We start from the raw sequence: 55690 nt of genomic DNA on the forward strand, positions 1-55690 counted from the left end.
GCTGACCGCCCGCCGCGGCCCGCTCAGAGCACTGGTCGCCGTCGAACACTCGATCATCACTGCGATCTGGCACATGCTCACCGACAACGTCGCCTACCAGGAACTCGGCGGCACCTACTTCACCCAACGCGACCCGGAACGTGCCACCCGCCGGGCAATCAATCAGCTCAACCAACTCGGCTACACCGTCACCCTCAACCCCAGGGAGACCGCGGCCTGACCGGCAGACCAAGACACCCGGCAGCCCTCAACGGCCACCGGGCACCCAGCCCTGCCCCCACCCGCCCTGACCTGCTGCTATTTACGCGTCAGAGGTCCTTTGTGTCGGGCTCGCCCCGAACGCCATCGGGTACGCGGAAGCCGATGCCCTTTCCGCAGGTCAGGATTGGTATACGGGGCTCCCGAGTTGCCTCCGCCGCCATAGACCTGGCTGATCGCGATGTCCGGCGAGGCCGCGTAGGCGGCGCTGCCGGACGGTGCCGGCAGACCACCGACGACGGCTGCGGTACCCGCAACCGCCGTGCAACGGCGCAACGTTCTTCTCCCTGGCTGCATTGGATTCCTCCCCAGCTGCAGGCGATACCGACGCGGGGAACTTTGGCAGCGGAAGTCGTACCTACGCGCGTCAACCCGTCAGCGTCCGGTGAACAAATGCGTAAGCGGAAGACGTCGGTTGCCCGTGGCCGCAGGCGCCGCCGAACCGTACGCCGCTGCCGGGGGCTGTGCCGGCACCCTGCGGCCACCTCCGCCCCAGTCCCGGGCTGGTGTGTCCAGGGCGGCCGCGGCGGAGCGACCAGATCGGAGGCGAATGCATCGGCGGGCCCCCCAGCAAGGCGACGTCAAGCACCGCCGATGCTTCTCCCGTCTCCCTGCCACCGCAGCCGACTTGACCAACCCACGTCCCGCCTGCAGCCTGCCGCGGACCTGGGAAACAGCGAGAGTCGAGAAGCTCGGCAACCGCTCGCTGTTCCCGGGCTCTGGCAAGTCAGCCGGCCGGGGTCACGCTCGCCTCGTACGTCAAGATCTCGGTGCCGTTGCCCTCCTCGCCGTTGTCGGGGGCAGCCCACATCGTGATCTTGTCACCGTCGGCTGCCAGCTTGAGGGGGTTGCGGGTGGCCACGTGGCCGGCGGTCGACCACCGCTGGAAGGGCACCTCGTGCAGAACTTCGTGGCTGCGCAGGTCGATCAGTGCCATGCCACCGAGTTCGTAGACGGCGCCGGCTCCGCCCGCGGCCGGCGTCTGGGGCAGGTTCGTGACGCCGCCGCAGAGCATCTTGCGGTCCGGGACGTACTGGCAGTCCTGGTAGTCGACGAAGTGCTGGGGGTTGTCCCAACCGGCGATCTGCCGCCCCTGCCCGTTCCACTCGTAGAAGCGGCGCGAGCCCCAGTTGTTGCCGATGAGGTGACCGGTGACCTCGTCGCGGACAATGCCGCCGATGTGGTCCTTCACCTCGAACTCCTTGTGGACATCGAGGGTCTTGAGATCGATGCGGTAGATGATGGAGCTGCTGTTGGGACGGTACTGGGCCACGGGCACCCACACCGAGCTCCCGTCGGAGTCGATGCCACCGGGGTGGTACATGTCCCCCTCGCCCAGGATGATGTCCCGCTGCAGGTGTCCCTCGCGGTCCATCACGAACACGTGGCCGATCCCGCGACCGGGAGTGCGGTCGTACCCACCCTGCGGGGTGGGGTACTTCTGCGTGGGCTCGATGATCTGGACCGCGGACAGGAAGATGTGGCCTCCCGCCTGAACCATCCCCTCGGTGTGGTATGTCGGGAAGTCGATCTTCAGCTTGCCGGTGAGCTGCCAGTTGGTGTTGCGATCGACCGCGTCGAAGGCACGTACCAGGGCGCTGTCCTGCGCACCCGCAGCCGCGACTGCGCGCGTCGCGGGCGAGGTGGTGTTGTGGGTCGCGTTGGCCGCGACTGCCACGCCCCCGGCGGCGAGCAATGCGGACAGCGCTGCAGTGGCAGTAATACGGCCCATCATCGTGTTCTTCATGTCCACCCTTGATGTTTTGTGTGCCCCTGAGAACGCAGTGACCATATGGGGACCAAGTGAACCCGCAAAACAGGTGCGGATAACGGGTGGCGAAATGACGGGCCGCCTGACGCGCGCCACCGGGGGTCCAGGCGGTCCCGCGAAATCGAAGCCGTGCGACCACTGCATCACCGGCCTGTTCTCACGCAGCGGCACTCACCGCCGCCGATTGACCGAGGCGGTCGTGGCACGGCTGGGCGTGCGGGTGAACTACGGACGAATTCTGGCTTTTCCTCTGGTCAGGAGTCGGTCAGGAACGCGGCTGCGGCCCTGCGGCCTGCCTAGGATCATCTGCGCCGCCTCATTCGTACGACTCCCAGGAGGCCCGGCGTGCCCGAAGCCGCAGTCGGCACCGAATCCGGTCCCATACTGCCCCCGCCCTCGCCCGGTCCCGCCCGGCGGCGCACCGCGCTGCTCGCAGCCGGCGCCCTGGCCGCCGCGGCAGCGGTGACAGCGGGGGTGCTGGCCGCCGGTGACTCCGGCGGGGGCCGACCTCAGGCGAGTACGGCCGACGGCCTGCGGCACACCACCGTCGAGGTCACGCCCGCCGGCTGCGGCCGCGGCTGGACCCGCCCCGAACCCGGCCGCCAGGTCTTCGACCTGCGCAACACCTCCAGCACACCGGCCGAGGTGTACTTGACCAGTCCGAAGACGGGCGCGGTCTACGGTGAGGTCGAAGGACTCGCCCCGGGCACCGTCCGCCCGCTCCGGGTGAGCCTCGGCAACGGCACGTACGCCTTCAAGTGCCTGCCCGACGACGCGGACGCCGTCACCGGCCCCACCGTCCGGATCACCGGCGGGACCATGCACAGCGGCCCGGCCGCCGTCCCGGTGACCGAGCAGGACCTCATCCCTCCCACGCTCGCCTACCAGAAGTGGATCCAGGCCGGCACCGTCGAACTGGTCAAGAAGACCGACGTACTGCGTGACGCCGTCGACCGCGGCGACCTCGCAGCCGCCCGCGCCGCCTGGCTGCCCGCACACCTGGTGTACGAGCGGATGGGCGCCGCCTACGGCACCTTCGGCGACGCCGACAAGGTGATCAACGGCACCATTGCCGGGCTGTCCAGCGGCGTGCACGATGCGGACTTTGCCGGTTTCCACCGGGTCGAGTACGGGCTGTGGCACGGCGAGTCGGCGAGCAGTCTGCGTGGCCCGGCCGACCGGCTCGCCAAGGCCGTACACACGCTGCGCGACAGCTGGCCCACCCAGCGGATGGATCCGGCCGACGTCGGTCTGCGGGCGCACGAAATCCTGGAGAACACCGTGCAGTTCGAGCTGACCGGCCGTACCGACTACGGCAGCGGCACCAACCTGGCCACCGCCCGCGCCAACCTCGACGGCACCCGGGTGCTGCTCGGGTATCTGCGTCCGCTGCTGAAAACCCGCGAGACGGAGCTTGCCGACCTCGGCTCGTGGCTGGACCGCACACAGCACACCCTCGACCGTTTCGACCACGACGGCCGCTGGACGCCACCGGATCAACTGCCCCGCGCCCAGCGGGAGAAGGTCGACGCCGACCTGGGCGATCTGGTCGAGCGGCTCGCCGACGTGGCCGCCCTCACGGACGTACGGAGGACGGCGTGAAGCGCGTGAACGAGGTCGGGCGCCGGGGCTTCCTGGCGAGCGCCGCGGCCGTGGCCGGCGCGGGACTCGTGGCCGCCCACCGCGGTGCCGCCTCCGCTGCACCGACCCGCGAGGACGCGCGCGTGCGCTTCCAGGGCCGCCACCAGGCCGGCATCACCACTACGGCGCAGCGCGCCACGGCGTTCGTGTCCTTCGACGCCACCGCCGAGAACCGCAGCGAACTCGCCGACCTGCTGCGCACGCTCACCGACCGGGCCCGCTTCCTCACCGACGGCGGCAGCCCGGACGAGCTGGGCATCACCGCCCCGCCCACCGACTCCGGCACCCTCGGCCCCACCGTCCCCGCCGACGCGCTGACCGTCACGGTCGGCGTCGGCGCCTCCCTCTTCGACGACCGCTACGGCCTCGCCAGCCGCAGACCCCGTCGGCTCACCGCCATGCCGTCCTTCCCCGACGACGACCTCGACGCCGCCTGGTGCCACGGCGACGTGAGCGTGCAGTTCTGCGCCGACAGCCCGGACACCGTGCTGCACGCTCTGCGGGATGTCACCCGGCACACCCGCGGCGGCATGCAGGTGCGCTGGCGGATGGACGGCTTCGTCAGCCCGCCCCGCCCCTCCGGCACCCCGCGCAACCACATGGGCTTCAAGGACGGCATCGCCAACCCCGACGTCCGCGACACCCGAGCGATGGACCGTCTGGTGTGGGTGGGCAAGGGCGGTGGCGAGCCCGACTGGGCGACCGGCGGCAGCTACCAGGTCGTACGCCTCATCCGGATGCTGGTGGAGTTCTGGGACCGGGTCTCCATCACCGAGCAGGAACGGATGTTCGGCCGCGCCCGCGACACCGGCGCACCCCTGGACGGACGCCACGAGACCGACACCCCCAACTACCCTCAGGACCCCAAGGGCGACGTCATCCCGCTGGACAGCCACATCCGCCTCGCCAACCCGCGCACCACCGCCACCGACGAGCAACGCATCCTGCGCCGCGGCTACAACTACGACCGGGGCATGGACAGCAACGGCAACCTCGACATGGGCCTGCTGTTCTGCAGCTACCAGCAGGACGTGGCACGGCAGTTCGAGACCGTGCAGAAACGGCTGGCCGGCGAACCGCTGGTCGACTACATCACCCCGTTCGGCGGCGGCTACTTCTTCGCCCTGCCCGGCGTAGGGGAGACATCCGACTGGCTGGGACGCGGCCTGCTGACCTGATCCCGCCCGCCGAAACCGGTCAAGAGCAGGCCAAAAGACCATGAGAATCTCCTGACCGAACATTCGCTCGCCCGTCATTGCCGCTCCCCCGCCCCGCCGACACCATGGCCCAGGATCCAGCCGTAGATGCCATGACCACCGATGTCGTGGCAGCGGAACTCAGTGCTCCCGGAAGGCATGACAGCATGATCGGCACAGAAAGTACCCCAGGCGCGCGGCGCCGGTTGACCCGCGTGGGCGCCCTGCTCGGCGCCGCCGCCCTAGCAACGGCGATCGGCGCCGTCCCCGCGGTGGCGTCCTCCGCGCACCGCAGCACCGACACCGCGACGCCGATCAAGCACGTGGTGGTGATCTACGACGAGAACGTCTCGTTCGACCACTACTTCGCCACCTACCCCCAGGCCTCCAACACCGACGGCACCACTTTCAAGGCCGCCAAGGACACCCCGAAGGCCGACAACCTGCTCAACGCCGGGCTGCTGGCGAAGAACCCGAACCTGTACGCGCCCAAGCGGCTGGCCAGTTCGCAGGCCATGACCTGCGACCAGAACCACTCCTACGGCGCCGAGCAGTACGCGGCGAACGGCGGCAAGGCCGACAAATACGTCGAGAACACCGAAGTCAACAAGTGCAGCGGGCTCTTCGGCGAGCCCGGCCTGGTGATGGACTACTACGACGGCAACACCGTCACCGGCCTGTGGAACTACGCCCAGCAGTACGCGCTCAACGACAGGTCGTACAGCTCGGTCTTCGGCCCCTCCACGCCCGGCGCGCTCAACCTCATCTCCGGCCAGACCCACGGCGTCATCTCCGTCGACCCGGCCTCCGGCACCGAGAACCCGAAGCAGACGACGACCCCGGACTCGTCCACCGTGCTCTCCCCCGACGCCAAAGGCGTGGGCACGGTGATCAACGACCCGGACCCGGCCTACGACGACTGCTCGGACAAGGACCACACCAGCACCAGCGCGCTCGCGGCCATGCACGGCAAGAACATCGGTGACCTGCTCAACGCCAAGGACGTGAGCTGGGGCTGGTTCCAGGGCGGCTTCCGCCCCAGCACCGCCTGGACGGGCAAGAGCGGCGACTACGCCAAATGCGGCGGCACCACCCACACCAACGTCGGCGGCGCGGCGGTGGAGGACTACAGCCCGCACCACTCGCCGTTCGAGTACTACAAGTCGACGTCCAACCCGCACCACCTGGCCCCGAAGAGCATCAGCGAGATCGGCCACAACGGGCAGGCCAACCACAACTACGACCTCACCGACTTCGACGCCGCCCTCAAGACCGGAAACCTCCCGGCCGTGAGCTTCCTGAAGGCCGCCGAGTACCAGGACGGCCACGCCGGCTACTCCGACCCGACCGACGAGCAGCACTTCCTGGTCAAGGAGATCAACGCGCTGCAGCAGTCCCCGCAGTGGAAGTCCACCGCGGTCGTGGTCGCCTACGACGACTCCGACGGCTGGTACGACCACGCCACCTCGAAGGTGCTGAACGGCTCCACGGACTCCACCCTCGGCTCCAACGGCAAGGCCCTCGACAGCGCCGCCTGCCAGTCCGGCCCGGCCGCCGCGGGCGGCTACGCGGACCGCTGCGGCCCCGGCACCCGGCAGCCGCTGCTGGTCATCTCCCCCTACAGCAAGGTCAACAAGGTCGACCACACCGCCACCGAGCAGGCGTCCATCACCCAGTTCATCGAGAACAACTGGCACACCGGCCGCATCGGCGACGCCTCCTTCGACCAGCGCTCCGGCACGCTGACCAACATGTTCGACTTCCGGCACCCCAACAACAAGCAGGTACTGCTGAATTCGGACGGCTCGGTCGAGTCGGTCAAGAAGATCCCGCATTACGCCCGCACGGCCACGTCCGCGTCCGACCTGGCCGCGTACACCCAGGACCTCGCCGCGCAGAACGTCGCCTACACCGGTTCCAGCTCCACGAGCCTGCCGATCGCCATCGCCGTCGGCATCCTCACCGCCGGCGCGGCAACCACCGCGTTCGCCCTGCACCGACGCAGGACGCGCACGGCAGCATGAGCGCGGCCGGGTAGCGCCCGGCTGATTCCCGACAATCGCTCACCCTGATGGCAGCGCCCTGGCACGAGGATGTTCGTCAGGTCGGGTTGGCGCTGTGGTGGCGTGCACGGCCGGCGGAGCAGGACATCGACCGTGCACGCCGCCCGCGTTTCGAACGCTCCCGCCGCGCTCCGCTCAGAGCACAGGATCCTGCGCCTGAACGCCGTTGAGATATGCCAACTTCTGTCTGTGCTCTGGAGGGTGGCGCTACCCTGGGTGGGGGACGGTATACAGGGTGACATGATGACAGGCGCGACGCGTGCTCTCTTAATCGAGGTCGGCTCCTACTCTCAGCCCGCTCTGGTCTGCCGCCCGGGGCTGAACGCAATGTCAGCGCGTTACAGGAGGCCCTGACCGACCCGCTGATCGGCGGGCTCTCGCCGGATCTGTGCCGCACCGTCCGGCCCGCAGCAGACAGCAGCGTGCTGCGCCACATGATGGAACCGTCCGCAGGTGACGATGGTCTGATCGTCTACTGGACGGGGCATGCCACCCTCGCTGCCGACGGCTCACTCTACTTAGCTCTTCCCAGCTCACGCTCCGGAGACCTGCACACATGGGTGCCGGCACGTCAGGTGACCCACGCGATGACAGCCGGCCGCGGCGGTGCGGCAGACCGGCTGTTGATCGTGGACGCCTGCTTTTCCTCCTCCACGGAAATCGTCTCGGGACACTACGACGGACTGATCCGGCGCGCGGTCGAGCGGCTGTCGCGCAACGGAGTAGCCGTGCTGTCGTCCATGGGCACCACTCCGCCCGGATTTGCGGCCAACAGCCACGGCCTTTAGGTCTTCACGCGCCAGCTGATTGCGCAGCTGCAGGCCGGAGCTGACGCTCCACCCGACGAGCTGAGCCTGGAGACACTGCACCCCCGGTGCTGCTGATCACCTCCGAACACGACCCCGTCACACTCGTCGAGGCCCGGCAGCTCGGCAGCAGCTGCCCGGCTCGCGCCTGGTCACGCTCCACGACGACTACTCGCACGGCGTCTTCGCCAGCCGGGGCAACGCGTGCGTGGACAGCGCAGCCGCCGCGTATCTGGTCGACGGGAACGCCCCGGTGACGGATGTGCACTGCGTCGGGCCTGGCCTGCATTAGAAATGGAATCCATTTTCATGTAGCGTCTGCGTCGCGCCGCCCAGAGAGGACCTGAACCACCATGGCTGTACCCAAGCGGAAGATGTCCCGCAGCAACACCCGTCACCGCCGCGCTCAGTGGAAGGCGATCACGCCGCAGCTCGTGCCGATCACGGTCGACGGCGTCGCCCATCTGGCGCCGCAGCGGCTGGCCAAAGCGTACGAGCGCGGTCTGCTGCGCCCCGAAGGCTGACGGGCATGGCCGAACGACTGCCCGTCACCGTCCTGTCCGGCTTCCTCGGAGCGGGCAAGACCGCTCTGCTCAACCATGTTCTGAGCAACCGCGAGGGCCTGCGCGTCGCGGTCATCGTCAATGACATGAGCGAGATCAACATCGACGCCGCACTGGTGCGCGGCGGCGAGGCCGCCCTGTCGCGGACCGAGGAACGCCTGGTCGAGATGACCAACGGGTGCATCTGCTGCACCCTGCGCGACGACCTGCTCGAGGAGGTCGACCGTCTCGCCCGCGAGGGCCGCTTCGACTACCTCCTCATCGAGTCCAGCGGGATCTCCGAACCGATGCCCGTCGCAGCGACCTTCGCCTTCCCCCGCGATGACGGCGCCACGCTCGGCGATCTGGCCCGGCTGGACACCATGGTCACGGTCGTCGACGCCGCGAACTTCCTGCCGGAACTGGAGGGCGGCGACGGACTCGAAGAACGCGGACTTGACCAATACCAGGACGACGAGCGCACCGTCAGCGATCTGCTGATGGACCAGATCGAGTTCGCCGACGTCATCGTCGTCAACAAGCTTGACCTCGTTGATGCGACGAGCGGCGAACGGCTGCGCGCAGCCCTCACTCGTCTCAACCCGGCGGCCCGGATCGTGGCCGCCACCCGCGGGCGCGTGGAACTCGGCGATGTTCTCGGTACCGGGCTGTTCGACCTGGAGCGTGCACAGCAGGCCCCCGGCTGGGTCATGGAACTCAACGGCGATCACGTGCCGGAGACCGAGGAGTACGGCATCTCCAGCACGGTCTTCCGCTCCGAGGCGCCGTTCCACCCGGGCCGCCTGTGGACGTTCGTCACGGAGGGACTCGACAGCGGCCGCTTCGGACAGATCCTGCGCTCCAAGGGGTTCTTCTGGCTCGCCGGCCGCCCCAACGTGACCGGCCTGTGGTCACAGGCCGGCTCCGTCGCCCGCTTCGAACCCTCCGGTGCCAGGGACACGGACAGCGCACAGGGCCAGGAACTGGTCTTCATCGGCACCAGCCTGCGCACCGAGGCGCTTCAGGCCGCCGTGGCCGACTGCCTCATGAACGATGGCGAAAGCTTCCCGGCCGTCGATCCGTTCCCCGCGTGGGACACCTACGGCGTCGACGACGCCTGCGAGCACGAGCACCCCGAACTCGTACCGCAGATATGAGGACTCCGGGTTGGGCAGTGGTCGCAGCCACGGCACTGCCCAACCCGGTATGCCCGTCATCGCCGGACTCACGGCACACGAGGGCGGTGAACTGCCATGCCGACTCGACCATGTGTCCGACGATGGCAAGCATCAACCAACCTCCGGGATGAGCGGATCCCCCGGTTATCGTGATGCCTCACGCGCACAACCGGAGCAGACGTGAACGAGGCGGATGGATTGGTGAAAGACCTGCGGGTCAACACCAGCAGACAGCCCGGGACAGGCACCAGCCCGGATCGCCCCGCGCCGACGTCCATCCTTGCCGCAGGCGCTGCCTCGGCACTGGTCATCGGCGGGCTCGCCTGGGTCGCGGGAGCGGCGGATTGACTGTCTCACCCCGGCTTCCGTGCGTGGCAGACCGTCTGTGTGGCCATCACCGTTCAGGCCCTTCCGTTCCTCATCCTGGGCACACTGATCTCCGGAGCGGTCAACGCCTTCGTACGGGCGCATGCGTTCAGTAAGGCGCTCCCACGCAACCCCGTCCTCGCGGTGCCGGTGGCGAGCGCGGCCGGGATCGTTCTGCCGGGCTGTGAGTGCGCCTCGGTGCCCGCGGCCGGGAGCCTGATCCGGCAGGGGGTGACACCGGCTGCCGCTTTCGCGTTCCTCCTGTCCGCTCCGGCCGTGAACCCGATCGTGCTAACCGCGATCGCCGTTGCCTTCCCGGGCAAGCCGGAGATGGTGGCTGCCCGGCTCATCGCCTCACTTGTCGTCTCCGCCGCGATGGGCTGGCTGTGGCTGAGGCTCGGGCGTTCGGAGTGGTTGCGGATGCCCACCCGGCTCCTTGTGTCCTGCTGTGCGGCCGACTCGCAGTCGTTGACCGTAACGATGCACGGTGTGAAAGCATCACGTGCCGACACCTGGGTGAAAGTTACGGGTACCTGGCACCCACGCGGCGCCCTGGGCACCACCTCCGCAGCCCTGGCACTGGACATCGCAACCATCCAGAGAATCCCTGAGCCGCCCATCCCGTACATCGACGGGGCCCCACCCGTCGACTGAAAGCTCGATACCGCAAGGCGACGGCCTTCCGTGCGGTGGACGACCCGTCGGCCTGCTCGCCAGCGCCGGGGGATCCATGAACCCCCGTCCTCGCTGCTCCACAACACCAGCAGCATCGCTGTCGTCGGCAACTCGGCCCGGCTGGTCAACCACACCCCGCATCTGCCCCGCACGACCGACGAAGGGCTGAGGGGGGCTCCTCTGGAAGACCGTCGGGTGCGTTGACGCCCGCCCACACGGACAAGCGACCTGCGGCGGCCACCTGCCGCGAGATCTGAACCGTGGCCGGACACGCCCTCATCCACGTGCGAGCCGACGGGCTGCCGGCCGTGACTCCGCCGAGTCACGGCCGGCAGTTCATCCGCCGCGAGGGCGGGAGGTCACCAGGACGACTTGGTGACTCCGGGGAGGAATCCGGCGTGGGCCTGCTCGCGCATACGGACGCGGGACAGCCCGAACTGCCGCAGGTGTCCCCGGGGCCGCCCGTCCACGCTGTCCCGGTTTCGTACCCGGGTCGCGCTGGCATCGCGTGGCTGCCGCCGAAGCTCCGCCAGAGCAGCAGCCCGCTCCGACTCCGGGGTGCCCGGGCAGCGGATGATCTCCTTCAGTTCGGCCCGCCGGGCCGCGTACCGCTCGACGATTGCCTTGCGCTTCTCGTTCTTCGCGATCTTGCTCTGCTTGGCCATCAGACCTTCACCCCGCGGGCGCGGATACGAGCCACGGCCGCCTCGATACCGATGCTGTCGATCGTCTTGATCGCCTTGGCGCTGAGCGTCAGGCGTACATGCCTGCCCTCGCTCGGCAGCCAGTACCGCTTGCGCTGGATGTTGGGGTCGAAGCGCCGGGACGTACGCCGGTGCGAGTGGGAGATGTTGTTGCCGAAGCCCGGCTGGGCGTCGGTCAGTTGGCAGTGGGCGGACAAGGTGTTACCTGCCTCTCTTCAGACGGCTTCCTTTTGAACATGGAAACCATTGTCATATACTAGCCCCCATGGCCCGCAACGAAGTACGCCCGATCATCAAGCTCCGCTCCACCGCAGGGACCGGCTACACCTACGTCACCCGCAAGAACCGGCGGAACGATCCGGACCGCATGGTCCTGCGCAAGTTCGACCCGATCGCCCGCAAGCACGTCGACTTCCGCGAAGAACGCTGACCCCACCACCCCCGCACTGAAGGACCACACCATGAAGCCCGGAATCCACCCCCCGTACCGCCCCGTCGTCTTCCGCGACAAGGCCGCCAACTCCGCCTTCCTCACCCGCTCCACCGCCACCAGCGACAAGACCATCGAGTGGGAGGACGGCAACGCCTACCCCGTCATCGACGTCGAGATCTCGAACGCGAGCCACCCCTTCTACACCGGCACCGCCCGCGTCCTGGACACCGCCGGCCGCGTCGAGCGATTCGAGCGCCGTTACGGCCGGCGCGAGGCGAAGTGATGCAGAGCAAGCCCCGACTGCCCGTCGTGATCGTCGGCGGGCTCCACTCCGACGCCCGCAAGGAAGTCGTCGACCGCCTCCTGGGCACCGTCCCCGGCAGCGTCGCCCTCCACCACGACCTGGCCACAGCGGCCGAAGGCACCCTGCGGCGCCTGGTGCGCGACTCCTCGGGCCAGCTGTCGCACGGCGATGCCCCGCTCGTCAACGACTGCGCCTGCTGCGCGCTGCGCGAAGACCTGGTCCCCGAGTTGGAGCGCCTGGCCGCCGACGGTCTGACCCGGCTCGCGATCGTCGAACTGTGGGACTCCGTCGAACCCAAGGCGATGGCAGAGGTCGTCGTCGCGCACGGCGGAGACGCCCTCGATCTCACCAATGTGATGACCGCCGTCGACCCCGCGCTCGTGCTGCCCTACCTCGCCAACGGCGACGACCTGGCCGAGGCCGGTCTCGCCGCTGCCGCCACCGACCAGCGCACGGTCGGCGACACCTGGGCCCGGCAGTTGGAGTACGCGCCCGTGCTCGCTCTCGTCGACAGCGAAGACGCCGACGACGAGGACCGCGCACTCCTTGCCCAGCTCCACCCGACCGCCCGCCGGGTGCCCGCCGGATCAGGTGAACTCGCCCAACTGGCCTTCGCCGGTTTCGACGTGGAAGCGGCGGCCGCCGCCCAGCACCCGGCCTGCGCCCTGCTCCCCCAGGAGGCGGACGAAGCGGGAGTCGCCACCCTGGTCTGGCACCGCCGCCGCCCCTTCCACCCCGAACGCCTCTACCAGGCACTGGAAGACCTCTGCTGCAGTGCCGCCCGCAGCCGCGGCCGGTTCTGGCTCGCCGACCGCCCCGACACCCTGCTCGCCTGGGACGCCGCAGGCGGCGCGCTGTGCGTGGAGAACGCCGGGCCCTGGCTGGCCTCCCTGCCGGACGCTGCATGGGACATGGTGCCCCCCATCCGCCGAGCCGCCGCCGCACTGGACTGGCACCCCGAGCACGGCGACTGCTGCCAGCACCTCGTCTTCACCTCACCCGGCCTTGACCGCGACGGCCTGGCGCAGCTTCTCGAGTCCTGCCTGCTCACCGACGACGAGTACGCCGCCGGCCCCGAGGCGTGGAAGCACCTGCCGGCCGCGTTCGACTCCCTCCTCGATCCCGTCCCATAACCCCGGCACCACACACCCGTCCGAAGTCAGCACCGAAACAGGAGCACACCCATGGCCCGCCGCAACGACCCCCGCAAGCCGCAAAAGCCCCGCCCCAACCCCCTGGACACGGCCAGGATCACGTACATCGACTACAAGGACACCGACCTGCTGAGGAGGTTCATCTCCGACCGCGGCAAGATCCGCAGCCGCCGCGTCACCCACGTCACCGCCCAGCAGCAGCGGCAGATCGCCGCAGCAATCAAGAACGCCCGGGAGATGGCGCTCCTGCCATACGCTGCCCGCGCCAGCGCGCAGTAAGTCGGCGATGCTGCGCGACAGGGTGGTCTTGCCAGAGCCTGAAGGGCCGAGGACGGCGGCCAGGAGCTGCAGGGGACGGTGAGACCCTGCGACGCGAACCGCGACGAGGCCGGTGGAGCTGCGCTCTGGGGACATCACCAGCGGTGTCTGCGAATAGGACGGCCGCAGTGCCCACCGGCCGCGCGACGGTCTTGGGGGCTACGAGAGGGTCGGTTTGCCCTGAATGGGCAGCCTGAAGGCGTAGGCGGCACCCCTCTACGGACGAAGCCCGGGGCGCGCATATCGCGCTCGCCGATATCGCCACAACCCGGACAGTAGACGAGCGCTTTACTGATCGACAACCCGCGGAGCAGCGGCCTCCAGACCTGCCTGACCGGCAGCTAATCGCATATGACGACCCATCAGACCGAGCGTCACGAGCGTCGTTTCAGCGTCAAGATATCGCCTGTAACGCACACACCGCACATAATGCGCACCCACAAAACCGCAGGTCAGGCACCCTTCTCCGCAGGCTCCAGAATCGCCACGCACTCCACGTGATGCGTCATCGGGAACAGATCGAACGCCCGCAGCGTCCGCACCTTGTAGCCGCCCTCCCGGAAGTACGCCAGGTCGCGTGCGAGTGCCGCCGGGTCGCAGGCGACGTAGGCGATGCGGCGGGCGCCGAGGCCCACGAGGTGCTTCACCGTCTGCTTGCCCGCGCCCGCGCGCGGCGGGTCGAGGACGATCAGGTCGCACTCGGTGATGCCGGTGCGGGGCAGGATCTGTTCGACCTTGCCGTGCTCGATGCGGACCCGGTCGAGGTCCTGGAGGTTGTGGCGGGCGTCCTCCACAGCGCGCTTGCCGGACTCGATGCCGAGCACCGCGCCCTTCTCGCCGATGCGCTGGCCGAGGGCGCCGGCGAACAGGCCGACACCGCAGTACAGGTCGAGGGCGGTGTCGCCCTTGCGGGGCAGCAGGCCCTGCATGACAGCGCGGACCAGGGTGTTGGCGGCCTGCGGGTGGACCTGCCAGAAGCCGCCGGAGCCGACGCGGTACGTGCGGTCGTCGGCACGTTCGCGGACGAAGCCTCGGCCGTGGACCCGGTGGATGCCGCCATCGCGTTCGTCGACGCGCAGGACCGAGACCGGCTTGTCGAGCTCGACGAGGGGCAGCCGGGCGCCGGGCTTCGGGGTGAGGATCACCTGGCGGTCGTGGGAGCCGGTGGCGGTGATGGCTTCCACCGAGGCCATGCCCGTCCAGTCGCGCTTCTCGATGCCGAGTTCGGAGACTCCGGGCGTCGCGATCATGCAGTGCTCGATCGGCTCGACGTCGTGCGAGCGGTGCTTGCGCAGTCCGGCCCGGCCGTTCTCGTCGATGGCGTACTGGACGCGGGTGCGCCACGCGGGCACCTCGCCCTTGGGAAGCTTGTCGCCCTCGGCCGGCATGACGGTGCCGTCCCAGCCCGCCTCCTCGGGGGTGAGACCCGCGAGGCGCTGAAGCTGTTCGGCGATGACCTCGCCCTTGAGCCGCCGCTGGGCGCCCGGCTTGGCGTGCTGCCAGTCGCAGCCGCCGCACTTGCCGGGGCCGGCGTACGGGCAGGGGGCGTCGACGCGGTCCTTGGACGGTTCGATGATCGTGACGGCGTCGGCCCGCAGGAAGCGGGAGTCCTTCTCGCCGTCGGTGACCCGTGCGACGACCTTCTCGCCGGGGAGGGTATGCCGTACGAAGAGGACCCGACCCTCCGAGGTACGGGCGATGCAGTGGCCGCCGTGCGCGACGGGGCCCACCTCGACCTCGTACTCCGTGCCGATCAGGGAGTCCCCGGTCTGCGAGTCCTCGGCCGGCGACGAGGTGGATTCGTTCTGCATGAGGGGGTGGCTCCAGAGATCAAAGGAAAACGGCCGGACAACAACCCACGAGTCTACGTGGGTGGCGTCCGACCGCTTACCACACGGCGGGCACGGAGCGTCAACTCTTGTTGCTGGGCTCCTTGGCCCTTCGTTCCACAGGACCCCGGCGCACCGAACCCGGAGCGTTCCAGTCCGCGCGCTTCCTGGCGCGCTTCTTCGCGGCCTCGGAAGACTCCAGCTGGTACGGGACGGACGTCACCATGACACCGGGCGTGAACAGCAGCCGCCCCTTGAGGCGCAGGGCGCTCTGGTTGTGCAGCAGATGCTCGTACCAGTGGCCGACCACGTACTCCGGGATGTAGACGCTGATCACATCGCGCGGGCTCTCCCGGCGCAGGCTCTTCACGTAGTCGATGACCGGGCGGGTCACCTCGCGGTACGGGGAGTCGAGGATCTTCAGCGGGATGTTGATGCCGCGCCGCTCCCAGTCATCCTTGAGCGCCTTCGTCTCGGCCGGGTCGACGCTGATGGAGAGCGCCTCCAGCTGGTCGGAGCGGATCAGCTTGGCGTACGCGAGCGCGCGCAGCGTGGGCCGGTGCAGCTTGGAGACCAGGACGATGGAGTGGACCCGGGAGGGCTTCATGCTGTCGTCGGACGGGGCCTCGTCGGCGGAGATCTCCTCGGCGACGCGGTCGTAGTGCCTGCGGATCGCGGTCATCGTCCCGTAGAAGATCACCATGCCGAGCAGCGCCACCCAGGCGCCGTGGGTGAACTTCGTGGCGAGGACGACGACGAGCACCAGGCCGGTGAAGAAGGCGCCGAAGGTGTTGATCGCCCGGGAGCGGATCATGTGGCGGCGCTTGGCCGGGTCCTTCTCGGTGCGCAGATGGCGGTTCCAGTGCCGCACCATGCCGGTCTGGCTGAGGGTGAAGGAGACGAACACACCGACGATGTAGAGCTGGATCAACCGGGTGGAGTCGGCTCCGTAGACCCAGGTGAGCAGGATGGCCGCGCCGGCCAGCAGCACGATGCCGTTGGAGAAGGCGAGCCGGTCGCCGCGGGTGTGGAGCTGGCGCGGCAGGTAGCGGTCCTGGGCGAGGATCGAGCCGAGGAGCGGGAAGCCGTTGTACGCGGTGTTGGCGGCCAGGAAGAGCACGAGCGCGGTGGCTCCGGCGAGGATGATGAAGAAGAACGATCCGTCGCCGAAGACGGCGGCCGCCACCTGGGAGATCACCGGGTCCTGGACGAAACTCGAACCGACGGCGACGCCGTTGTGGATCAGGTCCGTCGCCGGGTTCTCCGCCATCTTCACATCGGTGGCCATGGCCAGGGCGATGATGCCGCAGAACATGGTGACGGCCAGCAGGCCCATCATCGCGAGGGTGGTCGCGGCGTTCTTGCTCTTCGGCTTGCGGAAGGCGGGGACGCCGTTGCTGATCGCCTCGACGCCGGTCAGCGCCGCACAGCCGGAGGAGAACGCCCGCAGCAGCAGGAAGACGAGGGCGAAGCCGGCCAGGCCCTGGTGCTCGGGCCTGATCTCGTAGTCCGAGGTCGGGGCGTGCATGGTCTCGCCGAGGACCAGACCGCGGAACGCACCCCAGGCGATCATGACGAAGACGCCCGCCACGAAGAGGTAGGTGGGAATGGCGAAGAGCTTGCCGGACTCCTTGACGCCCCGCAGGTTCATCAGCGTCAGCAGCACGATGGCCCCGATGGCGCAGAGCGTCTTGTGCTCGACGACGAACGGGATCGCGGAGCCGAGGTTCTCCACACCGGAGGCGATCGACACCGCGACGGTCAGGACGTAGTCGACCAGCAGGGCGCTGGCGACGGTCAGACCTGCCTTGGGGCCGAGGTTGGTGGTGGCGACCTCGTAGTCGCCGCCACCGCTCGGGTAGGCGTGCACGTTCTGCCGGTACGAGGCGACGACCGTGAACATCAGGACCACGACAGCGGCCGCGATCCATGGGCTGAAGCGGTACGCCGACACGCCCGCGATGGACAGCACCAGGAGAACTTCTCCCGGTGCGTACGCCACCGAGGACAGCGGGTCGGATGCGAAGACAGGGAGGGCGATGCGCTTGGGGAGGAGTGTTTCCCCCAGCTTGTCGCTGCGCAGCGCCCGGCCGATCAGGATCCGTTTGGGCACGTCGGTCAGTTTGGACACGCAGAGGATCGTAAGCGCTCCGTAAGAAGGCCGCCCACGCACCACCCCCGTGGCCCCGCAATCTCCTGCACATAGCCGAGAACGCCACGAAATCCTTAACGGAATCCTTGCACTCGCGGCCTACGAGAACAACGCACTGTAACCGTTCAGTGCCGGTTGGCCACCGAGATGGGCGTAGAGGACGGTGGCGTTCCGGTCGATCTCGCCGCGCGCCACGAGGTCGACGGTGGCAGCCATCGACTTCCCCTCGTAGACGGGGTCGGTGATCATGCCCTCGGTGCGGGCGGCCAGCCGCATGGCGTCGAGGGTGGTGTCGTCGGGTATGCCGTACGTCCCCGCGTGGTACCGCTCGTCCAGTTCGATGTCGTCGACGGTGAGTTCCCGCCGTACGCCGATGAGCTGCGCGGTGTCGGCGGCGATCCTGGCGATCTGGTCACGGGTACGGGCGGGCTCGGCGGAGGCGTCGACGCCCAGGACGCGGCGGGGGCGGCCTCCCGCCTCCTCGATGGCGGCGAAGCCCGCGACCATGCCGGCCTGGGTGGATCCGGTCACCGAGCAGACGACGACCGTGTCGAAGAAGACGCCGAGCTCGCGTTCCTGCTCGGCCACCTCGTACGCCCAGCCCGCGAAGCCGAGTCCGCCGAGCGGATGGTCGGAGGCACCGGCCGGGATGGCGTACGGACGCCCCCCGCCCTCCTCGACCTGGCGCAGCGCCTGCTCCCAGCTGTCCTTGACGCCGATGCCGAACCCGGCGCGCACCAGGCGGACATCGGCGCCCGCGAGGCGGCTGATCAGGATATTGCCGACCTTGTCGTAGACGGCGTCGGGCCACTCCACCCAGCTCTCCTGGATGAGTACGCACTTCAGGCCCGCGCGCGCCGCGACCGCCGCCACCTGACGGGTGTGGTTGGACTGCACGCCGCCGATCGAGACGAGTGTGTCGCAGCCCTTCGCCAAGGCGTCGGCGACGAGGTATTCGAGCTTGCGGGTCTTGTTGCCGCCGTATGCGATGCCGGAGTTGCAGTCCTCACGTTTGGCCCAGACCGCCGCGCCGCCGAGGTGGGCAGTGAGGCGGTCGAGGCGGTGCACGGGCGAGGGGCCGAAGAGGAGCGGATAGCGGGCGTACGAGGAGAGGGAGGCGGCGGAGGTGGTCATGGGGCTCCTGACGTCATGGGTGGCGGGTTCGGCGGGCTTCTGCGGTTCCTGCGGTTCCTGCGGTTCCTGCGGTTCCTGCGGTTCCTGCGGTCAGCCGGTCAGGTCGCGTCGGCCGAGGTCTCGTCGGCCGAGGTCGCGTCGGCTGGTTCGTCGTCGGCGCGTTCGTCAGCCAGTTCTTCGAGGGCGCGCCAGATCTCCGCGGTGATCCGGACGGCGGCTTCCGCATCGCGCTCCGCGCACGCCTCGATCAGCCGGTCGTGCAGTCCGGCCGAACCGTGCGCAGCACTCTCCGTGCCGAACTGCCGCCATTCCAGGCGCCGGATCAGCGGCGTGTAACGCTCGACGGTGGCGGCGACCGCGCGGTTGCCGCAGGCGGTGACGAGGACGTCGTGCAGCTCGTCGTCGGCGCGCAGCGCGCCCGCGACGTCACCGCCCCGGGTCGCGGCCCGGAAGCGGTCGTTCGCCGCGCGCATCGCGGTGATGTCCACGTCGGTGAGCAGGGGCACAGCGGTACGGGCGGCCAGTTCCTGCATGGCGCGCACGACGGCGGCAGCGTCGCGTACGTCGCGCGGAACGAGCTGCGTCACCCGCGTATAGCTCTGCGGCTTGCTCTCGACGAGGCCTTCGCCGGTGAGCCGGGACAGCGCGTCGCGGACCGGGGCGCGGGAGAGTCCGAGCCGTTCGGCGAGGTCCGCGTCGCGCACGGACGCGCCGGGCGGGATCTCGCCACGGACGATGGCGTCGCGGATGACCCCGTACGCGGTATCCCGCAGCAGAGTCCGTTGGACGGGCCGGAGAGTTTCCATGAAGTGACATGTTAGATGTCTTTGCCCGCGGGACTCAAGGGTGCGGACGCCGGGCCCGATGTCATGTGCTGTGCACAACGGCCGGTGCCCGGCGACGGGCGCCGCGCACCCGGCGTTCCGCTTTGCCACCCCTTTGCAGGCACCGCCACGGTGAAAGCACACTCGAATGGGGCGCCGCGTCCGTGGCCGCATAAGCTCATCCCGGGCAACGCCGAGAAACGTTGCCCCGTTGTTTGCCCGGCAAGCTGAGGAAAGAGTGTGAGCAGGGTGTTTTCGCAGGTCAGCCGGACGACCAGGACTGCGAGGTAGGCGCAAGGTGCACATCGTCATCATGGGCTGCGGGCGAGTAGGAGCCGCTCTCGCGCAGACCCTGGAGCAGCAGGGGCACACAGTCGCCGTGATCGACCAGGACCCCACGTCGTTCCGACGCCTCGGGTCCGGATTCGGCGGACGGCGGGTCACCGGCGTCGGTTTCGACCAGGACACCCTCCGTGAGGCGGGGATCGAGGAAGCCGGTGCGTTCGCCGCGGTGAGCAGCGGCGACAACTCGAACATCATCGCCGCCCGGGTGGCCCGCGAGATGTTCGGCATCGAGAACGTCGCGGCGCGGATCTACGACCCGCGGCGCGCCGAGGTCTACCAGCGCCTCGGCATCCCCACGGTCGCCACTGTGCGCTGGACCGCGGACCAGATGCTGCGGCGGCTGCTGCCGTCGGGTGCCGAGCCCCTGTGGCGCGACCCGAGCGGTGGTGTTCAGCTCGCCGAGGTGCACACCACGCCGTCGTGGATCGGGCACAAGATCAGCACGCTGCAGGAGGAGACGGGCGTCCGCGTGGCGTTCCTCACCCGACTGGGCGAAGCCATACTGCCTTCGTCGCAGACGGTGCTGCAGGAGGGCGATCTCGTCCACGTGATGATGCGTACGGACGAGATCGCGAAGGTCGAGGCGGCCTTCGCCGAGGGTCCTGAGGAGGGCGGTCACTGATGCGTGTAGCGATTGCCGGGGCCGGCGCGGTGGGCCGTTCCATCGCGGGCGAGCTGCTGGAGAACGGCCACGAGGTACTGCTCGTGGACAAGGCGCCGACCGCCATCTCGGTGGAGCGGGTGCCGATGGCCGAGTGGCTGCTCGCGGACGCCTGCGAGATCACCTCGCTGGACGAGGCGGCGCTCCAACGGTGCAATGTCGTGATCGCCGCGACCGGCGACGACAAGGTGAACCTGGTCGTCTCGCTGCTGGCCAAGACGGAGTACGGCGTGCCGCGGGTCGTCGCCCGGGTCAACAACCCGAAGAACGAGTGGCTGTTCAACGAGTCATGGGGCGTCGATGTCGCGGTCTCCACCCCGCGTCTGATGTCCGCGCTGGTCGAGGAGGCGGTGAGCGTCGGCGATCTGGTGCGGCTGCTGCGCTTCAGCCACGGCGACGCCAACCTGGTCGAACTGACGCTGCCCCCGGAGTCGGCGCTGGCCGGTACCCAGGTCGGCGATGTGGCGTGGCCGGAGGACACCTCGCTGGTCACCATCATCCGCGGTACGCGGGTGCTGACGCCGAGCTCCGAGGAGACGCTGGAGGCCGGTGACGAACTGCTGTTCGTGGCCGCCCAGGCGCGCGAGGAGCAGTTGGAGGACCTGCTCTCGGTCCGTCGCGAGATCAGCGGAGGCTGACGGCCGTCGTCCCGCGTCCCTGTACGCCGGAGGGGCCTGGAACCGTACGGAACGGTTCCAGGCCCCTTCGGCTGTCGTCGGCCGGGTCAGGCCTCGGGGTGACGGACGGCCGCGGCGGCTTCCGCCTTGCGGGCCTTCTCGGCCTCCTCCTCCGCCTCCATCTCGGCGAAGACGTCGATCGGCGGCGGCGCCTTCGCGAGGAAGACCCAGGTCAGATACACCGCGAGCAGGAAAGGCGGGATCTTCAGGGCGACCAGGACCCAGCCGAGCTGAGCGGTGTCGGCCCACCAGTAGAGCGGGAAGAGGATCGCGCACTTGGCGAGCAGGATCAGCCCCCAGGCCCAGCTGGCCTTGGCGTACGCCTTCTTGCGGCCGGGGTTCCTGGTGCGCCAGGAGAGGTTCTCCTTGAAGACCGGGCCCAGTATCAGGCCGATCAGCGGCACCCCTGCGAGGGTCGTGACGAGGTACGCGAGGGCCAGGCCCAGCGTGTAGAGCATCCCGGGCAGGTAGAAGTCCTTGGCGTTGCCCGTCATCATCGCGAACACCACGCCGAAGGCGACGCCGAAGACCCCGCTGAAGGCGTGCTTGACGGTGTCCCTGCGGATCAGCCGTACGACGACGAGGACCAGGGAGACGACCAGCGCCGCGATGGCCGAGACGTGCAGGTTCTTGTCGATGGTGAAGATCGTGACGAAGAGCAGCCCGGGAAGGACTGTCTCCACCATCCCCCGGATGCCGCCGAACGCCTCGAAGAGCGCTGCTTCGGTGACCGCCTTGGCGTCGGCCTCCTGCTGGGCGGTCGGGTTGGTGCGGTCCGTGTCGGACGTCGGCTTGTCGAGAGACGTCACCGGCTACTCCTTGCCGAGTGGTCGGAGTTCGTATGTGGGGTTGAACAGCACCCGGCGCCCGTGACTCATGGCGATGCGGCCCGAGGCGATGAGCTTGCGGCCCGGCTCGATGCCCGCGATGGAGCGCCGGCCCAGCCAGACCACGTCGAGCGGAGCGGTGCCGTCGAAGAGTTCCGCCTCAAGGGCGGGCACTCCGGCGCGCGGCCGCAGGGTGACGGTCCGCAACGTACCAGTCACCTTGACGATCTGACGGTCGGTGCAGTCTGAGATCCGCGTGCAACCCGATGCCTGCGAGTCCTCCTGCAGCTCCTCCGACTCCAGGTCCTGCTGGGAGCTGGACAGCCGGCCGAGCATCCGGCGGAAGCGGCCGGCCGGCCGCTCCGCCTTCTCGGGACGTGGATCAGCGCTCATACCCGAAGGGTACCGGGCCACGACGCTCCGGGCGGATGCCCGTTCTCCCACTCGAACGGGGGACCCGGTACGGCCGGGTATGACGCCCATCCGGTGCGTGCGGGGGGCGCCGGACGGCTGTCGATCCGGTGCGCTCGGCCGTCAGCCGCGTTCGAAGCGGTAGCCCATGCCCGGCTCGGTGACGAAATGCCGGGGGTGCGAGGGATCCGCCTCCAGCTTGCGCCGGAGCTGCGCCATGTAGACCCGCAGATAGTTGGTCTCGGTGCCGTACGAGGGCCCCCACACCTCCTGCAGCAGCTGCTTCTGGCTGACCAGCCGGCCGCCGTTGCGGACCAGGACCTCCAGCAGATGCCACTCGGTCGGGGTGAGCCGTACGTCGCGTCCCTCGCGGTGGACCTTCTTCGCCGCCAGGTCGACGGTGAACCCCTCGGTCTCGACCATCACGACGTCGTCGGCCCCGTCCTGGCCGACCGGCTCGGCCCGCCGTACCGAGGCACGCAGCCGGGCCAGCAGCTCGTCCATGCCGAACGGCTTGGTGACGTAGTCGTCGGCCCCGGCGTCCAAGGCCTCGACCTTCTCGTCGGACGTGTGGCGGGCGGAGAGCACCAGGATCGGCACCCGGGTCCAGCCGCGCAGCCCCCTGATCACCTCGACGCCGTCCATGTCCGGCAGTCCGAGGTCGAGGACGACGACATCGGGGTGGCGCGCGGCGGCGAGCTGCAGGGCGGTCGCGCCGTCGGGCGCGGCGTCCACCTCGTACTTGCGCGCCTTCAGGTTGATCACGAGGGCGCGTACGATCTGCGGCTCGTCGTCGACCACAAGCACCCGGGTCATCGCGGACCTGCCTTTCTGCTGTACGGAACTGCTGACTGATGTACGGAACTGCTGACTGAAGCGGAGCGAAGATCATGAGCTGACCCGCGCCGGCAGGTCGGGGCCGACCGGAACGTATCCCGACACCGCCTTGAGAGTCAGGACCATGGTCATGCCACCACCGGGGGTGTCCTCCGCGTCGAGGGTGCCACCCATGGACTCCGCGAAGCCGCGGGCGACGGCGAGTCCGAGTCCCACTCCGGCACCGCGCGGGGCGTCGCCGTACCGCTGGAACGGCTCGAAGATCCGCTCCTTGCCCTCGTCGGGGACGCCGGGCCCGCGGTCGGCCACCCGTAGCTCGACCCGGGCGCCCAGCGCGCTGGCGGCCACCGTGACGCGTTCCCCGTCGGGGCTGTACTTGACGGCGTTCTCGACGATGTTGGCAACAGCCCGCTCCAGCAGGCCCGGGTCGACGGCCACCATCGGCAGCGACTCCGGAATGTCCAGGTCGACGCTGCCCTCCGGTACGCCTCCGAGCGCCATCGGGACCACCTCGTCGAGGTCGATCTCGCGAATCAGCGGGGTGACGGTGCCGGTCTGCAGCCGGGACATGTCGAGGAGGTTGCCGACCAGGTGGTCGAGGCGGTCGGCGCCGGCCTCGATGCCTGCCAGGAGCTCCGCCTCGTCCTCGTCGGACCAGGCGACGTCGTCGGAGCGCAGTGAGCTGACGGCGGCCTTGATGGCGGCCAGTGGGGTCCGCAGGTCATGGCTGACGGCGGCCAGCAGCGCGGTCCGTATCCGGTTGCCCTCGGCGAGCCGACGGGCCTCCTCCGCCTCCCCCACCAGGCGCTGCCGGTCGAGTACGACGGCGGCCTGGGCGGCGAACGCGCCGAGCACGCGACGGTCCTCGGCGGGCAGCACCCGGCCGGAGAGCGCGAGCGCCATATGGTCACCGACGGGCATGTCCACATCGGCGTCCTCGGGGCGGGCGACCGGCCCGGGGCCGACGCTGCCCGCGCAGGTCCACGGGTCGACGTCGCTCTTCCGCTCCAGCAATGCCACGGACTCCATCGCGAAGGTCTCGCGGACCCGTTCCAGCAGGGCGTCCAGCGTCGTCTCGCCGCGCAGGACGCTGCCCGCGAGGAACGAGAGGATCTCGGACTCGGCGCGCAGCCGGGCCGCCTGATGGGTACGGCGGGCCGCCAGATCGACGACGGAGGCCACCGCCACCGCGACCGCGAAGAAGATCACGATGGCGACGAAGTTCCTCGGATCCTGAACCGTCAGGGTGTGGGTCGGTGGGGTGAACCAGTAGTTCAGCAGCAGGGAGCCGACGGCCGCCGAGGCGAGGGCGGGCAGCAGCCCGCCGATCAGGGCTGCGGCAACGGTCAGGAAGAGGAAGAGCAGGACGTCGTTGGCGAGCCCCGGGCCGTCGTGCAGGCCGGTGAGCAGCACCGTGAGGAGGGCCGGGCCGCCGACCCCGACCAGCCAGCCCCAGACGATCCGGGCCCGGCCCAGCCGGGCGCCGCGGGCGATCGGCAGTCCGCGGCCCTTGGCGACCTCCTCGTGGGTGACGATGTGGACATCGAGGTCGGGGCCGGACTCACGGGCGACGGTGGCTCCGACGCCGGGTCCGTAGATGTACTGCCAGGCCTTGCGGCGGCTGGAGCCGAGCACGATCTGGGTGGCGTTGACACCGCGGGCGAATTCGAGGAGCGCCGAGGGTATGTCGTCGCCGATGACGTGGTGGAACGTACCGCCGAGGTCCTCGACGAGGGTGCGCTGGACCGTGAGTTCCTTGGGCGACGCGGAGGTCAGTCCGTCGCTGCGGGCGATGTAGACGGCGAGGATCTCGCTGCCGGAGCCCTTGGCGGCCATGCGGGACGCGCGGCGAATGAGCGTACGGCCCTCGGGGCCGCCGGTGAGTCCGACGACGATGCGTTCGCGGGCCTGCCACGTGGAGCGGATGTTGTGTTCGCCGCGGTACGCCTGGAGGTACTCGTCGACCCGGTCGGCGACCCAGAGGAGGGCGAGCTCGCGCAGGGCGGTGAGGTTGCCCGGGCGGAAGTAGTTGGACAGGGACGCGTCGATCCGGTCCGGCTTGTAGATGTTGCCGTGGGCCATGCGGCGGCGCAGCGCCTGGGGCGACATGTCGACCAGTTCGAGCTGGTCGGCGCGGCGGACGACCTCGTCGGGGACGGTCTCGCGCTGCCGTACGCCCGTTATCGACTCGACGACGTCGCCGAGCGACTCCAGGTGCTGGATGTTGACGGTGGAGATGACGTCGATGCCGGCCTGGAGGAGTTCCTCGACGTCCTGCCAGCGCTTGGCGTTGCGGGAGCCCGGCACATTGGTGTGGGCCAGTTCGTCCACCAGGGCTACGGCCGGGGCGCGTTCCAGGACCGCGTCGACGTCCATCTCGGTGAAGACGGCGGACCGGTACTCGATCTCGCGGCGCCGGATCTGTTCCAGGCCGTGCAGCATGACCTCGGTGCGCGGCCGGTCGTGGTGCTCCACGAACGCCACGACGCAGTCGGTGCCCCGCTCCACCCTGCGATGGGCCTCGGAGAGCATCGCGTACGTCTTGCCGACGCCCGGTGCCGCACCCAGGTAGATCCGAAGCTTGCCGCGTGCCATGGCCCCATTGTCTTTCAGTACGACTGCGGCCGATGCGGCAGCCGAACTCGAAAGTACCCCGAGAATTTACGACAAAGGAGACAGAGGGCCGGACAGAAGACCGAATTGACAGAATTCTGATGCGTCGAACCCTACAGATTGCGCATAGGAGAAAAATCAGCAACAAAAGGTGCCCGGGGGATCCCGGGCACCCCCTCTCCCCCGCCCCCTACGCGTGCTCGACGATATGCCCGTCGCTCAGCTCCAGCACCCGGTCCGCCAGCCCCAGCAACTGCGCATCGTGCGTCGCCACCACCGCGGTCACCCCCTCGCCCCGTACGACCGCCCGCAACAGCTCCATCACGGCGAGCCCCGTCTCCGCGTCGAGCTGCCCCGTCGGCTCGTCCGCGATCAGCAGTGCGGGCCGGTTGGCGAGCGCGCGGGCGATGGCGACGCGCTGCTGCTGGCCGCCCGAGAGCTCCCCGGGCCGCTGCGCACCGTGGTCGCCGAGCCCGACCAGGGAGAGCAGCAACGCCACCCGGTCCTCCCGCTCGCGCGGATCCGCCTTGCGCAGGCGCATCGGCACGCCGACGTTCTCCGCGGCGGTCAGGATCGGGATCAGGCCGAACGACTGGAAGATGAAGCCGATCCGGTCCCGACGCAGCTCCAGCAGCCCGTTCTCGCCGAGCTCGGAGAGGTCCGTGCCGTCGACGGTGATCCGGCCGCGGTCGGGGCTGTCGAGGCCGCCGACCAGGTTCAGCAGGGTTGTCTTGCCGGAGCCCGAGCGCCCCTTGAGTGCGACGAGTTCACCGCGCGGCACGTCGAAGGAGACCCCGCGCAAGGCGTGGACGGCGCCCGCGCCGGTTCCGTACGAGCGGTGCAGGTCCTCGACGCGGACCATCGGCCCGCGGGCCGGGTCCTCGGCGACGTCCGCGCCGCCCTGCCTGCCGGTGTTCTTTCCGCCGGTGCTGTCGGTCATGTGCTCCCCCGTCGTGGTCGGTCCCCGTCGGCCGCCAGTATGTGCATGAGGGTCACGGCCGGGCAATGGCTGAGGCCCTCGGGCGGGCACGGCGCCGGGCCGCAGTGGTCCGTGCAGCATGACCACGGCGGCCCGGCGCACCCACCGCCGAAGGATCAGCCTCCGTTCACCAGCTCCTTGAGCGCGATGTTGAGCTGCAGGACGTTGACCCGCGGCTCACCCACGAAGCCGAGGATCCGGCCGTCGGTGTGCTGCTCGACGAGCTTCTCCACCTGGTCGACTCCGAGGTGGTTCCGCTCGGCGACGCGGCGCACCTGGAGCTGTGCGTACGCCGGGGAGATGTCCGGGTCGAGACCGGACCCGGAGGAGGTGACGGCGTCGGCCGGCACGTCCGAGGGGCTGACCGGGTGTCCGGGCACGGAGTTGTCCTTGACGACGGCGGCCTTGGCGTCCGTTACCCAGTCGATCAGATCCTTGTTGTCGCCGGACCGGTTCGTCGCGCCGGACAGGACCAGGCTGTACTGGGTGTTGACGCTGTTGGTGCCGAGGCCGTTGGACGGGCGTGGCTGGAACCACTTGAGGTCCGGGGCCGCGGTCTCCTGGCCCTTCTTCAGCGGCAGGTCGTAGCGCTGGCCGATGATCTCGGAGCCGACGACCTTGCCGTTCGCCGTGGTCTCGGAACCGTTGGCCTTGTCCGGGAAGACGCCCTGGGCAACACCGGTGACGGCGAGCGGGTAGATCACGCCGCAGACGATCGTGAGGACGAGCAGGGCGCGCAGCCCGGCCCAGAGCAGCCGAACGGTGTTTCCCGCGGAATTGTTCATGGAGGTCATGGCGCGATCAGCCGATTCCGGGAATGAGGGAGAGGGTCAGGTCGATGATCTTGATGCCGATGAACGGGGCGACCAGGCCGCCGAGTCCGTAGATCCCGAGGTTGCGCCGGAGCATCGAGTCGGCGCTGCTCGGCCGGTAGCGCACACCCTTCAGGGCGAGCGGCACCAGCGCGATGATGATCAGCGCGTTGAAGACGACGGCGGACAGGATCGCGGACTCCGGCGAGGACAGCTGCATGATGTTCAGCTTGTCCAGGCCCGGGTAGACCACCGCGAACATCGCCGGGATGATCGCGAAGTACTTCGCGACGTCGTTGGCGATCGAGAAGGTGGTCAGGGCGCCGCGGGTGATCAGCAACTGCTTGCCGATCTCGACGATCTCGATGAGCTTGGTCGGGTTGGAGTCCAGGTCCACCATGTTCCCGGCCTCCTTGGCGGCCGAGGTACCGGTGTTCATGGCCACGCCGACGTCGGCCTGGGCGAGCGCCGGGGCGTCGTTCGTACCGTCACCGGTCATCGCGACGAGCTTGCCACCGGCCTGCTCACGCTTGATGAGGGCCATCTTGTCCTCGGGCGTGGCCTCGGCGAGGAAGTCGTCGACCCCCGCCTCCTCGGCGATCGCCTTCGCGGTCAGCGGGTTGTCGCCGGTGATCATCACCGTGCGGATGCCCATCCGGCGCAGCTCGTCGAACCTCTCCCGCATGCCCTCCTTGACGACGTCCTTGAGGTGGATGACGCCGAGGACCCGGGCACCCCGCCCGTCGTCGACGGCGACGAGCAGTGGTGTGCCGCCCGCCTGCGAGATCCGGTCGGTGAGCGTCTGGGCGTCTTTCGAGACGTCGCCGCCGCGCTCCGTGACCCAGGTGACGACCGAGCCCGACGCGCCCTTGCGGATCATGCGTCCTTCGACGTCGACACCGGACATCCGGGTCTGGGCGGTGAATCCCACCCACTCGGCCCCGACGAGCTGACCCTGGTGGCGCTCGCGCAGCCCGTACGTCTCCTTCGCCAGGACGACGACGGAGCGGCCCTCGGGCGTCTCGTCGGCCAGCGAGGAGAGCTGGGCGGCGTCCGCCAGTTCGGCCTCCGTCACCCCCTTGACCGGGACGAACTCGGCGGCCTGCCGGTTGCCGAGCGTGATGGTGCCGGTCTTGTCGAGCAGCAGGGTCGACACGTCGCCGGCGGCCTCGACGGCGCGTCCGGACATGGCGAGCACATTGCGCTGGACGAGGCGGTCCATGCCGGCGATGCCGATCGCGGAGAGCAGCGCGCCGATGGTGGTCGGGATGAGACAGACCAGCAGTGCGGTCAGCACGATCATCGACTGCCGCTGACCCGCGTAGATGGCGAACGGCTGCAGGGTGACGACGGCCAGCAGGAAGACGATGGTGAGGGACGCGAGCAGGATGTTCAGCGCGATCTCGTTGGGCGTCTTCTGCCGGGCGGCGCCCTCGACGAGGCTGATCATCCGGTCGATGAAGGTCTCACCGGGCTTGGTGGTGATCTTGATGACGATGCGGTCGGAGAGCACCTTGGTGCCACCGGTGACGGCCGAGCGGTCGCCGCCCGACTCCCGGATGACCGGCGCCGACTCTCCCGTGATGGCGGACTCGTCGACGCTGGCGACACCCTCGACGACGTCCCCGTCGCCGGGGACGATGTCACCGGCCTCGCAGACCACCAGGTCGCCGATGCGCAGATCGGTGCCGGGTACGCGCTCCTCGTTCTTCCCGACGAGCCGACGTGCGACCGTGTCGGTCTTGGCCTTGCGCAGCGTGTCGGCCTGCGCCTTGCCGCGGCCCTCGGCGACCGCCTCCGCCAGGTTGGCGAAGATCGTGGTGAGCCAGAGCCACGCGGCGATCGCCCAGCCGAACCAGTCGGTCGGGTCCAGGGCGGCGAGGGCGGTGGTGAGCACCGAACCGGCCAGGACCACGAACATCACCGGCGACTTGACCATCACCCGCGGGTCGAGCTTGCGGACCGCGTCGGGGAAGGACTTGAGCAGCTGCTTGGGGTCGAACAGCCCCGTGCCGACGCGTCCTTCGGTCCGGTGACCGGTGGGCGCGTCCTGGTGCGGTGCCAGGTCCTTGGTGACAGTGGACATCGCGTCCTCATGCATCGATTCGTCGTGTTGCGTACGAGTGGTGGTCATGACGCCAGCCCCTCGGCCAGCGGCCCCAGCGCCAGGGCCGGGAAGTAGGTCAGCCCGGCGACGATCACGATCGTGCCGACCAGCAGTCCGCTGAAGAGCGGCTTGTGGGTGCCGAGTGTGCCGACGGTCGCCGGTACGGGCCGCTGCTCGGCGAGCGAGCCGGCCAGAGCCAGGACGAAGACCATGGGCAGGAACCGGCCCAGCAGCATCGCGAGCCCGATCGTGGTGTTGAACCACTGGGTGTCCGCGCCCAGCCCGGCGAATGCCGAACCGTTGTTGTTGGCGCCGGAGGTGTAGGCGTACAGGATCTCGGAGAAGCCGTGCGCGCCGGAATTGGTCATCGAATGGACCGGGGTGGGCAGGGCCATCGCCGCGGCGGTGAAGCAGAGCACCAGTGCCGGGGTGATGAGGATGTAGCAGGCCGCGAGCTTGATCTCACGGGTGCCGATCTTCTTGCCGAGGTACTCAGGGGTGCGGCCGACCATCAGACCCGCGATGAACACCGCGATGATCGCCATGATCAGCATGCCGTAGAGGCCGGAGCCGGTACCACCGGGGGCGATCTCGCCGAGCTGCATGCCCAGCATGGTGATGCCGCCGCCGAGGCCGGTGAACGAGGAGTGGAAGGAGTTCACCGCACCGGTCGAGGTGAGCGTGGTGGCCACCGCGAAGATCGACGAGCCGCCGACCCCGAAGCGGGTCTCCTTGCCCTCCATCGCCCCGCCCGCGATGTCGAACGCGGGTCCGTGGTGGGCGAACTCGGTCCACATCATCAGCGCGGTGAAGCCGAGCCAGATGACACCCATCGCGACGAGGATCGCGTAGCCCTGCTTCAGCGAGCCGACCATCCGCCCGAAGGTGCGGGTCAGCGAGAACGGGATGACCAGGATCAGGAAGATCTCCAGGAGGTTCGAGAGCCCGTTGGGGTTCTCGAAGGGGTGCGCCGAATTGGCGTTGAAGTAACCGCCGCCGTTGGTGCCCAGCTCCTTGATGGCCTCCTGCGAGGCGACCGCACCGCCGTTCCACTGCTGCGAGCCGCCCATGAACTGGCCGACCCCGTGGATGCCGGAGAAGTTCTGGATGGCGCCGCACGCCACGAGCACGAGCGCGGCGATCACGGCGATCGGCAGCAGGATCCGTATGGTGCCGCGCACCAGGTCGGACCAGAAGTTGCCGAGCTCACCGGTGCGGGAGCGGGCGAAGCCCCGTACGAGCGCCACCGCGACGGCGATGCCGACGGAGGCCGAGACGAAGTTCTGCACCGCGAGGCCGCCGGTCTGGACGACATGGCCCATGGCCTGCTCGCCGGAGTACGACTGCCAGTTGGTGTTGGAGACGAAGGAGGCCGCCGTGTTGAACGCCTGATCGGGGTCGATCGAGGCGAAGCCGAGCGAGCCGGGCAGGCTGCCCTGGAGCCGCTGCAGCAGGTACAGGAAGAGGACGCTCGCCGCGGAGAAGGCGAGGACGCCACGGAGATAGGCGGGCCAGCGCATCTCCGTGTCGGGGTTGGCGCCGATGGCCTTGTATATCCACTTCTCGACCAGGAGGTGCTTCTTCGAGGAGTAGACGCCGGCCATGTAGTCGCCGAGCGGACGGTACGCCAGACCCAGCGCCACGACGAGCGCGAGCAGCTGGAGCACACCAGCGAGGACGGGGCTCATATCGGGCTCAGAACCTCTCCGGGTACAGAAGGGCGAGGACGAGATAGCCCAGCAGGGCGACGGCCACGATCAGACCGACGATGTTCTCGGCAGTCACAGCTTCGCCACCCCCTTGGCGACAAGGGCCACCAGCGCGAAGACCGCGACCGTGGTGACGCCGAAGGCCAGGTCGGCCACCGTGTGCTCCTAGATGAGGTTCGGATTGTCGGACCTCATGAGCAAACCCCCGTCCGAAGCCCTCGTGGCCTGCGTTGATGGCTTCCTTACGAGGAAGGGCGCGGCCTTGACGGCGCCCATACGTGCCCCATACGCGCCCCATACGTGCGCCGGTGAGTGTGCTCCGTCGCACGCTCCGCAGGCATGCAAAAGCCGGTGGGCCGCACCTCCCTCGAAGGGAAGTACGGCCCACCGGCCGAAGCTGTCACACGCCCCGGGGGGCGGTTCAGCGCACCTCGGTGATCTCGGGCCCGCGCTGGAGCTGGCCCATGCCACCGGAGAACTTCGAGCTCTCCTGGTCCTCCTGCTGCACACCCTCGGGCACCATCTGGGCGTCGCTGGGGAGCTTGAGGACGATCGGGTCGCGCGGGGCCATCGGGCCCTCGCCACGGACGACCACGGTGTCCCGGAAGATCGTCTCCAGCAGCCCGGCGGCCTGCGGCTGCACGGCGCCCTGACCGGAGATCACTCCGCGCAGGAACCAGCGCGGCCCGTCGACGCCGACGAAGCGCACCAGCTGCACGCCGTTCGTCCCGTCCGGGAGCTGCACAGGGACCTGTGCCCGCAGCTCCCAGCCCAGCGGACCCTCGACCTCATCGATGATCCCGCCCTGCTGGGTGATGCCGGAGGCGATCTCCTCGCGGACCTCGCCCCAGATGCCCTCCTTCTTGGGGGCGGCGAAGGCCTGGAGCTGGATCGCGCTGTCGCGCAGCACGACGGTGGCGGCGACGATCGCGTCACCGGCGACCTCGACACGCAGCTCCATGCCGTCGACCCCGGGCACGAAGATGCCGCCCAGGTCGACCCGGCCCTCGCCGGGCTGGGAGACCTCGTCGATGTCCCACGGCCCGTCCGGCCGCGGCGCCGGCGGGAGGTTCACCCGGTGCGCTCCGCTCCCGGCGGCGTCGGTGTCGTCGACGACCTGCTCGGCCTCGCGCGCTTCGTCCGCCACGTCCTCGGCGGACCCACTCTTCTTGCGACGTCCGAACACGTCACTGTCCTTCCCGGTCGGGTACGACCGAAGCGTAGCTGTTCCCGCCCTGGGTGATCCCGCCCCTGACGCCGTCAACATCACCCGTGGCATGCCCTCCGGTGGAACCGAAGCCGCCCTCGCCCCGCGCCGAGCCGGGCAGTTCCGACACCTCGTGGAAGCGCACCTTCTCGACCTGCTGGACGACCAGTTGGGCAATCCGGTCGAACCTCTCGAACCGCACGGTCTCGCGCGGGTCGAGATTGATGACGATGACCTTGATCTCTCCACGGTACCCGGCATCAACCGTCCCCGGGGCATTGACGAGGGCGACTCCGCAGCGGGCCGCGAGGCCGGACCGCGGATGCACGAACGCGGCGTACCCGTCGGGCAGCGCGATCGACACGCCGGTGGGCAGCATCGCGCGTTCGCCCGGGGCGAGTTCGGCGGCCTCGGTGGTCACCAGATCGACTCCGGCATCTCCCGGGTGCCCGTACGCCGGAATCGGCACCTCCGGATCAACCCGGCGAAGCAGTACGTCGACGGGACGGCGCATCAGGGGTTCACCTCGAAGGCCCGGGCGCGCCTGGCCTGGTCCGGGTCGGCCATCGCCGCCTGGATCTCGGCGGGGCGGCCGTTCTCGATGAAGTGGTCGACCTTGACCTCGATGAAGAGGGCCTCGGCGCGGACCGCGACAAGCCCGTCCGGGCCGCCGATCCGGCCGGTCGCCCGGGAGTAGATCTTCCGGCCGTGCACGGCGGTGACCTCGGCGTCCAGGTGCAGCACGGTGTCGACCGGCACGGGGCGCACGAAGTCGGTCTCCAGCCGCCCGGTCACCGCGATCACCCGCAGCAGCCAGTTCAGCGAGCCCAGCGTCTCGTCCAGCGCCGTGGCCAGGATGCCGCCGTGCGCCAGGCCCGGGGCGCCCTGGTGGGCGGCCTTCACGGTGAACTCGGCGGTGACGCCGACACCCTCGCCGGCCCGCGCCTGGAGGTACAGCCCGTGCGGCTGCCCGTCACCGCAGCCGAAACAGTGTTCGTAGTGCGCGCCGAGGAGCTCGCCGGGGACCGGGGCGTCGGGATGCCGAACCGGTTTCACCGCGTCGGCCGGTGGCTGAAGAGCCGCAGATGTTCCACTCACAGGCGCAGACCTTACCCGCGCGGTTAGCCGCAGGTCGCGCCGTGCCAAGCTTGGGTTCATGCAGCCTTCCACCCCACCCTTCGACGAACGCCTGACCGCACCCCGTTCATGGTGGTTCCTTGCCTTCCTGATGGGGGTCGCCTGCGCCCTGATGCTGCTGCCGCTGGGCACCCTGCCGCTGCTGGCCGGCCTGGTCGGCGGCACCGCGCTGGCCTCGCTCGCGGTCAGCTCGTACGGCTCCGCCCGGATCCGGGTGGTGGCGGGCGCCCTGGTCGCGGGTGACGCCCGGATCCCGGTGACGGCACTCGGCGAGGCGCAGTCGCTGGAGGGCGAGGAGGCGCGCGCGTGGCGCACGTACAAGGCGGACACCCGCGCCTTCATGCTGCAGCGCAGCTACATCCAGACGGCGGTGCGGGTGGAGGTCACGGACCCGGAAGACCCGACTCCGTACGTCTATCTGTCGACTCGCGAGCCGCAGGCCCTGGTGGCGGCGCTCACGGCGGTGCGGGCCGCGTAACCCTCTCGCGCCATTGCGGGCCGGGACAGCCCTCAGCCCTCGATCTCCTTCGGGAGGTCCTTGTGCAGCCTCCTCGGCCGCTCCAGGGGAGGCAGTTCCGGGAGCCGGTCCCAGGGGATCTGGTTCTTGCGCAGATCCCTCCTGACCCGTTCGGCAAGCTTCTTCGTGTCGCGCCGGTTCATCATCGCGCCGACGGCGGCGCCGACCATGAACGGGATCAGGTTCGGCAGATTGCGCATCGTCCGCTTGACGATCTGCTGGCGCAGCTCCCGCTTCATCTGACCGCCGAGCGCCGCATCGATCGTCGTGGGACGGGTGACGTCGATACCGCGCTCCTCCGTCCACGACGTGAGGTACGCGGTGCTGCGCTGGGTCAGGCCGCCCGGCGGGCGCAGACCGTAGACCTCGTGCAGTTCGGCCACGAGCTTCATCTCGATCGCGGCCACGCCGGTGATCTCCGCGGCCAGCTCGGCGAGCATGGCGGGCGGTACGGGCATCATGGCCGCCGCACCGATACTGGCGCCGACGGTGGCCGAGCCCTTGCTCGCGCCTGCGACGAGCTTGTCGGCGAGCTCCTCGGGGCCGAGGCCCGGAAACTGCCTGCGCAGGGTGGCGAGGTCGCGTACAGGGACGCGGGGAGCGGTCTCGATGATCCGGTCGGCGATATGACCGATCGCTGTCCTGGCGCTCTCCCCGCCCTTGCGTACGCCCCGTTTGACTGATTCCAGACGGCCTGCCCCGGTCACGGGCTCCGTCCTGCCGGTCTGCTCGGCCCCGTCGGCCGTGCCGGCTGCTGGCGCTGCTCGTCCTGTCTCTGCAGCGATGGCGGCTTCCACTGCTTCGAGCGAGGCCGAACGGCCTCGCTCGTCGTCAGATACGCCCGCGGAGGGTGGCAGGGCGGACCGCACGGCAGGCGCTGCTACGCCTTCTGCCGGGCCTGTACCGCCCTGATTCGCCTCCGACGGCTTCTTGCGTCGCAAGCGCCGCTTCCGGAACGGTGTGTCGCCTGCCACGTCCGACCGGACCTAGTCGCAGTCGCGGCAGATCGGCTGGCCGTTCTTCTCGCGGGCCAGCTGACTGCGGTGGTGCACGAGGAAGCAGCTCATGCACGTGAACTCGTCGGCCTGCTTGGGCAGGACCCTGACGGCGAGTTCCTCATTGGACAGGTCTGCTCCGGGCAGCTCCAGTCCTTCTGCCGCGTCGAACTCGTCGACGTCGACGGCGGACGCCGTCTTGTCGCTCCGACGGGCCTTGAGTTCCTCAAGACTGTCCTGGTCGACGTCGTCATCGGTCTTGCGTGGGGTGTCGTAGTCCGTTGCCATGTGTCGCTCTCCCCCTCTGGGTGTCTGCGGTGTCTCAGCGCACGTAACGCGTGAGAGGCCGGACTTGTGCCCGACCCGAGGCGGAGATTTTGCCTCACATCAAGGTCTGTTACTCAATCGACACCCGAGCGGACCTCTCTGGAGTGGTCGGCTTGGGTGGCGAAGGGGACCGTACACGGTCCCAGCGGCGCGCTTCACGGGCGCCACCCCGTGTACTTCCCGTGATATTGACCCCCGAAAACCCCGACTTTTGCCGGATTTTGGGCAGAAGTCCTGGTCACGGAGCGTGGAACGCCCGAAATTCGCTCCTGTGATCGATCACACAAGGACCCCACGTGCACGGGTCCCGAAAATTCCGCTCAAAGCGAACGGAGTAATCCCTGTGCGAATCACTCGACTCAGCCTCTCAGACCGGCAGGGTGACGCGCATCACGAGACCACCACCCTCGCGGGGCTCGGCGACGATACGGCCTCCGTGAGCGCGCGCCACGGACCGCGCGATCGACAGGCCGAGCCCGACTCCCTTGTCGCTGCCTGTTCGCTCCGTACGCAGCCGTCTGAAGGGCTCGAAGAGGTTGTCGATCTCATACGCCGGCACCACGGGGCCGGTGTTCGAGACCACCAGCAGCGCCTGGCCGGGCTGCAGCTCGGTGGTGACTTCCACCCAGCCCTCCTCCCGGACGTTGTAGCGCACGGCGTTCTGTACGAGGTTCAGCGCGATCCGCTCCAGCAGGACACCGTTGCCCTGGACGACGGCGGGCACGATCTCCTCGCGGATCTCCACGCCCTTCTGCTCGGCCTCGGCCCGGGTCTGGTCGAGCGCGCGCGTGGCGACCTCGGCGAGGTCGACCGGTTTGCGCTCGATGATCTGGTTGTCGCTGCGGGCGAGCAGCAGCAGCCCCTCGACCAGTTGCTCGCTGCGCTCGTTGGTGGCCAGCAGGGTCTTGCCGAGCTGCTGGAGCTCCGGCGGGGCATGCGGGTCGGAGAGGTGGACCTCCAGCAGCGTGCGGTTGATCGCGAGCGGGGTACGCAGCTCGTGCGAGGCGTTCCCGACGAACCGCTGCTGCGCGGTGAAGGCCCGCTCCAGCCGGTCGAGCATGTCGTCGAAGGTGTCGGCGAGCTCCTTGAGCTCGTCGTCAGGACCGTCCAGCTCGATGCGCCGGGACAGGTCCGTCCCGGCCACCCTGCGGGCGGTGCGGGTGATGCGGCCCAGCGGGGAGAGCACCCGGCCCGCCATGGCGTAGCCGAAGGCGAAGGCGATGACGCTCAGACCGACAAGGGCCAGCAGCGAACGGTTCAGGAGGGTGTCGAGCGCCTGCTGGCGCTGATGGTTGACACACGTGTTCATGGCCGCGTTGACGGCAGCCGGTGACGACCCCTCTCCCGAGAGGTTGCACAGTTCGCTGGAGACCTGGCCGCTGACGACCTTGAACGGCAGTTCACTGCCCACGTGCAGGGCCTGTGCGGCCAGCATGTAGATGATCGAGAGCAGCAGGATGCCGGCGATCAGGAACATCCCGCCGTACAGAAGCGTGAGCCGTATCCGGATGGTCGGACGCAGCCAGGGGTACGGGGGCTCCAGCTGCTTGGGATCCCACGTGGGTTTCGGGGGCGCTGTCGGGGGCGCCGGGACGGCGGACACGGGGCGTCAGATCCGGTAACCGGAGCCGGGCACGGTGACGATGACCGGTGGCTCCCCAAGTTTGCGGCGCAGGGTCATGACCGTCACCCGGACCACGTTGGTGAACGGGTCGGTGTTCTCGTCCCACGCCTTCTCCAGCAGCTGCTCCGCGGAGACGACCGCGCCCTCGCTGCGCATCAGGACCTCCAGCACGGCGAACTCCTTCGGCGCGAGCTGGATCTCCTGCGACTCGCGGAAGACCTCGCGGCGGTTGGGGTCCAGCTTGATGCCGGCGCGCTCCAGGACGGGCGGCAGCGCGACCGTCGTGCGGCGCCCCAGGGCCCGTACCCGCGCGGTCAGCTCGCTGAAGGCGAACGGCTTCGGCAGATAGTCGTCGGCTCCGAGCTCCAGGCCCTCCACCCGGTCGCTGACGTCCCCGGAGGCGGTGAGCATGAGCACCCGGGTCGGCATGCCCAGCTCGACGATCCGGCGGCAGACGTCGTCGCCGTGCACCAGGGGGAGGTCCCGGTCCAGCACCACGACGTCGTAGTCGTTGACCTCGATGCGCTCCAGGGCCGCCGCGCCGTCGTACACGACGTCGACCGCCATGGCCTCCCGGCGCAGTCCGGTGGCCACCGCATCGGCGAGCAGCTGCTCGTCCTCCACGACGAGTACACGCACGGCGCTGTCCTTCCTTAGAAACTTCAGAACGTCCGAATGAGCCCACGGACCGTGATCGGACCGGCTCAGAAGCACTGTCTGTGCGGCACCATCCTGCCCGCAACGCGCATAAACCGGCGGTAAGGCGGCGCGGCACGACCTGCGGCTTCCGGGAATTCACCGGATATCCGGGCCAGTTGAGGTTTCTCTGAGCCAGGGCCTGGGGAGGACGAATTCACACCCGCGATCACGCCATGCATGTGGCGCGCCACGGCCGCTCCGTTCCCGGAGAGTGCGTGATCACCCGCCCTACCGCCCCTGGCGGAGGGAAACCCGGGCACACCCCCGTGCCACCGACCCACGATGAGGGGGCGCACCATGGACGCTTTCACCGCAGGTCTGCTGCAGAGAATCAAGACCACCGAGTCCGACCTCACCAGGGCCCGCGAGACGGGCGACGACTTCCTCGCGGATGTCGAGCAGGGAGAGCTGGACGACCTGCACCGCCTCGCCGCCGAGCACGGTGTCGAAGTCGGCGTCACGGCCGTCTGAGCAGTCGGCACAGGGCCCCCGGCGTCCCCATGACGCCCGGGGGCCCTGTGCCGACCGTGAACGCCCGCCACAGCCCGCACCGGGCGGCTTCGCGGGCGGGTGTGTCAGTCGTGCCAGGCGCCCAGATCCTCCAGGAGGGTCTGCAGGGGCTCGAAGACGCCCGATGACGCGGCCACTGTCAGATCGCCGTCGGCGGGGAGTCCGGGTCGGCCGCCGGTCCGGGCACCGGCCTCCCGGGCGATCAGGTCGCCGGCGGCGAGGTCCCAGGGGTGGAGTCCGCGCTCGTAATAGCCGTCCAGCCGGCCCGCGGCGACATCGCAGAGGTCGACGGCGGCGGAGCCGCTGCGCCGGATGTCGCGGAGCTTCGGGATCAGCTGCTGGGCGACGTCCGCCTGGTGTGTACGGACGTCGGTGACGTAGTTGAAGCCGGTCGAGACCAGCGCCTGGTCGAGCGGCGGTGCGGGCCGGGTGCGCAGCGCGGTGCCGTCGCCGTACGCGCCGCCCTTTGCGTACGCACCGCCGCCGAGGACCGCGTAGTACGTCTCACCGCGCATCGGGGCCTCCACCACGCCCACGACCCGTTCGCCGTCCCGTTCGGCAGCGATGGAGACGGCCCAGGTCGGCAGCCCATAGAGGTAGTTCACCGTGCCGTCGAGCGGGTCGATGACCCACCGGATGCCGCTGCTGCCCGCGGAGCTGGCGCCCTCCTCGCCGAGGAAGCCGTCCTGGGGACGGCGCTCGGCGAGGAAACCGGTGATCAGCTTCTCGGCGGCGATGTCCATCTCGGTGACGACGTCGATGGGGCTGGACTTGGTCGCGGCCACTCCGAGATCGGCGGGGCGGCCGTCGCGGAGCAGCACACCGGCACGCCGGGCGGTCTCCAGGGCGAGGCCGAGCAGTTCGGACAGGACGGGGTCGGTCACAGAGGGCAGAGGGGTCACGGGGGTCACAGGGGTGCAGCGCTCCTAGGCGTAGGGACTGTCGGCGCCCGCGGCGGCGGGCTTGAGGGCACGGGCCGGGCAGCAGCCGACGGGGCAGAGATCGTGGCTCGGGCCGAGCGCCCCGAGCGCGCACCGCTCCACCGTGCGTCCCTGCTCGGTGGCGGCGCGCTCCAGGACCAGCTCGCGCACGGCCGCGGCGAACCGCGGGTCCGCACCGACCGTCGCGGACCGCCGCACCGGCAGCCCGAGCTCGGCGGCCTTCGCGGTGGCCTCGGTGTCGAGGTCGTACAGGACCTCCATATGGTCCGAGACGAAGCCGATGGGGGCCATCACCACAGCGGGCACGCCCGCCCCGTGGAGCGCCTCCAGGTGGTCGCAGATGTCGGGCTCCAGCCAGGGGATGTGCGGGGCGCCGCTGCGCGACTGGAAGACGAGTTTCCACGGATACGCGACGCCGGTCTCCTCACGCACCGCGTCGACGATCAGCCGGGCGACGTCGAGATGCTCGGCGACATACGCGCCGCCGTCGCCGTGCGCCTCCTCGGGGCCGGAATTATCGGCGGCGGAGGTGGGGATGGAGTGCGTGGTGAAGGCGAGGTGCGCCCCGACCCTGGCCCCTTCGGGAAGCTCGGCCAGGGACGTGAGGACGCCGTCCACCATGGGCCGGACGAAGCCGGGGTGGTTGAAGTAGTGCCGGAGCTTGTCCACGCGCGGCACCGGCAGCCCCTCGGCCTCCAGCGCGGCCAGCGACTCGGCGAGGTTCTCGCGGTACTGACGGCAGCCGGAGTACGAGGCGTACGCGCTGGTGGCGAGGACGGCGATGCGGCGGTGTCCGTCGGCGACCAGCTCACGCAGGGTGTCGGTGAGGTACGGCGCCCAGTTGCGGTTGCCCCAGTACACCGGCAGATCGAGTCCGTGGTCCGCGAAGTCCTTGCGCAGGGCGTCCAGCAGGGCCCTGTTCTGGGCGTTGATCGGGCTGACGCCGCCGAACAGGAAGTAGTGCTTTCCGACCTCCTTCAGCCGCTCGTCGGGGATGCCGCGGCCGCGGGTCACGTTCGCCAGGAACGGGACCACGTCGTCCGGGCCCTCGGGTCCGCCGAAGGAGAGGAGCAACAGGGCGTCGTACGGAGCGGGAGCGCGCAGATCGGACATGGGAACGATCCTGCCACCCGCTTGTCACAGCGCTCCAACCGACGTCCTCCGGCGCGCCCGTTCCCCGGCATCCACCCCGGTGTCGGACGCAGCGGGCCGCCCGTAAGCTGTATCGGCCGTCTTCACGCATGACACGCATCCCTGACACCCCGTGTGACCTCGCTGTACCGGAGCCCTCCTTGCCCAGTCCCTACCGCGCGATCTTCGCCGCCCCCGGCACCAAGGGGTTCTCGGCGGCCGGATTCCTCGGCCGGATGCCGCTGTCCATGATGGGCATCGGTGTGGTGACCATGGTGTCCCAGATCACCGGCCGTTACGGGCTCGCGGGCGCGCTCTCCGCGACGCTGGCGATGTCGGCGGCCGTACTGGGACCGCAGGTCTCCCGGCTGGTCGACCGGCACGGGCAGCGCCGCGTCCTGCGCCCCGTCACCCTCCTCGCGCTGGCAGCGGTGGCCGGGCTGCTGATCTGCGCACAGCAGCGAATGCCGGACTGGACCCTCTTCGTGTTCGCCGCCGGTGCCGGCTGCGTGCCCAGTGTGGGGTCGATGATCCGGGCCCGCTGGGCGGAGATCTACCGGAGTTCGCCGCAGCAGCTGCACACGGCGTACTCGTGGGAGTCGATCGTCGACGAGGTGTGCTTCATCTTCGGGCCGATCATCTCGATCGGCCTGTCCACCGCCTGGTTCCCGGAGGCGGGTCCGCTGCTGGCCGCCGGGTTCCTGCTGGCCGGCGTCGCCTGGCTGACGGCCCAGCGCGCCACCGAGCCGGTTCCGCATCCGCGCGGGCAGCACACCGACGGCTCGGCGCTGCGCTCTCCTGGTCTCCAGGTGCTCGTGGGCACCTTCGTGGCGACCGGCGCGATCTTCGGTGCGGTCGATGTGGTGACGGTGGCCTTCGCCGAGGACCAGGGGCACAAGGCCGCAGCGAGCCTGGTGCTGGCCGTGTACGCGCTGGGGTCCTGCCTCGCCGGAGCCGTCTTCGGACTGCTCCGCCTCAAGGGGAGGGCGTCCACCAGGTGGCTGGTGGGGGTGTGCGCCATGGCCGTGAGTATGATCCCGCTCCAACTGGCCGGGAACCTGCCGTTCCTGGCCGCGGCGCTCTTTGTCGCGGGTCTCGCCATCGCACCGACGATGGTCACCACCATGGCCCTCGTCGAGCAGCACGTACCGCGCACCAAGCTGACCGAGGGCATGACCTGGACCAGTACCGGGCTCGCGGTCGGCGTGGCGCTCGGCTCCTCGGCCGCCGGCTGGGTCGTCGACGCGTCCGGGGCGAAGGCGGGGTACGCGGTGCCCACCGTGGCGGGAGCGCTCGCGGCCGCGGTGGCGTTCCTGGGGTATCGCCGGCTTGCCAAGCCGGTTCCTACGGGAAGGCGCGGGGAAGATGACCGACACCTACGCACGGACGACGAGCGCGTGGCGTAACTGGGCGGGGAACGTAACCGCCCGTCCGGCACAGGCCGTCTCTCCCGCCTCCGTGGACGAGCTCGCCGAGGCACTGCGCCGGGCGTCCGAGGACGGTCTGAAAGTGAAGCCGGTCGGCACCGGGCACTCCTTCACCGCGACCGCCGCCACCGACGGTCTGTTGATCCGCCCCGATCTGCTCACCGGCATCCGGGAGATCGACCGCACGGCGATGACGGTGACCGTCGAGGCCGGCACCCCCCTGAAGCGGCTCAACGTCGCGCTCGCCCGGGAGGGCCTGTCGCTCACCAACATGGGCGACATCATGGAACAGACGGTGGCCGGGGCCACCTCGACCGGAACCCACGGCACCGGCCGCGACTCGGCTTCCATATCCGCCCAGATCCGCGCCCTCGAACTGGTCACGGCGGACGGCACGGTGCTGACCTGCTCCGAGAAGGAGAACGCCGACATCTTCGCCGTCGCCCGGATCGGGCTCGGCGCACTCGGTGTCATCACGGCGATCACGTTCGCCGTGGAGCCGGTCTTCCTGCTGACCGCCCGCGAGGAGCCGATGACCTTCGACAAGGTCACGGCCGACTTCGACGAACTGGTCACCGAGAACGAGCACTTCGAGTTCTACTGGTTCCCGCACACCGGCAACTGCAACACCAAGCGCAACAACCGCAGCGCGGGCCCCGCCGCTCCGCCCGGAAAGGTCAGCGGCTGGATCGAGGACGAGCTCCTCTCCAACGGGATCTTCCAGGTGGCCTGTTCGCTCGGCCGGGCGGTCCCCGCCGCCATCCCGTCGATCGCCAAGCTCTCCAGCCGGGCCCTGTCGGCCCGTACGTACACCGACATCCCGTACAAGGTCTTCACCAGCCCGCGCCGGGTCCGCTTCGTGGAGATGGAGTACGCCCTGCCGCGCGAGGCCGCGACGGAGGCGCTGCGCGAGGTCAGGGCGATGGTCGACCGCTCGCCGTTGCGGATCAGCTTCCCGGTGGAGGTCCGCACAGCCCCCGCGGACGACATCGCGCTCTCCACGGCCTCGGGCCGGGAGAGTGCGTACATCGCCGTCCATCTGTACAGGGGCACGCCCTACCAGGCGTACTTCACCGCGGTCGAGCGGATCATGACCGCGCACGGCGGCCGCCCGCACTGGGGCAAGGTCAACACCCGCGATGCGGAGTACCTGGCCGGGGTGTATCCGCGGTTCGGCGAGTTCACCGCCGTGCGCGACCGGCTGGACCCGGACCGGCTCTTCGCCAACGACTATCTGCGCCGGGTCCTGGGCGACTGACCGCCGCGGCGGCCGGTCACCGGGCGGCGCCCGTGCCGGTCGTGGCCGGTGCCTCCTTCCCCGGTGCGATGCCCGCACCGGTGGGGTCCGGGGCAACGCCGCCGGGGTCGCCGGACGCCGCCGGAGTGGGCGTGGGAGCCGGGGTCGTCGGGCCGCCGCCCGAGTTCGACGGTGTGGGCGTGGGCGTCGGCTCGGCTGTGGAGCGGTCGCCCTGGCCGGTGCCCGGACTCGGGCTCTGCCCGCCCTGCGAGTCCGCGCCCGGCGTCCCGCCGCTCTCCTGGCCCGGCGTCCGCCCCTGACCCTGGTCGGTGCTGACGGGCGGTGCCGGGTCTGCGGGCCCCGAGCCCCGCTCCCCGCCCCGTACGACGGATCCCACGGTCGTCCCCTGACCACCGCTCAGATCGCCGCCGGAGACGAGCTCGTACGTGGTGATCCCGGCCATCGACACGGCGAAGACCGCAGCGGCCCCGACGGCCGACCGCTTCCAGCCGCGGATACGGGTTCCATGGGTGGTCGCCGCGGAGAACTCCTCGTCCGGGGCCGCACCGTCCGGCACCGGCCGCCGGGCCCCGTCGCCGGCACGTGGCTCGAACAGCCGGGCCCTGTCAGTGTCGAGAGACGTGAGCAGCTGGGTCCTGTCGGTGCCGCGGGGTTTCAGCAGCCGGGTCTCGTGATCGACGAGCGGCGCCGGCAGCTGTGTACGGTCCGGGTCCGCCGCCACCGTGCGCAGCACCGCCGTCGGGTCCGCGGATCCGTCCGGCGGACGGTGAGTGCCCCACGCCTCGCGTTCCGCCACGTCGCGTGCCGCGGGCACCTCCTGCGGATCCGGCGCGCCGTACGCGCCCCGCACCTCACGCGCCCCGCTCGCCCTGCGGGTCTCCCTGCCCGGGTGCTTCGCCTGGACCGTGACCTCGCGGATCTGCTCGCCCGTGCGACGGAAGAAGTGCTGGAAGAGCGAGCCGCCGCAGGTGGCGACGATGCTCATCACTCCGGCGCCGAGAATCGTTCCGTACACGCCCAGCCGCGAGGCCGCCACTGCCGCCGCGACCGCTGCCACCGCACTGCCGGCAACCTGCGGCAGGCTCAGATCGATACGCCTTTCTCTGGGCTCTGTGTCACTTTCTGGCTTCTGCACCATTTCCAGCCCTTGATTGACATCTCTCCCACCGTGCAACAGGAAGGGACAATTGGGCGAAGTGAATAGTTCCACTTCAGGTGATTCTGTGAAGCACGACACGCATCATGGGCATTTCGCGGCCAGTTGGGTAGCTGGACTCCCGCACCCACCGAGAACTTCGGCGGCGCGCCGGTCCACCCACGTGGCCCGAATGGAGTACTGTGGCGAGCCCTGGGGCCGGACTCCCACGTGGGGTCCGGGACCTTCGGGACGGGGCCGAAGGAGGCACTCGATCCGGCGGCGCCACGGCATCGCACGGGGGCCGGCTACGCCGGGTGACATTTGGTCACTCAGCGTTGCGCAAAGGTCACCGTGTCATACCGGCGATCCAGGGCTCACGCCCGACACGCCGGGCAACACGGCAATGTTGTGGCAGGCTGCACCCGGGCAGGCCACACTCGACTAGCGGAAGCAGCGACGCACGTGACGTCGGCAGGCACCACCCGGGAGGTCCCCATGCCCGAACTGCGTGTCGTGGCCGTCTCCAACGACGGCACACGACTGGTGCTCAAGGCTGCGGACAGCACGGAGTACACGCTTCCGATCGACGAGCGGCTGCGCGCCGCCGTGCGCAACGACCGCGCGCGGCTCGGCCAGATCGAGATCGAGGTGGAGAGCCACCTCCGCCCCCGCGACATCCAGGCCCGGATACGAGCCGGTGCCTCCGCGGAGGAGGTCGCTCAGTTCGCCGGAATTCCGGTCGACCGTGTCCGCCGCTTCGAGGGCCCCGTGCTCGCCGAGCGTGCCTTCATGGCCGAGCGGGCCCGGAAGACTCCCGTGCGCCGGCCTGGCGAGAACACCGGCCCTCAGCTCGGCGAGGCGGTGCAGGAGCGTCTCCTGCTGCGCGGCGCCGACAAGGAAACCGTCCAGTGGGACTCCTGGCGTCGTGACGACGGCACCTGGGAGGTCCTGCTGGTGTACCGGGTCGCGGGCGAGCCGCACTCGGCGAGCTGGACGTACGACGCGCCGCGACGGCTGGTCCAGGCCGTGGACGACGAGGCGCGTTCCCTGATCGGCGAGACCGACGATGTCGCCGCGCCCGAGCCGAGCTTCCCATTCGTGCCCCGAATCGCCCGGCTGCCGCGCGACCGGCCGCTGGACCGTGCGCTCGACCGTCAGATGGAACGGCCCGCTCCGCCGCCACCGCCCGAGCCGGAGGAGCACATCGTCGGCGTCTCGGCCGGTGAGCGTGACTCGCTGACCAGCCTGCTGGAGGCCGTGCCGAGCTTCCGTGGCGACATGGTGGTGCCGGAGCGGCCCGAGCCGCCGAGGACCGAGCCCGACGCGCAGGAGCCGGAGGCCGACGAGCCGCCGGCCGCGGCAGCCTCCGCGGGCGCCGGTTCCGCTTATGCGGATGTGCTGATGCCCCGCGCGGTAGCCGGTCACCGCGACCGGTTGACCGGGACGACGGACCGCCAGGCGGAGGCGGACGGTGTCCGTCCGGGCCGCCGGGCCGCGGTGCCGAGCTGGGACGAGATCGTCTTCGGCACCCGCCGCAAGAAGCAGGACTGATCGGGGTGACCGTGGCATGACGAGGGCCCGTACGCCGCTGCGTACGGGCCCTCGTGCGGTCCGTTTCCAGAACCGGTCATCGCGGTTCGGGACGGCGCCGCTACTGCGGGTCGGGGCCTGTGGCCACCGGCCGGGACTCGTCGGCGGACCACTCGGACCAGGAGCCCGCGTACAGCGCGGCGGGGATTCCCGCGACGGCCAGGGCCAGCACCTCGTGCGCGCCGGAGACCCCGGACCCGCAGTAGACGCCGACTTCCGGCGCCCCGTCCGTGCCGAGCTCCTTGAAGCGGGCGGCCAGCGCCTCCGCGGGCAGGAACCGCCCGTCACCGCCCGTGTTCTCGGACGTCGGGGCCGAGACCGCTCCGGGGATGTGGCCGCCGACCCGGTCGATCGGCTCCACGTCGCCGCGGTAGCGCTCCGCGGCCCGCGCGTCGAGCAGCAGCCCGGAGCGGGCCAGCGCCGCCGCGCCTTCCGCGTCCAGCAGGGGCAGCGCACCCGGTTCGGGCCTGAAGTCCCCCTCGGTCGGGGTGGGCGACGCGGTGGAGAGCTCGCCGTCCCAGGCGGCGAGACCTCCGTCCAACACGCGGACCTCCGGGTGGCCCGTCCAGCACAGCAGCCACCAGGCGCGCGCCGCGGCCCAGCCCTGACCGCCGTCGTACACCACGACAGGAGTGTCACGGGAGACCCCGGCGCGGCGCATCACCGCACCGAATTCCTCGGGGTCGGGCAGCGGATGACGGCCGCCACTGCCTGCGGGACCGGCGAGTTCCGCGTCCAGATCGACAAAGACCGCACCGGGGATGTGCCCGGCCTCGTAGTCGGGACGACCGTGCGGTCCGCCGAGCTGCCAACGCACGTCCAGGAGCACCGGCGGACGTGGCCCCGCCGACTCGCTCGCACATTCGAATGCGGAGATGATGGGCTTCATGGGTGCCATCCTCGCGCAACGGTCCGCCCACCCGTAACAACGCGAAAACGGACGAATCGCATCAAAACGGACTTCCTCTGTCGAGATCCGGGAACATGCGGCGCGGCCGGGGCGTATCGCGCGCCGGGTGGTGCAAGCATCTGCACGGGGCGTACACATCCCGCACCGCCGGTCGGCGCGTCGGCCCCGTTCCCCCCGTACGGCCACCACGATGGTCCGAGGAGAGAGTGACGATGACCGAGGCTGCCGTTCGGCGCACACCCGGAACACCTTGCTGGGTGAGTCTGATCGTGCACGGCCTGTCCACGACCCAGAAGTTCTACGCCGAGCTGTTCGGCTGGGAGTTCAGCCCCGGCCCACAGCAGCTGGGGCCGTACGTGCGCGCGCTGATCGACGGGAAAGTAGTGGCGGGCATCGGGCAGCTGCCGCCGGAACGGCACCTGCCGGTCGCCTGGACGACCTATCTGGCCACCGACGACGCCGACGCCACGGCGGAGACGATCCGCTCCTGCGGCGGCACCGTCGCCGTGGGACCGCTGGACGCCGGCAAAGCCGGCCGGCTCGCCATCGTCTCCGACCCGAGCGGTGCGGTCTTCGGGATCTGGCAGGCCGCCGCGCACCTCGGTACGGCGCTCGCGCGGGTCCCCGGCACCCCGGTCTGGAACGAGCTGGTGACCCGCGAGACCTCGACGGTCGCCAAGTTTTACCAGGTGGTCTTCGGTTACGACGTCGAGGCGGTGGTCTCCGCCGACTTCGACTACCAGACCCTGCACCTGAACGGCCGCCCGGTGGCCTCGCTGCACGGCGTCGGCCACGCCCTGCCGCGCGACCGCGGCCCGCACTGGATGACGTACTTCGAGGTCGCCGACACCGACGAGGCGGCCGCGCGGGTGGTGGACCTCGGCGGGCACGTGCTGCAGCCGCCACGGGACGGGTCGAGCGGGCGCGTGGCAACCGTGGCGGACCCGGAGGGCGCCGTCTTCACGATCGTGCGGTCCGAGGATCGGTGATCCCTTACGGCGTGCGCGACCGCGTCCGCCGGGCCGCCCGAGCCCCTTCCGCTCGCGCGGACCCGCTACCGGTCCCCACCGGCGAGCGCCGGTTCGATGCGCAGCAGGATGTCCGGCCACCCGTCGCCCATGCCGTGGAACGCCGCTTTGCCCAGAGGCGAGTCGACGTCGAACCCGGCATGTTCCAGAAACAGCCGGGTGCCCGTCCCCTCGGGGTGAAGCCGCCAGGTGACGGTGGTGTCCAGCGAGCCCGGGGCAAAGCTGTAGCGCAGAAGGCGCTCAGGCTCGACAGCGAGCACCTCGCACCCCTGGTGGCCCCACGGGCCCATGTCCAGGGTGAAGCGGTGCCCCACAACAGGCCGCACATCACCGGCGGCCCACCACCGCGCGTGCAGTTCGGGATCGGTCAGCGCCCGCCAGACCGCCGCCGGCGGATGGGCGATGAATTGGTCGCAATGGATGACGGCCGGGTCTGCGCTGGTCATCGGTTCTCCTCGTCGATCAGATCGCTCAGCGCGCCCATCCGGGTCCGCCAGTAGCGTTCGAAGGGATGCAGCCACTCGACCGCCTCGGCCAGCGGGGCTGCTTCCAGGTGGTAGTAGCGGTACCGCCCCCGCGGTTCCTCACGCACCAGCCCCGCGCCTCTGAGCACCGCCAGATGCTCGGAGACCGCGGGCCTGCTCAGCTCGAACGCACCGGCGAGATCGCCCGCCGCGCGTGGGCCGTCACGGAGAGCCTCCAGGAGCGTGCGCCGCACCGGGTTGGCCAGAGCGCTGAACACATCTGCCGCCGCCATGCCCACCATCATGCGTCGGAAAATTCCGACACGCCAAGTGCGCGAAGAAGAGACCTGGAGGGGGTTCCGCGCGTCCGGCGGTGGCTCAGAGCCTGTCGGGTGACCTCTGATCGGGCGGCCACGCCCTGGCACGCACGCTTCCGGCGTTGCCGAAATGCCCTAGTAGCTCCTTCCCCAAGCTCTCAGCTTCGTTCGAGCAGGGGAGACCCCATCCGAGGCCATCCCGGCGCCGTGGAATCGCACGCACCATGCCGCGTCCGCTCTCCGATCGAAGGTCACCCGACAGGCTCTCAGCCGGACGTCACGGGAAGCACGTCCGGCGACAGCGCGCCCGCGCGGGCCGTCGCGCTGGTCATCCTGCGCTGGTAGTGGCGCCTGCACAGCACCTCGTAACCGACCTCGTCCGCCCGCTGGTTGACGTCCCCCACCACGACCTGGGCGCCTTCGACGACCATCTCGCCGCCCACCGTGCGGGCGTTGTGCGTAGCCCGTGCACCGCACCAGCAGAGCGCTTCGACCTGAAGGGTCTCGACCCGGTCGGCCAGCTCGATGAGGCGCTGAGACCCGGGAAACAGCTTTGTCCGGAAATCGGTGGTGATACCGAACGCGAAGACGTCCAGGCCGAGGTCGTCGACGATCCGGGCGAGCTGGTCGATCTGTACGGGGGCGAGGAACTGCGCCTCGTCCACGATCACGTAGTCCGCCCGGCCGCCACGGGTGACGTGGTCGACGAGATGGGCGTACACATCCATGCCCTCGTCGGCCTCGACGGCCTCCGTGACGAGCCCCAGCCGCGAGGAGAGCTTGCCCTCGCCCGCCCGGTCGTCACGGGTGAAGATGACGCCCTGCAGCCCTCTTGCCGACCGGTTGTGGCCGATCTGCAGCGCCAGCGTGCTCTTTCCGCAGTCCATCGTTCCGGAGAAGAACACAAGCTCGGGCATGAGGGGGTGAACGCCTTTCGGTTCGGCAGGAGTAAGCAGGAGTAAGAGGGAGGGAAAAACGGGTTACGAGCGTACTTCGAGGAGCGGGACGAGTTGCTCGACGGGGGTCATCGAGCCGTGCATGCCCACCATCGCCGATTCGTGCGGCTCCTGGACGGAGGCGGTGACCACCACGTCGTCGCGGGCGGCCGCCACCACGTCGCCAATCCTGCCGTACACCCGCTCGTCGACCTTCGGACCGAACCAGCCGGCCGCGATCGCCTCGTCCCTGCTTGCGACCCAGAACTGCTCGCCGAGCACTTCCTGCCAGACAGTCAGCACATCGGCCTCGGCGCCGGGGACGGCATACACATGGCGGGCCCGGCCCTCGCCGCCGAGCAGGGCGACGCCCGCGCGCAGCTCCCAGTCCTCGTCGAAGTCAATCCGGGACTGTTCGTCGAACGGAATGTCGATCATGCCGTGGTCGGCGGTGATGTACAGCGCCGAGCGGGGCGGGAGCTGCTCGGCGAGGCGCTGCACGAGACCGTCCACGTACATCAACTGGCCGCGCCAGGCGTCGGAGTCGACGCCGAAGCGGTGCCCCTTGCCGTCGACCTCGCTGTAATACGTGTAGACGAGCGACCGGTCACCGGCGGCGAGCCGGTCTGCGGCCAGGTCCATCCGGTCCTCGCCGGAGAGCCTGCCATGGAACGTGCCGCCGCTCAGCGCGACCTTGGTGAGCGGGGTGTGCTGGAAGGTCGGGGCGGAAACCTGCGCGGTGGCCACACCGGCCTCGTCGGCGAGCCGGAAGACAGTGGGGTATGGCTGCCAGACCGCCGGCGAGGTCCAGGGCTTCCAGCGGAGCTGGTTCATCAGCTCGCCGGTCTCCGGATTACGGGCGGTGTAGCCGGGCAGGCCGTGCGCGCCGGGCGGCAGCCCCGTACCGACCGAGGCGAGCGAGGTCGCGGTGGTGGCCGGGAAGCCCGCCGTGAGGGGACGGCCCGTGCCCCCGCGCGAGGTGGGGAGCAGGGAGTGCAGATACGGAGCCTCGTCCGGGTGGGCCTTGATCTGCTCCCAGCCGAGTCCGTCGATCAGGAAGACGCAGTTCCGGTCAGCGGGGGTGAGCTCCGGAATCGCCGCCGTGAAGCCGGGCACGCCCTGTCCGGCGACGAGCGTCGGCAGCAGATCCGCGAGCGAACCGCTGCCGTACGCGGGGACAGGAGCGGTGTCGAGAGGGAGCAGAACGGGATCCTGCCAGGCCGGCTGGGCCATCAGCGGCCGGTAGCCGCAGCCGCGGCCGTCGCCTCGGAGAGGGACTGGGCAAAGGCAAGGGTCTGCCGCACCGTGTCCGGACCGTCACCGGCCTCGCTGACGCGCAGGCTCAGGTCGTCGGCGGTGGAGCTGCCGGTGTAGCCGTGGTCCGCCTCGCAGTTGGGGTCGCCGCAGGCGGCGGGCTCCAGGTCGATGCGGGAGACCGCGCCCCAGCCGATGGTCAGGACGACCTCGCGGGGCAGCGTGCCCGGGACGTACTTTTCCGGGTCGGCCACGACGCGGCTGACCACCACGGACGAGATCCGGTCCAGCTTGACGGACTCGGTGGAGGTGGTGGCGTACGGCGACGGGGAGCTGGTGTCCGCGTTCTGCTCGTCGGTGTGACTGACGATGAAACGGTTGTCGGTCAGGACCAGGACCGTGACGTGCCTGCGCACCTCGTTGGAGTCGAAGGTCGTCTCCTGGTGCACCAGGTACGAAGCGACCGGCTCACCGCCGACGGCGGCCTCCACCGCCTCGGCCACAAGGGCCGGGTAGTAGCCGCTGCGCTCGATCGCCGCGCGCAGCCCCTGGGTCGTCGTACCGGTCTTCGCCATACGGACCATCCTACGGGGGGTGGATGACTGCCGGGGACGCTGTGGACAGGGCCTGCGAAGGATCCGTCCGTGGAATCAGTAGTTGGGCAGGCGACGGGGACCGAGGTCGGTACGGGCCGGGGGCGGCGACAGCCGGACCGTCGCGCCGAGGACGGTCAGGCCCTGCGTGGCGACCACGACCGGTTCCAGTGCGACGGAGACCACCTCGGGGTGGTCGTCGACGAGCCGGGACACCCTCAGCAGCAGTTCCTCGAGCGCCGCGGTGTCGACGGGCGCCGAACCGCGCCACCCGAAGAGGACCGGGGCCGCCCGGATGGACCGGATCAGTTCGGCGGCGTCGCGGTCGGTGGCCGGCACGAGGCGGTGGGCGGTGTCCCCGAGAAGTTCGGAGGGCGCGCCCGCGAGACCGAAGGAGAGGACGGCGCCCGCCGCCGGGTCGATCGTGGCCCGTACGACGGTGTCCACGCCGCGCGGTGCCATGGCCTGGACGACCGGCTGCAGCTCGGTGGGCTTGCCGAGCAGATCGGTCAGTTCGCCGTACGCCCGGCGCAGCGCGGTCTCGTTGGCGAGGTCGAGCCGGACGCCGCCGAGGTCGGCGCGGTGGCGCAGATGCGGTGCGGTGGTCTTGAGCGCCACCGGATAGCCGAGCTGAGCAGCCGCGGCGACGGCGGCGTCCGGGTCGGGGGCGGGGATCGTCGGCCGTACGCAGATGCCGTAGCGGTCCAGGAGTTCGCGCGCCTCGTCATGGCTGAGCCGACGGCCCCGGGGATCGGGGTCGGGCCCGAGGAGGGCGTCGATGCGGTCGGCGGCGCCGACCTCGTCGATGGTGTCGTCGAGGAACTCGGGCACCTTGCCGGGCACCGCGGCCTGGCGCCGCCACTGCGCGTACCTCACCGCCTCGGCGAGGGCACGTACGGCACGCTCGGCGGCCGGGTAGGCGGGGATGCGGCCTGTCGAGGGGGCGGGCGGCGGCGGGGCACCCGGGCCGGGGATGTTCGGCTGAGCCGGGGAATTCGGCGCGCCCGAGGAGGCTGGGGTGCCGGTCGTGCTCCGCGTCGCCGGGGTGCCGGTGGTGCTCGGCGCGGCTGAAGTGCCTGTGGTGCTCGTGACGCTCGGGGTGCCCTTGCCGTCCGCCGCGGCCGAAGCACCCGGGGCAGCCGTCGCGGCCGCCTGCGGCGCCGCGACCGTGCTGCTGGCGGCCGCGAGCGCCTCCGCCAGGCCCCCGATCTCCACGTGGACCACGGCCACCGGCTTGGCCGGGTCCGTGGCCGCTGCCGTGCGCAGCGCGGCGGCCAGCACCTCGCCGTCACCCGATTCGGCCTCGCCGTTCTCGCCGACCCACGGGATCGCCGTCACGATCACCGCGTCGCAGCTCCGGTCGGCGAGCGCCTCCGCCAGCGCATCCCGGAAGTCCTGCGGGGTGGCCGCGGTGGTGAGGTCGCGGGGCGGGCGTGGGCGCAGCCCCTCGGCCAGGCAGGCGTCGTACGTGAGGAGGCCCAGGGACTCGGAGTTGCCGAGGATCGCGACCCGGGGACCCGCCGGGAGGGGCTGGTCGGCGAGGAGCAGACCCGCGTCGACCATCTCCGTCACCGTGTCGACACGGATCACGCCCGCCTGCCGCATGAGCGCGGAGACCGTCGCGTCCGGGATCCGGCTGATCGGCACCGCATGACCGGGCGGGGTACTGCCGCTGTGCCGGGCCCCCTTCACCACGACGACCGGCTTCACCGCTGCGGTGCGCCGCGCGAGACGGGTGAACTTCCTCGGGTTGCCGAGGGATTCGAGGTAGAGCAGGGCGACATCGGTGTTCGGGTCCTCGTACCAGTACTGGAGGAAGTCGTTGCCCGAGATGTCGGCACGGTTGCCCGCGGAGATGAACGTCGACAGACCCGCGCCGCGTCGGTAGAGCCCGGAGAGCAGGGCGATGCCGATCGCGCCCGACTGCGTGAACAGACCGATGCGGCCCGGGGTGGGCGGCTCGGGGGCGAGGGAGGCGTTCAGCCGTACGGCGTCCGCGTTGTTGATGATCCCGAAGGCGTTCGGGCCGATGACGCGCATGCCGAACGAGCGGGCCTGGCGGACCAGTTCGCGCTGCCTCTCCCTGCCCTCGGCGCCCCATTCGGCATATCCGGCGGAGAGGACCACGAGGCCCTGGACGCCGTGTTCGCCGCAGTCGGCGACGACCTCCGGGACCCGGTCCGCCGGCACGGCCACGACCGCGAGGTCCACCGGCTCACCGATCTCGCCGACGGAGCGGTGGGCGGGGACGCCGTCGATCGTTCCCTGGTCGGCGGCGAACGAGCTGTTCACGGCGTACACACGACCGGTGAAGCCCGCGCCGAGGAGGTTGCGCAGAACCGTGCGGCCGACCCCGCCGGGGTTACGGCCGGTGCCGATGACGGCGACGGACCCCGGTGCGAGCAGCCGCTGCACCGATCGCGCCTCCGCCCGCTGCTCGCGGGCGCGCTGGACGGCGAGGGACTCCGCGGTGGGTTCGAGGTCGAGGGTGAGATGGACCGCGCCGTCCTCGAAGCTGCGCTGCTGGGTGTACCCGGCGTCGCGGAACACCTTGATCATCTTGTTGTTGGCGGGCAGGACCTCGGCGGCGAAGCGCCGGATGCCGCGCTCACGTGCCACCGCGGCGATGTGTTCGAGGAGCGCCGATGCCACGCCGCGGCCCTGGTGCGCGTCCTGGACGAGAAAGGCGACCTCGGCCTCGTCGGCGGGGGCGGAGGCGGGCCGGCCGGCCGCGTCGATCCGGTCGTAGCGGACGGTGGCGATGAACTCGCCGCCGACTGTGACGGCGAGCCCCACCCGGTCGACGTAGTCGTGATGGGTGAAGCGGTGGACGTCCTTGGCGGACAGACGAGGGTACGGAGCGAAGAACCGGTAGTACTTCGACTCGTCGGAGACCTGCTCGTAGAAGTTGACCAGGCGCTCGGCATCGTCCGTGGTGATGGGCCTGATCCGGGCCGTCCCGCCGTCGCGGAGCACCACATCCGCTTCCCAGTGGTCGGGGTACGCATGGTGCGGACTCTGCTCCGGCGTGGGCTGCATGGGCAAAGCCTACGGCTCGGTCAGCGGTCGCGTAGGGCTCGGGGCCGGGGCAGTCTGAGAGCTCCGATCGGCTGTGCGGCACGGGCTGGGGCCGGGTTGCCGGTCGGCGGGAGCACAGCGCACCGCGTGAGAGACTGGTCTAGACAACCATTGATTCGTGAAGGGCAGAACCATGGCTGAGCGCCGCGTCAATGTCGGTTGGGCCGAGGGCCTGCACGCCCGCCCCGCTTCCATCTTCGTCCGTGCCGCCACGGCTTCCGGCGTTCCCATGACGATCGCCAAGTCCGACGGCACGCCGGTGAACGCCGCCTCCATGCTCGCGGTGCTCGGTCTCGGCGCGCACGGCGGCGAGGAGATCGTGCTCGCCTCCGAGGCGGACGACGCGGAAGCCGCGCTCGACCGTCTGGCGAAGCTGGTCGCCGAGGGGCTCGAGGAGCTTCCGGAGACCGTCTGATCCCAGGGCTTCCGATCAGGGGAGGGTCTTTCCGGCCGATTCCTGTCGGGTCTACTTCTGCGGCGGATCCGCGGCATCCTCAATCGGGGCCGCGGCTCCTTGATTTTCGGATACCGACGGCATGTCCGGAGCGAATTCGGGCAGCCCAAAGAAAGCCCCACGCAATTACTTCTCTTTGTATACGGCGCATGTGTTAATGCCGGCCGCTCGCGGTGTTTACGGCATGTTGCGAAGTCCTCACCCGACCACTGGATCGGGAGGCGCCGGGATCACGGCCCGGGGCGCCGCCCGCGCGGCGCAGCCGGTGCGCGGCGGTGACCCGCTCGGCGTGCTGGGCGGACAGCACCCTGGCCCGTTCCGCGTCACCGCGCGCCACGGCGTCCACGATGGCTCCGTGCTCGGCCCAGGAATCGGCGGGGCGGGCCGGCTGCTCGACCGCGTACATCCAGGCGATCTTGTGCCGTAGCTGGGTGAGCAGTGCGATGAGCCCGGGGCTGCCGGACGCCTGGGCGAGCGTCTCGTGGAACCAGCCACCCAGGGAGCGCAGATCCTCCCCTTCGCCCCGCCGCGCCCTCTCCTGACCGAGCCTGACCAGGCCGCGGAGCACCTTGAGGTGCGCCTCGGTGCGTCGCTGCGCGGCACGGGCCGCACCCAGCGGCTCCAGCAGCATCCGAACCTCCAGAAGGTCGGCGGCCTCCTGCTCGGTGGGCTCGGCGACACAGGCACCGGCATGCCGGCGGGTGACCACGAAGCCCTCGGACTCCAGGGTGCGCAGCGCTTCCCGCACCGGGACACGGGAGACCCCGTAACGACGTGCGAGCAGCTCCTCGGTGAGTCTGCTGCCGCGTTCGAAGACACCGGAGACGATG

General features: G+C 70.0%; 56 protein-coding genes and 2 pseudogenes (1 of these 58 cut by a window edge). 24 read left to right on the forward strand and 34 right to left on the reverse strand.

What is annotated here, in order from left to right; translation table 11 throughout:
* Positions 1-220, forward strand: a pseudogene (locus tag AB0I23_RS22910) (IS110 family transposase); the annotation flags it as partial.
* Positions 221-985: 765 nt separating this feature from the next.
* Here AB0I23_RS22910 and AB0I23_RS22915 read toward each other — a convergent pair.
* Positions 986-2005, reverse strand: coding sequence for a DUF6454 family protein (locus AB0I23_RS22915; RefSeq protein ID WP_359111795.1), 1020 nt, complete (start codon positions 2003-2005; stop codon positions 986-988).
* Between the two features lie 369 nt (positions 2006-2374).
* On the opposite strand from AB0I23_RS22915, the gene AB0I23_RS22920 reads away from it, so the two are divergent.
* The 10 genes and pseudogenes from AB0I23_RS22920 (at position 2375) to AB0I23_RS41760 (ending at position 10475) form a co-directional block, all read left to right on the forward strand.
* A complete protein-coding gene (locus AB0I23_RS22920; RefSeq protein ID WP_359111797.1) occupies positions 2375-3631 on the forward strand; it encodes an EfeM/EfeO family lipoprotein in 1257 nt (418 codons plus the stop codon).
* Entirely contained in the window at positions 3628-4848 is a 1221-nt protein-coding gene (efeB, locus tag AB0I23_RS22925) for an iron uptake transporter deferrochelatase/peroxidase subunit (RefSeq protein WP_359111799.1), read from the forward strand. The genes AB0I23_RS22920 and efeB overlap by 4 nt, the downstream gene beginning before the upstream one ends.
* 185 nt (positions 4849-5033) lie before the next feature.
* A complete protein-coding gene (locus AB0I23_RS22930; RefSeq protein WP_359111801.1) occupies positions 5034-6890 on the forward strand; it encodes a phospholipase C in 1857 nt (618 codons plus the stop codon).
* A 461-nt stretch (positions 6891-7351) separates the two neighbouring features.
* Positions 7352-7717, forward strand: coding sequence for a hypothetical protein (locus tag AB0I23_RS22935; RefSeq protein WP_359111803.1), 366 nt, complete (start codon positions 7352-7354; stop codon positions 7715-7717).
* A 166-nt stretch (positions 7718-7883) separates the two neighbouring features.
* Positions 7884-8027 (forward strand): alpha/beta hydrolase, encoded by a 144-nt coding sequence (locus AB0I23_RS22940; protein WP_359111922.1) that lies wholly within the window; start codon positions 7884-7886, stop codon positions 8025-8027.
* Positions 8028-8088: 61 nt separating this feature from the next.
* Positions 8089-8259, forward strand: coding sequence for a 50S ribosomal protein L32 (rpmF, locus tag AB0I23_RS22945; RefSeq protein WP_359111805.1), 171 nt, complete (start codon positions 8089-8091; stop codon positions 8257-8259).
* A gap of 5 nt (positions 8260-8264) precedes the next feature.
* Positions 8265-9434 carry a GTP-binding protein gene (locus AB0I23_RS22950; RefSeq protein WP_359111806.1) on the forward strand — a complete coding sequence of 390 codons (1170 nt, stop codon included), beginning with the start codon at positions 8265-8267 and terminating at the stop codon, positions 9432-9434.
* A 201-nt stretch (positions 9435-9635) separates the two neighbouring features.
* Complete coding sequence (locus tag AB0I23_RS22955) at positions 9636-9803, forward strand: hypothetical protein (protein WP_359111808.1); 168 nt, start codon at positions 9636-9638, stop codon at positions 9801-9803.
* Positions 9804-10253: pseudogene (locus AB0I23_RS41755) on the forward strand (permease); the annotation flags it as partial.
* Positions 10242-10475: a TIGR03943 family putative permease subunit gene (locus AB0I23_RS41760; RefSeq protein ID WP_436846986.1), complete on the forward strand. Its 234-nt coding sequence runs from the start codon at positions 10242-10244 to the stop codon at positions 10473-10475. The pseudogene AB0I23_RS41755 and the gene AB0I23_RS41760, both read left to right, overlap by 12 nt.
* A gap of 380 nt (positions 10476-10855) precedes the next feature.
* Here AB0I23_RS41760 and rpsN read toward each other — a convergent pair whose 3' ends face one another.
* Together rpsN and rpmB are read right to left on the reverse strand one after the other, a co-directional pair.
* A complete protein-coding gene (gene rpsN / locus AB0I23_RS22965; RefSeq protein ID WP_359111812.1) occupies positions 10856-11161 on the reverse strand; it encodes a 30S ribosomal protein S14 in 306 nt (101 codons plus the stop codon).
* Entirely contained in the window at positions 11161-11397 is a 237-nt protein-coding gene (rpmB, locus tag AB0I23_RS22970; protein ID WP_359111814.1) for a 50S ribosomal protein L28, read from the reverse strand. The genes rpsN and rpmB overlap by 1 nt, the downstream gene beginning before the upstream one ends.
* 68 nt (positions 11398-11465) lie before the next feature.
* On the opposite strand from rpmB, the gene rpmG reads away from it, so the two are divergent.
* From rpmG to rpsR, 4 genes are read left to right on the forward strand one after another with little or no spacing between them, the layout of a single operon-like run.
* The gene (gene rpmG, locus AB0I23_RS22975) at positions 11466-11630 is read left to right on the forward strand and encodes a 50S ribosomal protein L33 (RefSeq protein WP_134028780.1); all 165 of its coding nucleotides are present in this window, start codon (positions 11466-11468) and stop codon (positions 11628-11630) included.
* Between the two features lie 31 nt (positions 11631-11661).
* Positions 11662-11916 carry a type B 50S ribosomal protein L31 gene (locus AB0I23_RS22980; RefSeq protein ID WP_359111816.1) on the forward strand — a complete coding sequence of 85 codons (255 nt, stop codon included), beginning with the start codon at positions 11662-11664 and terminating at the stop codon, positions 11914-11916.
* The gene (locus AB0I23_RS22985; protein WP_359111817.1) at positions 11916-13070 is read left to right on the forward strand and encodes a CobW family GTP-binding protein; all 1155 of its coding nucleotides are present in this window, start codon (positions 11916-11918) and stop codon (positions 13068-13070) included. Before AB0I23_RS22980 ends, AB0I23_RS22985 begins: the two co-directional genes overlap by 1 nt.
* Before the next feature lie 51 nt (positions 13071-13121).
* Positions 13122-13370: a 30S ribosomal protein S18 gene (gene rpsR, locus AB0I23_RS22990; RefSeq protein WP_359111819.1), complete on the forward strand. Its 249-nt coding sequence runs from the start codon at positions 13122-13124 to the stop codon at positions 13368-13370.
* A gap of 491 nt (positions 13371-13861) precedes the next feature.
* Here the strand turns inward: rpsR and AB0I23_RS22995 are convergent, their stop codons facing one another.
* The 4 genes from AB0I23_RS22995 to AB0I23_RS23010 all read right to left on the reverse strand — a co-directional run bounded on the left by AB0I23_RS22995 (position 13862) and on the right by AB0I23_RS23010 (position 19330).
* Complete coding sequence (locus AB0I23_RS22995) at positions 13862-15220, reverse strand: class I SAM-dependent RNA methyltransferase (protein ID WP_359111820.1); 1359 nt, start codon at positions 15218-15220, stop codon at positions 13862-13864.
* A 100-nt stretch (positions 15221-15320) separates the two neighbouring features.
* Entirely contained in the window at positions 15321-17369 is a 2049-nt protein-coding gene (locus tag AB0I23_RS23000; protein WP_359111822.1) for an APC family permease, read from the reverse strand.
* Between the two features lie 120 nt (positions 17370-17489).
* Positions 17490-18524, reverse strand: a complete 1035-nt coding sequence (locus AB0I23_RS23005; RefSeq protein WP_359111824.1) for a 1-aminocyclopropane-1-carboxylate deaminase — start codon at positions 18522-18524, stop codon at positions 17490-17492.
* Positions 18525-18622: 98 nt separating this feature from the next.
* Positions 18623-19330, reverse strand: coding sequence for a GntR family transcriptional regulator (locus AB0I23_RS23010; RefSeq protein WP_359111825.1), 708 nt, complete (start codon positions 19328-19330; stop codon positions 18623-18625).
* A 316-nt stretch (positions 19331-19646) separates the two neighbouring features.
* Here AB0I23_RS23010 and AB0I23_RS23015 point away from each other — a divergent pair, with 316 nt between their 5' ends.
* Together AB0I23_RS23015 and AB0I23_RS23020 are read left to right on the forward strand one after the other, a co-directional pair.
* Entirely contained in the window at positions 19647-20315 is a 669-nt protein-coding gene (locus AB0I23_RS23015) for a potassium channel family protein (protein WP_037701201.1), read from the forward strand.
* The gene (locus tag AB0I23_RS23020; RefSeq protein WP_037701202.1) at positions 20315-20992 is read left to right on the forward strand and encodes a potassium channel family protein; all 678 of its coding nucleotides are present in this window, start codon (positions 20315-20317) and stop codon (positions 20990-20992) included. The genes AB0I23_RS23015 and AB0I23_RS23020 overlap by 1 nt, the downstream gene beginning before the upstream one ends.
* An 86-nt stretch (positions 20993-21078) precedes the next feature.
* Here the strand turns inward: AB0I23_RS23020 and AB0I23_RS23025 are convergent, their stop codons facing one another.
* The 12 genes from AB0I23_RS23025 to AB0I23_RS23080 all read right to left on the reverse strand — a co-directional run bounded on the left by AB0I23_RS23025 (position 21079) and on the right by AB0I23_RS23080 (position 33631).
* A complete protein-coding gene (locus AB0I23_RS23025) occupies positions 21079-21840 on the reverse strand; it encodes a DUF3159 domain-containing protein (protein ID WP_037701203.1) in 762 nt (253 codons plus the stop codon).
* 3 nt (positions 21841-21843) lie between these two features.
* Positions 21844-22251 (reverse strand): OB-fold nucleic acid binding domain-containing protein, encoded by a 408-nt coding sequence (locus AB0I23_RS23030; RefSeq protein ID WP_359111828.1) that lies wholly within the window; start codon positions 22249-22251, stop codon positions 21844-21846.
* A gap of 141 nt (positions 22252-22392) precedes the next feature.
* Positions 22393-23085: a response regulator gene (locus AB0I23_RS23035; RefSeq protein ID WP_359111830.1), complete on the reverse strand. Its 693-nt coding sequence runs from the start codon at positions 23083-23085 to the stop codon at positions 22393-22395.
* A 72-nt stretch (positions 23086-23157) separates the two neighbouring features.
* Positions 23158-25701, reverse strand: coding sequence for a sensor histidine kinase KdpD (locus AB0I23_RS23040; protein ID WP_359111832.1), 2544 nt, complete (start codon positions 25699-25701; stop codon positions 23158-23160).
* A 208-nt stretch (positions 25702-25909) separates the two neighbouring features.
* Entirely contained in the window at positions 25910-26659 is a 750-nt protein-coding gene (locus tag AB0I23_RS23045) for an ABC transporter ATP-binding protein (protein ID WP_359111833.1), read from the reverse strand.
* Between the two features lie 155 nt (positions 26660-26814).
* Positions 26815-27483: a potassium-transporting ATPase subunit C gene (locus AB0I23_RS23050; RefSeq protein WP_359111923.1), complete on the reverse strand. Its 669-nt coding sequence runs from the start codon at positions 27481-27483 to the stop codon at positions 26815-26817.
* Between the two features lie 16 nt (positions 27484-27499).
* A complete protein-coding gene (kdpB, locus tag AB0I23_RS23055; RefSeq protein WP_359111925.1) occupies positions 27500-29596 on the reverse strand; it encodes a potassium-transporting ATPase subunit KdpB in 2097 nt (698 codons plus the stop codon).
* A 44-nt stretch (positions 29597-29640) separates the two neighbouring features.
* Entirely contained in the window at positions 29641-31305 is a 1665-nt protein-coding gene (gene kdpA, locus AB0I23_RS23060) for a potassium-transporting ATPase subunit KdpA (RefSeq protein WP_359111835.1), read from the reverse strand.
* Positions 31306-31312: 7 nt separating this feature from the next.
* On the reverse strand, positions 31313-31402 hold the full coding sequence (gene kdpF / locus AB0I23_RS23065; RefSeq protein ID WP_037701211.1) for a K(+)-transporting ATPase subunit F: 90 nt from the start codon (positions 31400-31402) through the stop codon (positions 31313-31315).
* A gap of 345 nt (positions 31403-31747) precedes the next feature.
* Positions 31748-32512, reverse strand: a complete 765-nt coding sequence (locus tag AB0I23_RS23070) for a DUF3710 domain-containing protein (protein WP_359111837.1) — start codon at positions 32510-32512, stop codon at positions 31748-31750.
* Between the two features lies 1 nt (position 32513).
* The gene (dut, locus tag AB0I23_RS23075; RefSeq protein WP_358860385.1) at positions 32514-33047 is read right to left on the reverse strand and encodes a dUTP diphosphatase; all 534 of its coding nucleotides are present in this window, start codon (positions 33045-33047) and stop codon (positions 32514-32516) included.
* Positions 33047-33631 carry a PaaI family thioesterase gene (locus AB0I23_RS23080; protein ID WP_359111839.1) on the reverse strand — a complete coding sequence of 195 codons (585 nt, stop codon included), beginning with the start codon at positions 33629-33631 and terminating at the stop codon, positions 33047-33049. The genes dut and AB0I23_RS23080 overlap by 1 nt, the downstream gene beginning before the upstream one ends.
* Positions 33632-33689: 58 nt before the next feature.
* On the opposite strand from AB0I23_RS23080, the gene AB0I23_RS23085 reads away from it, so the two are divergent.
* Positions 33690-34148 (forward strand): DUF3093 domain-containing protein, encoded by a 459-nt coding sequence (locus tag AB0I23_RS23085; RefSeq protein ID WP_359111841.1) that lies wholly within the window; start codon positions 33690-33692, stop codon positions 34146-34148.
* A 32-nt stretch (positions 34149-34180) separates the two neighbouring features.
* Here AB0I23_RS23085 and AB0I23_RS23090 read toward each other — a convergent pair whose 3' ends face one another.
* The 4 genes from AB0I23_RS23090 to AB0I23_RS23105 form a co-directional block, all read right to left on the reverse strand.
* On the reverse strand, positions 34181-35161 hold the full coding sequence (locus AB0I23_RS23090) for a hypothetical protein (RefSeq protein ID WP_359111843.1): 981 nt from the start codon (positions 35159-35161) through the stop codon (positions 34181-34183).
* A gap of 12 nt (positions 35162-35173) precedes the next feature.
* A complete protein-coding gene (locus AB0I23_RS23095; RefSeq protein WP_003965732.1) occupies positions 35174-35470 on the reverse strand; it encodes a DUF4193 domain-containing protein in 297 nt (98 codons plus the stop codon).
* A 406-nt stretch (positions 35471-35876) separates the two neighbouring features.
* Positions 35877-37112 carry a sensor histidine kinase gene (locus AB0I23_RS23100; RefSeq protein WP_359111845.1) on the reverse strand — a complete coding sequence of 412 codons (1236 nt, stop codon included), beginning with the start codon at positions 37110-37112 and terminating at the stop codon, positions 35877-35879.
* Between the two features lie 6 nt (positions 37113-37118).
* Positions 37119-37772: a response regulator transcription factor gene (locus AB0I23_RS23105; RefSeq protein WP_037701232.1), complete on the reverse strand. Its 654-nt coding sequence runs from the start codon at positions 37770-37772 to the stop codon at positions 37119-37121.
* A 357-nt stretch (positions 37773-38129) separates the two neighbouring features.
* On the opposite strand from AB0I23_RS23105, the gene AB0I23_RS23110 reads away from it, so the two are divergent.
* Positions 38130-38303 carry a hypothetical protein gene (locus tag AB0I23_RS23110; RefSeq protein WP_266980668.1) on the forward strand — a complete coding sequence of 58 codons (174 nt, stop codon included), beginning with the start codon at positions 38130-38132 and terminating at the stop codon, positions 38301-38303.
* Between the two features lie 104 nt (positions 38304-38407).
* Here AB0I23_RS23110 and AB0I23_RS23115 read toward each other — a convergent pair whose 3' ends face one another.
* Both AB0I23_RS23115 and AB0I23_RS23120 read right to left on the reverse strand, forming a co-directional pair.
* Positions 38408-39226 (reverse strand): inositol monophosphatase family protein, encoded by an 819-nt coding sequence (locus tag AB0I23_RS23115; RefSeq protein WP_359111847.1) that lies wholly within the window; start codon positions 39224-39226, stop codon positions 38408-38410.
* A 42-nt stretch (positions 39227-39268) separates the two neighbouring features.
* Entirely contained in the window at positions 39269-40396 is a 1128-nt protein-coding gene (locus AB0I23_RS23120; RefSeq protein ID WP_359111849.1) for a ferrochelatase, read from the reverse strand.
* A 179-nt stretch (positions 40397-40575) separates the two neighbouring features.
* Between AB0I23_RS23120 and AB0I23_RS23125 the strand changes: the two genes are divergently transcribed.
* A complete protein-coding gene (locus AB0I23_RS23125) occupies positions 40576-41820 on the forward strand; it encodes an MFS transporter (protein WP_359111851.1) in 1245 nt (414 codons plus the stop codon).
* A complete protein-coding gene (locus tag AB0I23_RS23130; protein ID WP_359111852.1) occupies positions 41780-43099 on the forward strand; it encodes a D-arabinono-1,4-lactone oxidase in 1320 nt (439 codons plus the stop codon). The genes AB0I23_RS23125 and AB0I23_RS23130 overlap by 41 nt, the downstream gene beginning before the upstream one ends.
* Before the next feature lie 16 nt (positions 43100-43115).
* Here the strand turns inward: AB0I23_RS23130 and AB0I23_RS23135 are convergent, their stop codons facing one another.
* Positions 43116-44237 carry a hypothetical protein gene (locus AB0I23_RS23135; protein ID WP_359111853.1) on the reverse strand — a complete coding sequence of 374 codons (1122 nt, stop codon included), beginning with the start codon at positions 44235-44237 and terminating at the stop codon, positions 43116-43118.
* A 495-nt stretch (positions 44238-44732) separates the two neighbouring features.
* Between AB0I23_RS23135 and sepH the strand changes: the two genes are divergently transcribed.
* Positions 44733-45788 carry a septation protein SepH gene (gene sepH, locus AB0I23_RS23140; protein ID WP_359111855.1) on the forward strand — a complete coding sequence of 352 codons (1056 nt, stop codon included), beginning with the start codon at positions 44733-44735 and terminating at the stop codon, positions 45786-45788.
* Between the two features lie 100 nt (positions 45789-45888).
* Here the strand turns inward: sepH and AB0I23_RS23145 are convergent, their stop codons facing one another.
* On the reverse strand, positions 45889-46716 hold the full coding sequence (locus AB0I23_RS23145) for a sulfurtransferase (RefSeq protein WP_359111856.1): 828 nt from the start codon (positions 46714-46716) through the stop codon (positions 45889-45891).
* Positions 46717-46949: 233 nt separating this feature from the next.
* On the opposite strand from AB0I23_RS23145, the gene AB0I23_RS23150 reads away from it, so the two are divergent.
* Positions 46950-47726, forward strand: coding sequence for a VOC family protein (locus AB0I23_RS23150; RefSeq protein WP_359111858.1), 777 nt, complete (start codon positions 46950-46952; stop codon positions 47724-47726).
* A gap of 65 nt (positions 47727-47791) precedes the next feature.
* Here AB0I23_RS23150 and AB0I23_RS23155 read toward each other — a convergent pair whose 3' ends face one another.
* From AB0I23_RS23155 to AB0I23_RS23180, 6 genes are all read right to left on the reverse strand, one after another.
* Complete coding sequence (locus tag AB0I23_RS23155) at positions 47792-48211, reverse strand: SRPBCC family protein (RefSeq protein WP_359111860.1); 420 nt, start codon at positions 48209-48211, stop codon at positions 47792-47794.
* Positions 48208-48531 (reverse strand): ArsR/SmtB family transcription factor, encoded by a 324-nt coding sequence (locus AB0I23_RS23160; RefSeq protein WP_208857696.1) that lies wholly within the window; start codon positions 48529-48531, stop codon positions 48208-48210. The genes AB0I23_RS23155 and AB0I23_RS23160 overlap by 4 nt, the downstream gene beginning before the upstream one ends.
* 281 nt (positions 48532-48812) lie before the next feature.
* Positions 48813-49463 carry a thymidine kinase gene (locus AB0I23_RS23165; protein ID WP_037701266.1) on the reverse strand — a complete coding sequence of 217 codons (651 nt, stop codon included), beginning with the start codon at positions 49461-49463 and terminating at the stop codon, positions 48813-48815.
* 63 nt (positions 49464-49526) lie between these two features.
* Positions 49527-50714 (reverse strand): alkaline phosphatase family protein, encoded by a 1188-nt coding sequence (locus AB0I23_RS23170; protein WP_359111862.1) that lies wholly within the window; start codon positions 50712-50714, stop codon positions 49527-49529.
* On the reverse strand, positions 50714-51310 hold the full coding sequence (locus AB0I23_RS23175) for a DUF5998 family protein (protein WP_359111864.1): 597 nt from the start codon (positions 51308-51310) through the stop codon (positions 50714-50716). Before AB0I23_RS23175 ends, AB0I23_RS23170 begins: the two co-directional genes overlap by 1 nt.
* 75 nt (positions 51311-51385) lie before the next feature.
* The gene (locus AB0I23_RS23180) at positions 51386-54367 is read right to left on the reverse strand and encodes a bifunctional acetate--CoA ligase family protein/GNAT family N-acetyltransferase (RefSeq protein WP_359111866.1); all 2982 of its coding nucleotides are present in this window, start codon (positions 54365-54367) and stop codon (positions 51386-51388) included.
* Between the two features lie 172 nt (positions 54368-54539).
* Here AB0I23_RS23180 and AB0I23_RS23185 point away from each other — a divergent pair, with 172 nt between their 5' ends.
* Positions 54540-54821, forward strand: coding sequence for an HPr family phosphocarrier protein (locus tag AB0I23_RS23185; RefSeq protein WP_037701271.1), 282 nt, complete (start codon positions 54540-54542; stop codon positions 54819-54821).
* A gap of 193 nt (positions 54822-55014) precedes the next feature.
* Here AB0I23_RS23185 and AB0I23_RS23190 read toward each other — a convergent pair whose 3' ends face one another.
* A protein-coding gene (locus tag AB0I23_RS23190; protein ID WP_359111868.1) for a GntR family transcriptional regulator crosses the window boundary here: on the reverse strand, positions 55015-55690 show its 3' portion. The gene runs 44 nt beyond the window's last position; the window shows 676 of its 720 coding nt (coding positions 45-720); its start codon lies off the right edge, out of view; it ends in the stop codon at positions 55015-55017.

The organism is Streptomyces atratus (assembly GCF_040655115.1).
Classification (GTDB): domain Bacteria; phylum Actinomycetota; class Actinomycetes; order Streptomycetales; family Streptomycetaceae; genus Streptomyces; species Streptomyces atratus_D.

Excerpts from the sequence above, each read along its gene's own strand:
- kdpA (WP_359111835.1), bottom strand. The coding sequence starts at position 31,305 with ATGAGCCCCGTCCTCGCTGGTGTGCTCCAGCTGCTCGCGCTCGTCGTG.
- AB0I23_RS23120 (WP_359111849.1), bottom strand. The coding sequence starts at position 40,396 with ATGTCCGATCTGCGCGCTCCCGCTCCGTACGACGCCCTGTTGCTCCTC.
- AB0I23_RS23150 (WP_359111858.1), top strand. The coding sequence starts at position 46,950 with ATGACCGAGGCTGCCGTTCGGCGCACACCCGGAACACCTTGCTGGGTG.
- AB0I23_RS23020 (WP_037701202.1), top strand. The coding sequence starts at position 20,315 with ATGCGTGTAGCGATTGCCGGGGCCGGCGCGGTGGGCCGTTCCATCGCG.
- AB0I23_RS23085 (WP_359111841.1), top strand. The coding sequence starts at position 33,690 with ATGCAGCCTTCCACCCCACCCTTCGACGAACGCCTGACCGCACCCCGT.
- AB0I23_RS23135 (WP_359111853.1), bottom strand. The coding sequence starts at position 44,237 with ATGGTGCAGAAGCCAGAAAGTGACACAGAGCCCAGAGAAAGGCGTATC.
- AB0I23_RS23165 (WP_037701266.1), bottom strand. The coding sequence starts at position 49,463 with ATGCCCGAGCTTGTGTTCTTCTCCGGAACGATGGACTGCGGAAAGAGC.
- rpsR (WP_359111819.1), top strand. The coding sequence starts at position 13,122 with ATGGCCCGCCGCAACGACCCCCGCAAGCCGCAAAAGCCCCGCCCCAAC.
- AB0I23_RS23050 (WP_359111923.1), bottom strand. The coding sequence starts at position 27,483 with ATGAACAATTCCGCGGGAAACACCGTTCGGCTGCTCTGGGCCGGGCTG.
- AB0I23_RS22950 (WP_359111806.1), top strand. The coding sequence starts at position 8,265 with ATGGCCGAACGACTGCCCGTCACCGTCCTGTCCGGCTTCCTCGGAGCG.
- AB0I23_RS22980 (WP_359111816.1), top strand. The coding sequence starts at position 11,662 with ATGAAGCCCGGAATCCACCCCCCGTACCGCCCCGTCGTCTTCCGCGAC.
- AB0I23_RS22930 (WP_359111801.1), top strand. The coding sequence starts at position 5,034 with ATGATCGGCACAGAAAGTACCCCAGGCGCGCGGCGCCGGTTGACCCGC.
- AB0I23_RS23095 (WP_003965732.1), bottom strand. The coding sequence starts at position 35,470 with ATGGCAACGGACTACGACACCCCACGCAAGACCGATGACGACGTCGAC.
- AB0I23_RS22915 (WP_359111795.1), bottom strand. The coding sequence starts at position 2,005 with ATGAAGAACACGATGATGGGCCGTATTACTGCCACTGCAGCGCTGTCC.
- kdpB (WP_359111925.1), bottom strand. The coding sequence starts at position 29,596 with ATGTCCACTGTCACCAAGGACCTGGCACCGCACCAGGACGCGCCCACC.
- rpmF (WP_359111805.1), top strand. The coding sequence starts at position 8,089 with ATGGCTGTACCCAAGCGGAAGATGTCCCGCAGCAACACCCGTCACCGC.
- AB0I23_RS23170 (WP_359111862.1), bottom strand. The coding sequence starts at position 50,714 with ATGGCCCAGCCGGCCTGGCAGGATCCCGTTCTGCTCCCTCTCGACACC.
- sepH (WP_359111855.1), top strand. The coding sequence starts at position 44,733 with ATGCCCGAACTGCGTGTCGTGGCCGTCTCCAACGACGGCACACGACTG.
- AB0I23_RS23110 (WP_266980668.1), top strand. The coding sequence starts at position 38,130 with ATGGACGCTTTCACCGCAGGTCTGCTGCAGAGAATCAAGACCACCGAG.
- AB0I23_RS23030 (WP_359111828.1), bottom strand. The coding sequence starts at position 22,251 with ATGAGCGCTGATCCACGTCCCGAGAAGGCGGAGCGGCCGGCCGGCCGC.
- AB0I23_RS23040 (WP_359111832.1), bottom strand. The coding sequence starts at position 25,701 with ATGGCACGCGGCAAGCTTCGGATCTACCTGGGTGCGGCACCGGGCGTC.
- AB0I23_RS22985 (WP_359111817.1), top strand. The coding sequence starts at position 11,916 with ATGCAGAGCAAGCCCCGACTGCCCGTCGTGATCGTCGGCGGGCTCCAC.
- AB0I23_RS23045 (WP_359111833.1), bottom strand. The coding sequence starts at position 26,659 with ATGACCGACAGCACCGGCGGAAAGAACACCGGCAGGCAGGGCGGCGCG.
- AB0I23_RS23175 (WP_359111864.1), bottom strand. The coding sequence starts at position 51,310 with ATGGCGAAGACCGGTACGACGACCCAGGGGCTGCGCGCGGCGATCGAG.
- rpmG (WP_134028780.1), top strand. The coding sequence starts at position 11,466 with ATGGCCCGCAACGAAGTACGCCCGATCATCAAGCTCCGCTCCACCGCA.
- AB0I23_RS23145 (WP_359111856.1), bottom strand. The coding sequence starts at position 46,716 with ATGAAGCCCATCATCTCCGCATTCGAATGTGCGAGCGAGTCGGCGGGG.
- AB0I23_RS23160 (WP_208857696.1), bottom strand. The coding sequence starts at position 48,531 with ATGGTGGGCATGGCGGCGGCAGATGTGTTCAGCGCTCTGGCCAACCCG.
- AB0I23_RS23185 (WP_037701271.1), top strand. The coding sequence starts at position 54,540 with ATGGCTGAGCGCCGCGTCAATGTCGGTTGGGCCGAGGGCCTGCACGCC.
- AB0I23_RS23155 (WP_359111860.1), bottom strand. The coding sequence starts at position 48,211 with ATGACCAGCGCAGACCCGGCCGTCATCCATTGCGACCAATTCATCGCC.
- dut (WP_358860385.1), bottom strand. The coding sequence starts at position 33,047 with ATGCGCCGTCCCGTCGACGTACTGCTTCGCCGGGTTGATCCGGAGGTG.
- AB0I23_RS23130 (WP_359111852.1), top strand. The coding sequence starts at position 41,780 with ATGACCGACACCTACGCACGGACGACGAGCGCGTGGCGTAACTGGGCG.
- AB0I23_RS41760 (WP_436846986.1), top strand. The coding sequence starts at position 10,242 with ATGCCCACCCGGCTCCTTGTGTCCTGCTGTGCGGCCGACTCGCAGTCG.
- rpsN (WP_359111812.1), bottom strand. The coding sequence starts at position 11,161 with ATGGCCAAGCAGAGCAAGATCGCGAAGAACGAGAAGCGCAAGGCAATC.
- AB0I23_RS23005 (WP_359111824.1), bottom strand. The coding sequence starts at position 18,524 with ATGACCACCTCCGCCGCCTCCCTCTCCTCGTACGCCCGCTATCCGCTC.
- AB0I23_RS23010 (WP_359111825.1), bottom strand. The coding sequence starts at position 19,330 with ATGGAAACTCTCCGGCCCGTCCAACGGACTCTGCTGCGGGATACCGCG.
- AB0I23_RS22995 (WP_359111820.1), bottom strand. The coding sequence starts at position 15,220 with ATGCAGAACGAATCCACCTCGTCGCCGGCCGAGGACTCGCAGACCGGG.
- AB0I23_RS23180 (WP_359111866.1), bottom strand. The coding sequence starts at position 54,367 with ATGCAGCCCACGCCGGAGCAGAGTCCGCACCATGCGTACCCCGACCAC.
- AB0I23_RS23035 (WP_359111830.1), bottom strand. The coding sequence starts at position 23,085 with ATGACCCGGGTGCTTGTGGTCGACGACGAGCCGCAGATCGTACGCGCC.